Source organism: Rhodococcus sp. 06-1474-1B (assembly GCF_002258885.1).
Classification (GTDB): domain Bacteria; phylum Actinomycetota; class Actinomycetes; order Mycobacteriales; family Mycobacteriaceae; genus Rhodococcoides; species Rhodococcoides fascians.
On the sequence record NZ_NOYR01000023.1, the window covers coordinates 115,343 to 173,013 of the forward strand.

At 64.9% G+C, this 57,671-nt stretch carries 56 protein-coding genes, 1 tRNA gene and 1 pseudogene (2 of these 58 running past the window's edge); 42 read left to right on the forward strand and 16 right to left on the reverse strand.

What is annotated here, in order from left to right; all coding sequences use genetic code 11:
- The 9 genes from CH266_RS10760 to CH266_RS10800 all read left to right on the forward strand — a co-directional run.
- On the forward strand, positions 1–450 hold the 3' end of the coding sequence (locus tag CH266_RS10760) for an NAD(P)/FAD-dependent oxidoreductase (protein WP_201010647.1). 837 nt of this gene lie to the left of the window's left edge; only the last 450 of its 1,287 coding nucleotides appear in the window; its start codon lies off the left edge, out of view; the stop codon is at positions 448–450.
- On the forward strand, positions 441–1,220 hold the full coding sequence (locus CH266_RS10765; RefSeq protein ID WP_094715278.1) for a DUF1365 domain-containing protein: 780 nt from the start codon (positions 441–443) through the stop codon (positions 1,218–1,220). The genes CH266_RS10760 and CH266_RS10765 overlap by 10 nt, the downstream gene beginning before the upstream one ends.
- Entirely contained in the window at positions 1,217–2,518 is a 1,302-nt protein-coding gene (locus CH266_RS10770) for an SAM-dependent methyltransferase (RefSeq protein WP_094715279.1), read from the forward strand. The genes CH266_RS10765 and CH266_RS10770 overlap by 4 nt, the downstream gene beginning before the upstream one ends.
- A complete protein-coding gene (locus CH266_RS10775) occupies positions 2,515–3,840 on the forward strand; it encodes a class I SAM-dependent methyltransferase (protein ID WP_094715280.1) in 1,326 nt (441 codons plus the stop codon). Before CH266_RS10770 ends, CH266_RS10775 begins: the two co-directional genes overlap by 4 nt.
- Positions 3,841–3,896: 56 nt before the next feature.
- Positions 3,897–4,628 (forward strand): DUF1295 domain-containing protein, encoded by a 732-nt coding sequence (locus CH266_RS10780; RefSeq protein WP_094715497.1) that lies wholly within the window; start codon positions 3,897–3,899, stop codon positions 4,626–4,628.
- A gap of 89 nt (positions 4,629–4,717) precedes the next feature.
- Positions 4,718–6,358 carry a phosphoglucomutase (alpha-D-glucose-1,6-bisphosphate-dependent) gene (gene pgm / locus CH266_RS10785; RefSeq protein WP_027496584.1) on the forward strand — a complete coding sequence of 547 codons (1,641 nt, stop codon included), beginning with the start codon at positions 4,718–4,720 and terminating at the stop codon, positions 6,356–6,358.
- A 77-nt stretch (positions 6,359–6,435) separates the two neighbouring features.
- Positions 6,436–7,593, forward strand: coding sequence for an MFS transporter (locus tag CH266_RS10790; protein ID WP_045841964.1), 1,158 nt, complete (start codon positions 6,436–6,438; stop codon positions 7,591–7,593).
- Positions 7,594–7,618: 25 nt separating this feature from the next.
- The gene (locus tag CH266_RS10795; protein WP_032390069.1) at positions 7,619–8,365 is read left to right on the forward strand and encodes a DsbA family protein; all 747 of its coding nucleotides are present in this window, start codon (positions 7,619–7,621) and stop codon (positions 8,363–8,365) included.
- A gap of 126 nt (positions 8,366–8,491) precedes the next feature.
- A tRNA-Ala gene (locus CH266_RS10800) sits at positions 8,492–8,564 on the forward strand.
- Positions 8,565–8,678: 114 nt separating this feature from the next.
- Here the strand turns inward: CH266_RS10800 and CH266_RS10805 are convergent.
- A complete protein-coding gene (locus CH266_RS10805) occupies positions 8,679–9,023 on the reverse strand; it encodes a histone-like nucleoid-structuring protein Lsr2 (protein WP_032370939.1) in 345 nt (114 codons plus the stop codon).
- A gap of 549 nt (positions 9,024–9,572) precedes the next feature.
- On the opposite strand from CH266_RS10805, the gene CH266_RS10810 reads away from it, so the two are divergent.
- Both CH266_RS10810 and CH266_RS10815 read left to right on the forward strand, forming a co-directional pair.
- Positions 9,573–10,658 (forward strand): N-acetylmuramoyl-L-alanine amidase, encoded by a 1,086-nt coding sequence (locus CH266_RS10810; protein WP_255175888.1) that lies wholly within the window; start codon positions 9,573–9,575, stop codon positions 10,656–10,658.
- Between the two features lie 11 nt (positions 10,659–10,669).
- Complete coding sequence (locus CH266_RS10815) at positions 10,670–11,728, forward strand: CobW family GTP-binding protein (protein WP_094622397.1); 1,059 nt, start codon at positions 10,670–10,672, stop codon at positions 11,726–11,728.
- Positions 11,729–11,733: 5 nt separating this feature from the next.
- On the opposite strand, the gene CH266_RS10820 is transcribed toward CH266_RS10815, so the two are convergent.
- From CH266_RS10820 to CH266_RS10830, 3 genes are read right to left on the reverse strand one after another with little or no spacing between them, the layout of a single operon-like run.
- Complete coding sequence (locus CH266_RS10820; protein ID WP_027496591.1) at positions 11,734–12,147, reverse strand: molybdenum cofactor biosynthesis protein MoaE; 414 nt, start codon at positions 12,145–12,147, stop codon at positions 11,734–11,736.
- Entirely contained in the window at positions 12,140–13,147 is a 1,008-nt protein-coding gene (gene moaCB / locus CH266_RS10825; RefSeq protein WP_255175889.1) for a bifunctional molybdenum cofactor biosynthesis protein MoaC/MoaB, read from the reverse strand. The genes CH266_RS10820 and moaCB overlap by 8 nt, the downstream gene beginning before the upstream one ends.
- Entirely contained in the window at positions 13,144–14,334 is a 1,191-nt protein-coding gene (locus CH266_RS10830) for a molybdopterin molybdotransferase MoeA (protein ID WP_032372666.1), read from the reverse strand. Before CH266_RS10830 ends, moaCB begins: the two co-directional genes overlap by 4 nt.
- Before the next feature lie 119 nt (positions 14,335–14,453).
- Between CH266_RS10830 and moaA the strand changes: the two genes are divergently transcribed.
- A complete protein-coding gene (gene moaA, locus CH266_RS10835) occupies positions 14,454–15,566 on the forward strand; it encodes a GTP 3',8-cyclase MoaA (RefSeq protein WP_094715281.1) in 1,113 nt (370 codons plus the stop codon).
- Positions 15,567–15,597: 31 nt separating this feature from the next.
- Positions 15,598–15,843 (forward strand): MoaD/ThiS family protein, encoded by a 246-nt coding sequence (locus CH266_RS10840; RefSeq protein ID WP_027496595.1) that lies wholly within the window; start codon positions 15,598–15,600, stop codon positions 15,841–15,843.
- 30 nt (positions 15,844–15,873) lie between these two features.
- On the opposite strand, the gene nadE is transcribed toward CH266_RS10840, so the two are convergent.
- A complete protein-coding gene (gene nadE, locus CH266_RS10845; RefSeq protein WP_094715282.1) occupies positions 15,874–16,719 on the reverse strand; it encodes an ammonia-dependent NAD(+) synthetase in 846 nt (281 codons plus the stop codon).
- Positions 16,720–16,785: 66 nt separating this feature from the next.
- On the opposite strand from nadE, the gene CH266_RS10850 reads away from it, so the two are divergent.
- Complete coding sequence (locus CH266_RS10850) at positions 16,786–17,568, forward strand: fructosamine kinase family protein (protein WP_255175890.1); 783 nt, start codon at positions 16,786–16,788, stop codon at positions 17,566–17,568.
- Positions 17,569–17,578: 10 nt separating this feature from the next.
- Here the strand turns inward: CH266_RS10850 and CH266_RS10855 are convergent, their stop codons facing one another.
- Complete coding sequence (locus CH266_RS10855; RefSeq protein ID WP_027496598.1) at positions 17,579–18,178, reverse strand: TetR/AcrR family transcriptional regulator; 600 nt, start codon at positions 18,176–18,178, stop codon at positions 17,579–17,581.
- A 104-nt stretch (positions 18,179–18,282) separates the two neighbouring features.
- Here CH266_RS10855 and CH266_RS10860 point away from each other — a divergent pair, with 104 nt between their 5' ends.
- From CH266_RS10860 to nrdF, 6 genes are all read left to right on the forward strand, one after another.
- Complete coding sequence (locus CH266_RS10860; protein WP_032383451.1) at positions 18,283–18,849, forward strand: NAD(P)H-dependent oxidoreductase; 567 nt, start codon at positions 18,283–18,285, stop codon at positions 18,847–18,849.
- Between the two features lie 43 nt (positions 18,850–18,892).
- On the forward strand, positions 18,893–19,015 hold the full coding sequence (gene ykgO, locus CH266_RS10865; RefSeq protein WP_032387197.1) for a type B 50S ribosomal protein L36: 123 nt from the start codon (positions 18,893–18,895) through the stop codon (positions 19,013–19,015).
- Positions 19,016–19,417: 402 nt separating this feature from the next.
- Complete coding sequence (locus CH266_RS10870; protein ID WP_027496601.1) at positions 19,418–19,651, forward strand: redoxin NrdH; 234 nt, start codon at positions 19,418–19,420, stop codon at positions 19,649–19,651.
- Positions 19,652–19,675: 24 nt separating this feature from the next.
- Positions 19,676–20,137: a class Ib ribonucleoside-diphosphate reductase assembly flavoprotein NrdI gene (gene nrdI / locus CH266_RS10875; protein ID WP_027496602.1), complete on the forward strand. Its 462-nt coding sequence runs from the start codon at positions 19,676–19,678 to the stop codon at positions 20,135–20,137.
- A 34-nt stretch (positions 20,138–20,171) separates the two neighbouring features.
- Positions 20,172–22,337, forward strand: coding sequence for a class 1b ribonucleoside-diphosphate reductase subunit alpha (gene nrdE / locus CH266_RS10880; protein WP_032370748.1), 2,166 nt, complete (start codon positions 20,172–20,174; stop codon positions 22,335–22,337).
- A gap of 887 nt (positions 22,338–23,224) precedes the next feature.
- Positions 23,225–24,190, forward strand: coding sequence for a class 1b ribonucleoside-diphosphate reductase subunit beta (nrdF, locus tag CH266_RS10890; RefSeq protein WP_032383448.1), 966 nt, complete (start codon positions 23,225–23,227; stop codon positions 24,188–24,190).
- A gap of 24 nt (positions 24,191–24,214) precedes the next feature.
- Here the strand turns inward: nrdF and CH266_RS10895 are convergent, their stop codons facing one another.
- The 4 genes from CH266_RS10895 to CH266_RS10910 all read right to left on the reverse strand — a co-directional run bounded on the left by CH266_RS10895 (position 24,215) and on the right by CH266_RS10910 (position 26,923).
- Complete coding sequence (locus tag CH266_RS10895) at positions 24,215–24,412, reverse strand: hypothetical protein (protein WP_027496605.1); 198 nt, start codon at positions 24,410–24,412, stop codon at positions 24,215–24,217.
- A gap of 3 nt (positions 24,413–24,415) precedes the next feature.
- On the reverse strand, positions 24,416–25,333 hold the full coding sequence (locus CH266_RS10900) for an SPFH domain-containing protein (RefSeq protein WP_176457066.1): 918 nt from the start codon (positions 25,331–25,333) through the stop codon (positions 24,416–24,418).
- Between the two features lie 98 nt (positions 25,334–25,431).
- Positions 25,432–25,905 (reverse strand): NUDIX hydrolase, encoded by a 474-nt coding sequence (locus CH266_RS10905; RefSeq protein ID WP_048320188.1) that lies wholly within the window; start codon positions 25,903–25,905, stop codon positions 25,432–25,434.
- A 4-nt stretch (positions 25,906–25,909) separates the two neighbouring features.
- Positions 25,910–26,923 carry an iron-siderophore ABC transporter substrate-binding protein gene (locus CH266_RS10910; protein ID WP_094715284.1) on the reverse strand — a complete coding sequence of 338 codons (1,014 nt, stop codon included), beginning with the start codon at positions 26,921–26,923 and terminating at the stop codon, positions 25,910–25,912.
- 373 nt (positions 26,924–27,296) lie between these two features.
- On the opposite strand from CH266_RS10910, the gene ctaD reads away from it, so the two are divergent.
- From ctaD to yczE, 4 genes and pseudogenes are all read left to right on the forward strand, one after another.
- The gene (gene ctaD / locus CH266_RS10915) at positions 27,297–29,087 is read left to right on the forward strand and encodes an aa3-type cytochrome oxidase subunit I (protein ID WP_027496609.1); all 1,791 of its coding nucleotides are present in this window, start codon (positions 27,297–27,299) and stop codon (positions 29,085–29,087) included.
- A gap of 149 nt (positions 29,088–29,236) precedes the next feature.
- Entirely contained in the window at positions 29,237–30,463 is a 1,227-nt protein-coding gene (gene serB, locus CH266_RS10920; RefSeq protein ID WP_027496610.1) for a phosphoserine phosphatase SerB, read from the forward strand.
- A complete protein-coding gene (locus tag CH266_RS10925) occupies positions 30,460–31,269 on the forward strand; it encodes an aminoacyl-tRNA hydrolase (protein WP_094715285.1) in 810 nt (269 codons plus the stop codon). Before serB ends, CH266_RS10925 begins: the two co-directional genes overlap by 4 nt.
- A gap of 74 nt (positions 31,270–31,343) precedes the next feature.
- A pseudogene (gene yczE / locus CH266_RS25860) lies at positions 31,344–31,922 on the forward strand (membrane protein YczE); the annotation flags it as partial.
- Between the two features lie 11 nt (positions 31,923–31,933).
- Here yczE and glgX read toward each other — a convergent pair.
- A complete protein-coding gene (glgX, locus tag CH266_RS10935; RefSeq protein WP_094715501.1) occupies positions 31,934–34,090 on the reverse strand; it encodes a glycogen debranching protein GlgX in 2,157 nt (718 codons plus the stop codon).
- Between the two features lie 61 nt (positions 34,091–34,151).
- Between glgX and CH266_RS10940 the strand changes: the two genes are divergently transcribed.
- From CH266_RS10940 to CH266_RS10960, 5 genes are read left to right on the forward strand one after another with little or no spacing between them, the layout of a single operon-like run.
- Complete coding sequence (locus CH266_RS10940; protein ID WP_027496614.1) at positions 34,152–34,973, forward strand: ABC transporter ATP-binding protein; 822 nt, start codon at positions 34,152–34,154, stop codon at positions 34,971–34,973.
- 47 nt (positions 34,974–35,020) lie between these two features.
- Positions 35,021–35,836 carry an NUDIX hydrolase gene (locus CH266_RS10945; protein WP_027496615.1) on the forward strand — a complete coding sequence of 272 codons (816 nt, stop codon included), beginning with the start codon at positions 35,021–35,023 and terminating at the stop codon, positions 35,834–35,836.
- Positions 35,837–35,860: 24 nt separating this feature from the next.
- Entirely contained in the window at positions 35,861–36,640 is a 780-nt protein-coding gene (locus tag CH266_RS10950) for an enoyl-CoA hydratase/isomerase family protein (protein ID WP_032366354.1), read from the forward strand.
- Positions 36,641–36,696: 56 nt separating this feature from the next.
- Positions 36,697–37,755 (forward strand): class I SAM-dependent methyltransferase, encoded by a 1,059-nt coding sequence (locus CH266_RS10955; RefSeq protein ID WP_094715286.1) that lies wholly within the window; start codon positions 36,697–36,699, stop codon positions 37,753–37,755.
- Positions 37,756–37,809: 54 nt separating this feature from the next.
- Entirely contained in the window at positions 37,810–38,982 is a 1,173-nt protein-coding gene (locus tag CH266_RS10960) for a THUMP-like domain-containing protein (protein WP_094715287.1), read from the forward strand.
- On the opposite strand, the gene CH266_RS10965 is transcribed toward CH266_RS10960, so the two are convergent.
- Positions 38,970–40,298 carry an outer membrane protein assembly factor BamB family protein gene (locus tag CH266_RS10965; protein ID WP_094695457.1) on the reverse strand — a complete coding sequence of 443 codons (1,329 nt, stop codon included), beginning with the start codon at positions 40,296–40,298 and terminating at the stop codon, positions 38,970–38,972. The two genes, CH266_RS10960 and CH266_RS10965, sit on opposite strands and share 13 nt — an antisense overlap.
- A 151-nt stretch (positions 40,299–40,449) precedes the next feature.
- Between CH266_RS10965 and CH266_RS10970 the strand changes: the two genes are divergently transcribed.
- Positions 40,450–41,211, forward strand: a complete 762-nt coding sequence (locus tag CH266_RS10970; RefSeq protein ID WP_027496620.1) for an acyltransferase — start codon at positions 40,450–40,452, stop codon at positions 41,209–41,211.
- A 53-nt stretch (positions 41,212–41,264) separates the two neighbouring features.
- On the opposite strand, the gene CH266_RS10975 is transcribed toward CH266_RS10970, so the two are convergent.
- Genes CH266_RS10975 through CH266_RS10985 form a run of 3 tightly spaced genes read right to left on the reverse strand, consistent with a single transcriptional unit; the run spans position 41,265 to position 44,887 of the window.
- The gene (locus CH266_RS10975) at positions 41,265–42,512 is read right to left on the reverse strand and encodes a glycosyltransferase family 4 protein (protein WP_032372654.1); all 1,248 of its coding nucleotides are present in this window, start codon (positions 42,510–42,512) and stop codon (positions 41,265–41,267) included.
- Complete coding sequence (locus CH266_RS10980; protein ID WP_094715502.1) at positions 42,513–44,024, reverse strand: 1,4-alpha-glucan branching protein domain-containing protein; 1,512 nt, start codon at positions 44,022–44,024, stop codon at positions 42,513–42,515. It abuts the gene before it with no gap.
- A gap of 23 nt (positions 44,025–44,047) precedes the next feature.
- Complete coding sequence (locus tag CH266_RS10985) at positions 44,048–44,887, reverse strand: class I SAM-dependent methyltransferase (RefSeq protein WP_094715288.1); 840 nt, start codon at positions 44,885–44,887, stop codon at positions 44,048–44,050.
- 173 nt (positions 44,888–45,060) lie between these two features.
- Between CH266_RS10985 and CH266_RS10990 the strand changes: the two genes are divergently transcribed.
- The 10 genes from CH266_RS10990 to ligA all read left to right on the forward strand — a co-directional run bounded on the left by CH266_RS10990 (position 45,061) and on the right by ligA (position 55,940).
- Positions 45,061–45,861 carry an electron transfer flavoprotein subunit beta/FixA family protein gene (locus tag CH266_RS10990; RefSeq protein ID WP_027496624.1) on the forward strand — a complete coding sequence of 267 codons (801 nt, stop codon included), beginning with the start codon at positions 45,061–45,063 and terminating at the stop codon, positions 45,859–45,861.
- Between the two features lie 43 nt (positions 45,862–45,904).
- Positions 45,905–46,861 (forward strand): electron transfer flavoprotein subunit alpha/FixB family protein, encoded by a 957-nt coding sequence (locus CH266_RS10995; RefSeq protein WP_094715289.1) that lies wholly within the window; start codon positions 45,905–45,907, stop codon positions 46,859–46,861.
- A 153-nt stretch (positions 46,862–47,014) separates the two neighbouring features.
- Complete coding sequence (locus tag CH266_RS11000; protein ID WP_094715290.1) at positions 47,015–47,833, forward strand: GNAT family N-acetyltransferase; 819 nt, start codon at positions 47,015–47,017, stop codon at positions 47,831–47,833.
- Positions 47,830–48,759 (forward strand): lysophospholipid acyltransferase family protein, encoded by a 930-nt coding sequence (locus CH266_RS11005; protein ID WP_094715291.1) that lies wholly within the window; start codon positions 47,830–47,832, stop codon positions 48,757–48,759. The genes CH266_RS11000 and CH266_RS11005 overlap by 4 nt, the downstream gene beginning before the upstream one ends.
- An 82-nt stretch (positions 48,760–48,841) precedes the next feature.
- Positions 48,842–50,080 (forward strand): cysteine desulfurase family protein, encoded by a 1,239-nt coding sequence (locus CH266_RS11010; protein ID WP_094715292.1) that lies wholly within the window; start codon positions 48,842–48,844, stop codon positions 50,078–50,080.
- Positions 50,080–51,168: a tRNA 2-thiouridine(34) synthase MnmA gene (gene mnmA, locus CH266_RS11015; protein WP_094663085.1), complete on the forward strand. Its 1,089-nt coding sequence runs from the start codon at positions 50,080–50,082 to the stop codon at positions 51,166–51,168. Before CH266_RS11010 ends, mnmA begins: the two co-directional genes overlap by 1 nt.
- Positions 51,165–52,184, forward strand: coding sequence for a methionine synthase (locus tag CH266_RS11020; protein ID WP_094715293.1), 1,020 nt, complete (start codon positions 51,165–51,167; stop codon positions 52,182–52,184). The genes mnmA and CH266_RS11020 overlap by 4 nt, the downstream gene beginning before the upstream one ends.
- 155 nt (positions 52,185–52,339) lie before the next feature.
- Positions 52,340–53,527, forward strand: coding sequence for a GGDEF domain-containing protein (locus CH266_RS11025; protein WP_094715294.1), 1,188 nt, complete (start codon positions 52,340–52,342; stop codon positions 53,525–53,527).
- 25 nt (positions 53,528–53,552) lie between these two features.
- Positions 53,553–53,735 carry a hypothetical protein gene (locus tag CH266_RS11030; protein ID WP_027496631.1) on the forward strand — a complete coding sequence of 61 codons (183 nt, stop codon included), beginning with the start codon at positions 53,553–53,555 and terminating at the stop codon, positions 53,733–53,735.
- Between the two features lie 54 nt (positions 53,736–53,789).
- Entirely contained in the window at positions 53,790–55,940 is a 2,151-nt protein-coding gene (gene ligA / locus CH266_RS11035) for an NAD-dependent DNA ligase LigA (protein WP_441347047.1), read from the forward strand.
- A 24-nt stretch (positions 55,941–55,964) separates the two neighbouring features.
- On the opposite strand, the gene CH266_RS11040 is transcribed toward ligA, so the two are convergent.
- Positions 55,965–56,615 (reverse strand): amino acid-binding protein, encoded by a 651-nt coding sequence (locus CH266_RS11040; protein WP_027496633.1) that lies wholly within the window; start codon positions 56,613–56,615, stop codon positions 55,965–55,967.
- A 292-nt stretch (positions 56,616–56,907) separates the two neighbouring features.
- Between CH266_RS11040 and gatC the strand changes: the two genes are divergently transcribed.
- Complete coding sequence (gatC, locus tag CH266_RS11045) at positions 56,908–57,207, forward strand: Asp-tRNA(Asn)/Glu-tRNA(Gln) amidotransferase subunit GatC (protein WP_027496634.1); 300 nt, start codon at positions 56,908–56,910, stop codon at positions 57,205–57,207.
- Positions 57,204–57,671 carry the start of an Asp-tRNA(Asn)/Glu-tRNA(Gln) amidotransferase subunit GatA gene (gene gatA, locus CH266_RS11050; RefSeq protein WP_094622411.1) on the forward strand. The gene runs 1,005 nt beyond the window's last position, so 468 of the gene's 1,473 nt are visible here — the first part of the coding sequence; its start codon is at positions 57,204–57,206; its stop codon lies beyond the right edge, outside the window. Before gatC ends, gatA begins: the two co-directional genes overlap by 4 nt.

The window sequence follows — 57,671 nt, forward strand, 5'->3', positions numbered from 1 at the left end:
GCGGAGCCGACTGCGCTCGAACACAGCGTTCTCGGAGCTATGCCGTATTCGGTCAATCACACTGCACTGCACACCGACTCGTCGGTGCTGCCACGAAACATCAGAGCGAGAGCGTCGTGGAACTACCACCTGCCGTCCTGTAGCGCCAAACCCGATCGAGTTCTGGTCAGCTACGACCTGACGAGGTTGCAGCGATTGGGTGACAGCGATCGAAGGATGCTGGTCACCCTCGGGGGAGCAGATCGCATCGACCCGAACACGGTGCTCGACGAGATGACCTACGAGCACCCGCAGTACACCCCCGAATCCGTCGCAGCGCAGCGTCGGCTGCCCGAATTGGACACCGATACGGTGTCGTTCGCCGGGGCGTACCACGGGTGGGGATTCCACGAGGACGGTGCGTTGTCCGGAGCGCGCGCCGCGCAACGGGTGGGGGCCTCGTGGCTCTGACGTCGGTTCTGCCGAACACCCGGGCGCACGGGGCGGCGCTGTATCTCACTCGGATCGATCACGTCCGACGAGCACCGATACGAAATACGTTCTCGTACAAGAGCTACAGCTGGTTCGTCGACCTCGACGCACTTCCCGAACTGCCGCGGATCCTGCGGCCACTCGCTTCATTCGATTCCCGCGACCACATGGGTGACCCTGGTGCCACCATTCGCCAGAACGTCGATGCCTTCGTGGCAGAGAGCGGAATCGATCTCGGCGGCGGTCGCATCACGATGTTGGCCAGCGCGCGGGTGTTCGGGCACACGTTCAACCCATTGACTGTGTACTGGTGTCACGACCGCGACGGAGACCTCGGCTGCGTGGTGGCCGAGGTGCACAACACCTACGGCGAGCGATACCGGTATCTGTTGGACACCGGTCGTCACGGCGAGGCACGGACTGCCAAAGAGTTCTACGTCTCACCGTTCAACGACGTCGACGGCGAGTACTCCATGCAGCTGCCCGAGCCGGACGCCACACTCCGGCTGTCGATCGTCCTCGAACGTCTCGGCCACCCTCCGTTCGTGGCGACCGTCGTCGGCCGTCGCCGCCAGGTGACGACGCGATCGATTCTTCGTACCGCACTCGAGATCCCGATGGCACCGCTGCGAGTGGTGATACAGATTCGCTGGCAGGGCATTCGGCTCTGGGCGCGGGGTCTGAAGATCGTGCAGAAACCTGCCCCTCCGGGGGCGCGGAGAGTTCAGAAGGAAGGAGCTCACAGATGACAACGGTGTCTCGAACCGATTCCGTGTCGCACCCGTCCGGTGCCGGGCCGCGCCCGCTCGTCGATCCTCGGGTCTGGCCCCAGATCGCCCACGTTCCCGGTGGCGTGAAAGTTGCGGTCGCCGCGCCCGTTGCCGACTTTCTCTTCCGTCGTGCGGTCGCGGGATTGCAGGTCCGAGTCGCGATGCCGGACGGCACAGTGATCGGGGCCGGATCGTCCGACGCACCGTTGATGACGGTCTATCGGCCACACGACTTCGCCGCGCGCGTCGGCGACAGCGGCCTCATCGGATTCGGTGAGGCATACATGGCCGGAGACTGGGATGCCGAGGATCTCACCGCTGTGCTCGAGGTCTTCGCTCGTCGAATGGCGTCGCTGATTCCCGAGTCCTTGCAGCGGCTCCGTGGGCTCTACGTCCCGAAACCTCCACGGAGTGAGCGCAATACGACGAAGAACACACGATCGAACATCTCGCGTCACTACGATCTGTCGAACGACCTGTTCGAGCTCTTCCTCGACGAGACCATGACCTACTCGAGTGCGTTGTTCGCCGGATCGGGACCCGACGACAGCATGGAGCTTGCCGACGCCCAGCGCCGAAAGATCGACCGGCTACTCGATCGCGCAGGCGTCGGCGAAGGAACCAGGGTCCTCGAGATCGGCACCGGATGGGGCGAGCTGGCTATTCGGGCGGCCGCTCGCGGTGCGACGGTCCGGTCGGTGACACTGTCGGTGGAGCAGCAGGAGCTCGCGCGGAAGCGTTGCGCGGCAGCGGGATACAGCGAGCGAGTACAGATCGATCTCCTCGACTACCGGTTGGTGGACGGCCAATACGACGCCATCGTGTCGGTCGAGATGATCGAGGCCGTCGGTCATCAGTACTGGGCAACCTATTTCAAGACGATCGATGCACATCTGGCACCGGGCGGACGCGTGGCGATCCAGGCCATCACCATGCCGCACGACCGGATGCTGGCCACCCGCAATACGTACACGTGGGTGCACAAGTACATCTTTCCCGGCGGGTTCCTGCCGTCGGTGCGGGCCATCGAGGAGGTGACCGAGCAGCACACCTCGCTTCGGGTTCGCGAGCGCCTGTCCATGGGTGATCACTACGCGCGAACCCTGGCCCTGTGGGACAGTCGCTTCCGTGAATACCGCAGCGAGGCACATGGTCTCGGGTTCGACGAAGTATTCGCGCGAATGTGGCACTTCTACCTCTGCTATTCGGAGGCCGGATTTCGATCCGGGTACCTCGATGTTCAGCAGATCGTGCTCGATCGAAGGGACGACCGATGACCACCTCGACAAGTACCGTGGACCGGACCGATCGCAGCGTCGGTGTTGCACACCGAATTGCCGAGTTGATGGAACCCCTGGTGGGTGGCCCGCTTCCCGTCCGGCTGCAGGCGTGGGACGGATCCGTTGCCGGCGACGCCCTGGCACCGAAAGTGATGTTGCGGAGCCCCAGCGCTCTTCGTCGATTGCTGTGGAGCCCCGGTGAACTCGGTGCTGCGCAGGCGTACGTCACCGGGGAGTTGGACGTCGACGGCGATCTTGCCGCGGCTCTCGATCATGTCTGGGGTGTGGTCCGTGAGCGCCGGCTCTCGGCAGTACGACCGGGGCCGGCATCGTTACTGCGGCTGGCGCGGCTGGCCAAGGATCTCGGCGTGTTCGGCCGCCCACTACCGCCACCCGCGTCGCAGGCCTCGGTGAAGGGGCGGCTGCACTCGTTGCTTCGCGACCGCGCTGCGATCAGCCACCATTACGACCTGTCGAACGACTTCTACGAACTGGTCCTCGATTCGCACATGGCGTACTCGTCGGCGTACTGGACCTCGAATTCGCCGGATTACACCCTCGATAATGCCCAGCGCGACAAGCTCGACCTCGTGTGCCGAAAGATCGGGCTCGACAAACGATCCGGGCAACGGTTCCTCGACGTCGGCTGCGGCTGGGGGTCTCTCAGCCTGCATGCGGCACAGGAATACGGAGCGCAGGTCGTCGGAGTGACCATCTCACGCGAACAGAAAGCCTTCATCGACAAGCGAATCGCCGACCGAGGACTGCAGGACAACGTCGAGATCCGAATCCAGGATTATCGGGAGATTCCGGACGGGCCCTTCGACGCGGTGGCGTCGATCGAGATGGGTGAGCATGTGGGGGAGGCCAATTACCCGACCTACACCGCCGCACTGCACACCAACGTCAAGCCGGGTGGGCGAGTACTGATCCAGCAGATGTCGCGAAGAGAAGGCGACAACCCCGGCGGCGGGGCATTCATCGAATCGTTCATCGCGCCCGACATGTTCATGCGCCCGGTCGGGCGGACCGTGGCCATGATCGAGGAGGCCGGACTCGAGGTTCGCGACGTCCATGCTCTGCGGGAGCATTACGTGCGGACCGTCGATGTCTGGACGGAGCGCTTCGAGGCGCGGTACGGCGAGGTGGTGGCCATGGTCGGGGAGGAGGTCGCTCGCGTCTGGCGGCTGTACCTGATCGGCGGGGGAATGGCATTCCGGGACAACAGGATGGGCGTCGACCAGATCTTGTCCGTTCGCCCGGTCGACGGGTCGTCCAGGATGGAACCGGTCCGCCCGGTGTGGGTGGCCGCGCGGTGAATTGGTCCGACTTCTTCACCGTGTCACTGGCGAGTCTCGGCGGTACCGCTGTCCTGATGATGGTCACCGCCCTCGTCGGTGCCCGTATCGGACGACACAATGTCGTGGATGTGACGTGGGGTGGCGGCTTCGTTCTGATCGCGCTGATCTCCGCTGCGACCGGAACCGGTGATCTGTGGCGACGACTCCTGCTGGTCGTGCTCGTCGGAGTGTGGGGGCTTCGTCTTGCGCTGCACATGGTGCAGCGCTCACGCGGACACGGTGAGGATCCGCGGTACACCGAGCTGCTGTCCAAGGCCACCGGCAACAGAACCTGGTATGCCCTGCGGAAGATCTATCTGACGCAGGCGGTTGCGCTGTGGTTCGTGTCCCTTCCACTGCAGGTATCCGCCGTTTCACACGGATCGGTTCTACCCGTCGTCGTACTCGGCGTAGTGGTCTGGCTACTCGGATGGACGTTCGAGGCAGTGGGCGACGCGCAATTGAAGGCGTTCAAGGCCGACGCGTCGAACAAGGGCAAGATCATGGACCGAGGTCTGTGGTCCTGGACGCGGCATCCCAATTACTTCGGCGACTCGGCAGTGTGGTGGGGACTGTTCCTCGTCTCGGCCTCGGCGTGGCCTGGGGTGTTCACGATTCTGTCGCCTGTCGCGATGACGTACTTCTTGGTGTTCGCCACCGGGGCTCGGCTGTTGGAACGGAGCATGGAGAAGCGTCCGGGGTATCGCGAATATCAGCAGCGAACCAGCTATTTTCTGCCGCGGCCACCGAAACGGCAGAGCAAGTAGCTCGCGGGTGGGGCAGCGGCGTTAGGGTTGAACGAGAAATTCGGTTCGTCGACCGGATTCGGTTCGTTCGAGGATTGAGGAGGCGCATCGTGGCGCACGAGAGAGCTGGAACCACTGCACTGCCGGAGGATCTGGTCGATCTCTCGCAACTCGTCACGGCGTACTACTCGCGCATTCCGGACGTGTCGGAGCCGAGTCAGCAGGTCGTGTTCGGGACCTCGGGTCATCGAGGTTCGAGCCTGGATTCGGCGTTCAACGAGGCGCACATCGTCGCCACCACGCAGGCCATCGTGGAATATCGTTCCGCGCAAGGCATCACCGGGCCACTGTTCATCGGTCGAGACACCCATGCATTGTCCGAGCCCGCGTGGACGACGGCTCTGGAGGTGTTGGCAGCCAACGACGTCGACGTTCTGGTGGACTCGGGGGATCGCTACACCCCGACGCCCGCCGTCAGTCATGCCATTCTCCGGTACAACGAGTCGGGGCCGACCGCGAAAGCCGACGGCATCGTGGTCACACCGTCCCACAATCCGCCGCGTGACGGCGGGTTCAAGTACAACCCTCCGCACGGTGGACCGGCCGACAGCGATGCGACGTCGGTGATCGCTGCCCGCGCCAACGAGCTTCTCCGCGAGGGCATTACCGGAATCAAGCGCGTGACTCTCGCGCAGGCGTTCGCGGGAAGCGTCTCGCGGTACGACTTCCTCGGCACCTACGTGGACGACCTCCCGAATGTGCTCGATCTCGATGCGATCCGCGCCGCCGGAGTTCGCATCGGTGCGGATCCGCTCGGCGGTGCCAGTGTCGACTACTGGGATGCGATCGCCGAACGACACAACCTCGATCTGACCGTCGTCAATCCGTTGGTCGACGGCACGTTCCGCTTCATGACGTTGGACACGGACGGCAAGATCAGAATGGACTGCTCGTCGCCGAACGCGATGGCATCACTCATCGCTGCCCGGGATCGATTCGACATCGCCACGGGCAACGACGCCGACTCCGATCGACACGGCATCGTCACTCCCGACAGTGGTCTGATGAACCCCAATCACTACCTCGCGGTCGCGATCGACTATCTGTTCACCCACCGACCCGGGTGGTCACCGACCGCGGCAGTCGGCAAGACGCTGGTGAGTTCCTCCATGATCGATCGCGTCGTCGCCGGTCTCGGACGAAAGCTGCTCGAGGTCCCGGTCGGGTTCAAGTGGTTCGTGCCGGGGCTGCTCGACGGCGAGCTCGGCTTCGGCGGCGAGGAGAGCGCCGGTGCCTCGTTCCTGCGGCACGACGGCCGAGTGTGGACCACGGACAAGGACGGAATCATTCTGGCGCTGTTGGCCTCGGAGATCACCGCGGTCACCGGATCGACACCGTCGCAACGCTACGCAGAATTCACAGCCGAGTACGGCGACCCGTCGTACGCCCGCGTCGACGCTCCGGCAACCAGGGAGCAGAAGGCTGTGCTCGCCAAGTTGTCGCCCGACCAGATCACCGCCACCGAATTGGCGGGGGAGCCGATCACCGCGACGCTGACCGAGGCTCCCGGAAACGGGGCCGCACTGGGTGGGCTGAAGGTGACAACGGAGAGCGCCTGGTTCGCAGCTCGTCCATCGGGAACCGAGGACGTCTACAAGATCTACGCGGAGTCGTTCCAGGGCAAGGAACACCTCGCCGAGGTCCAGGCTGCAGCACGTGAATTGGTCTCGTCCGCTCTCGAGAGCTCGTGACCGACTCACCGACACCCGACCACGACAGCCCGGCCCCCGAGCCGGCATTCCAACCCGGAGGCAAACTCCCACCGGAGATCTGGGTACTGGTCTCGGCAGCGTTCGTCATCGCCCTCGGATTCGGCATCGTCGCGCCTGCCCTGCCGCAGTTCGCTCGAGAATTCGGCGTCGGATACACGGCCGCGTCGGCAGTGATCAGTGCCTTCGCTCTCATGCGGTTGCTGTTCGCGCCGGCGAGCGGCGCTCTGGTTCAGCGGCTCGGCGAACGACCCGTCTACCTGATCGGACTGTTGATCGTGGCGGTCTCCACCGGTGCGTGCGCTCTGGCTCAGACGTACTGGCAGCTGCTGGTGTTTCGCGGACTGGGCGGAATCGGGTCGACGATGTTCTCGGTGTCTGCTCTCGGACTGCTGATCAGAATCAGTCCACCTACCAGTAGAGGCCGCATCTCCGGGCTGTACGCGACCGCTTTCTTGCTGGGAACCATCGGTGGTCCGCTCGTCGGCGGCGCGCTCGTCGGTTTCGGTCTGCGGGTGCCGTTCGTCATCTATGCCGTGGCTCTGGTGATCGCCGCTGCCGTCGTGTACTTCACCCTCGGCAATTCCGATCTGGTCAAGCCGGAGAAGGGAACTGCGCCGCCGACGATGTCGTTGCTCGCTGCTCTGCGAATCCCGTCCTATCGGGCCGCGCTGGCGTCGAACTTCGCGAACGGATGGGCCGTGTTCGGTGTCCGGGTGGCGCTGGTGCCGTTGTTCGTCGTCGAGGCAATGCAGCGGTCCGAGGTGTTCGTCGGGATTGCTCTCACGGTGTTCGCAGTGGGTAATGCCCTGGTTCTCACCACTGCCGGTCGCCTGTCCGACGTACGCGGACGCAAACCGTTCATGCTGGGCGGTTTGGCGGTCTGCGGCCTGGGAACGGTCGTGATGGGCTATGTCCACGATCCGGTGTTGTTCCTCGCGGTGTCGTTGATCGCCGGAATCGGATCGGGCCTGATGAGTCCTGCCCAGCAGGCCTCGGTCGCGGACGTGATCGGCTCCAAGGCCCGTGGAGGACCCGTGCTGGCTGCCTTCCAGATGGCGTCCGACGTGGGCGCGGTGATCGGCCCGATCGTGGCCGGAATGATCGTGGAACGGGTCTCGTTCGGTCCGGCTTTCGCCGTGACGGGCGCACTGCTTCTACTGGCGGGGTTGTGGTGGTCGCGCGTTCCGGACACCCTCGAGCGCGAGCGCAGCTGACGGATACGTCCGTAGTATTCGCTCTGTGAGCGAGAAGAAGACATCCAGCACGAAACACACTCCGCAGGCCTCGTCGAATACCGTGACGTACATTCTGGGCGGTATTGCATTCCTCGTGGTGGTCGCGGTCGTCGTGGTAGCGATCCTGTGGCAGCGAGGCAGCGACGCGCCCCGGAACGACGGGTACGGATCGGTCAAGAATCCCGAGGTCGAATTGTCGTTGCCGGGAGACGGTGTCGTCGTATTGGCTCGTCCGGGCGCGCAGCGCGTCATCGATATCTACGAGGACCCGATGTGCCCATTCTGCAGTGATCTCGAGGTGAAGCACGGCCAGGAATTGGCTCAGAAAATCGACGACGGCGTTGTCTCGGTCAACTACCACCTGATCAATTTCCTCGATGCGAGCTCGGCCTCGGGTGACTATTCGACGCGGGCCGTTGCGGCGTCGCACTGCGTGGCCGCAACCGAGAATGCGCGGGTCTACTCGGGTTTCCACGCCGCACTGTTCGACCCGGAATTCCAGCCGGAGGAAGGAAGCGACTCCGACCGAACCGATGCCGAACTGGCGGAGCTGGCAACGTCGAACGGAGCGAGCGATCTTGCGGTGGAGTGCATCACCACGGGCGCGCAGCGTGACGCAGCGGTGGCGGACGCGACGACCGGTCGGGACGCCTTGGCCGCATCGGGCGCACGCGGAACTCCGGGTGTTCTGGTGGATGGACAGGTGGTCGACGCGCTGGGCGACTCGGAATGGCTGGCTACGGTCGGCTGATCGGGGTCGAGCGCGGGGGCCCGTACCGGAGCATCGAGTAGGGGCCGCACCAGCTGATTTGTTGCTGCCGCGAGCGATGGTGTAACTTCGTTCGAGCAACCGCATGAGCGGGAGCACGCAGTACTCGGGGCTATGGCGCAGCTGGTAGCGCACCACACTGGCAGTGTGGGGGTCAGGGGTTCGAGTCCCCTTAGCTCCACCGAGAAAGCAAAAGCGCCGCCCATCGGGCGGCGCTTTTGTTGTGTCTATGGCTTCGGCCACCGAATCGGCGTCTGCAGCGTGAGTCCTGAGACGCCGATTCGGAAGGCGGGGGTCAGTGAGCTGCGTCGAACGCCTGCTCCACTTCGGCGGGTATTCTTCCGCGCGCAGAAATGTTGTGGCCGTTCGCCTTCGCCCATTCTCTGATGGCTTTGGTCTGATTGGCGTCGCGCTTCGCCCCGGTGGCCGGGGAACTCGACTTCTTCTGTCGCTTTCCGCCCACCTTCGTCGAGTGCTCGATGTAATAGTCGAGCTTGCGGTGGAATTCTTTGGCGTTCTTGTCGCTCAGATCGATTTCGTAGCTGACTCCGTTGACCGAATAGGTTATGTGTTCGCCACCGGATTCGATCGGTTTTTCGTCGATGTCATCGACTAGTTGCACATAGACTTTTCTGGCCATGCTGAAGCTCTCCAATGGTGCAGGGAATGATGCGGGGGGATGTCCAGATCGAACTGTGTCGACTATACGGCCGAACAATGTGTATATCCATGCTGGCCGATCGATTGTTACCGGTTTCGCAGCATTGCCACAGAATCTGCAGATGTATTCGTCGAAACCGACGTGGCGCAGGCATTAAGTGTGTGCGCAGTGCGAGGGATCGCTGTTGCGGTGAACAAAGACAAACTGTCCGGTATTCATAGGAAATTCGTTCTCGGGGTCGGTTCGAGCCGGCGGCCGGTTTCGGAGTTTCGCGGCACTTGTGTCGCCGTCGTGGGAAACATGAGAAGGCTGGGCAGATCGCAACGGATCGATCACGAAATGCAATCCTTTGGCTAACGAAATTCGATCAGGGACTCGAATGGATCGATCTCTGGTTCACTCGAGCAGCAAGTGTCTGTTGTGACGCACGGTAGCTCCTGATGCCAATGGGAACCGCGTGGCTCGACGGCGTCCGAGGTGCCGAGAGGGGAGTGGCGCGACCGGCTCCACCGGAGCGCCCACGAGTCGATGAAATCTTCACGAACAGCCGGGTCGGCTGCGGTGACGCTGATGTGCGCAGGTCTACTGGGTGCTGGAGCGCTCGTCGGCGCACCGGTATCGGCCGACCCGTCCACGCCCGCCACTGCGCCGTCGGCGACACCCGGCACGGAATCGGCCGGACAAGAGTTGACGGGAAAGACGGTCTTCCTCGATCCGGGTCACCAGGGCACAGCTCACTCGGAGAATCTGCAACGGCAGGTCGACGACGGGCGCGGCGGTACCAAGGATTGCCAGACCACGGGCATGACCACGGTGGACGGGGTGCCGGAGCACACCATCAACTGGAAGGTCTCGGAGCTGGTTCGGTCCAGTCTGGAGAGTCTCGGTGCGACGGTGAAGACCAGCCGCGTCGACGACACCGGGTGGGGCGGGTGCGTCGACGATCGGGCTCGCGCTGCCAGCGCGTCCGGAGCCGATGTGGCCGTCAGCATTCATGCGGACTCGACGAGCACGACGACCGACACCGACAAGCACGGATTCCATCTGATCGTGCCGACACTGCCGATTCCGAATGCGGCGGCCGATGCGGCTCAGTCGGAGGGCGGGCGCTCGGCCTCGAAGCTGATGAGAGATTCCTACGTTCGCGCCGGGTTCGATCCCGCCAATTACTCGGGCGTCGTCGACGGGATCCAGGAACGATCCGACGTCGCGGGGCCCGCACTGACGACTGTTCCGTTGGTGTTCGTCGAGATGGGCAATGGTTCCAACCCGGACGACGCGGCGGTGCTGGAGAGCTCGGACGGTCAGGTGAAGCATGCGATCGCCATCTCCACCGGCATCATCGACTATCTCCTCGGAGCCGAGGCTGCCTCGTCGCCGGACGTCGCAGTTCCCACCGCCTCTGCGCCGACACCGACGAGCGCGACTGTCCCCGCAGCTACGTCGACGTCCGTAGCGGGTCGTAGTGCCTTGTCTCGACTGCTCGAAAGCGTCTCGCCGTATGTCGAATCGTTCGGTGTCGACGGATTGAAGGGATTGGTGACCGACGAGAACGTCAGCAGCGTCTCCACCTTCGCTCGAGGCCTCCTGAATCGAATTGTCGCCGCCCGGTAGTCTCGACCGGCGTGGCGCGTCGACGAATTCCGGTGGTGATCGTTGCCGGCTTTCTGGGTGCCGGCAAGACCACTCTGCTCAACCATCTGTTGCGCAACGATGCGGGAATTCGGATCGGCGTCGTGGTCAACGATTTCGGTGCGATCAACATCGATTCCATGCTCGTTGCAGGACAGGTCGATTCGATGGTGTCACTGGGCAACGGATGCATCTGCTGTGCGGTGGACATCACTGACATGGACGCGATGTTCGATGCGCTGGCTCACCGCCGTTCGGCCATAGACGTGATCGTGGTGGAGGCCAGCGGATTGGCGGAGCCACGGAATCTCATTCGAATGGTGCGCGGCAGCGAGAACGAGTTCATCGTGTACGGCGGATTGGTGGGAGTCGTCGACGCAGTCGAATTCGCGGATACCCGCACCCTGCATCCCGAAATCGATCAGCATCTGCAATTGGCGGATCTGGTGGTACTGAACAAGTCCGACGCCGTCGAGGATTCGGAGCGCTCTGCGGTGGTATCGACGGTTCGGTCCATTGTCGGCGACGTCCCTGTCGCAGCTGTGTCGTTCGGACGCGTCGATCCTCTGTTGTTGTTCGACCGGCCCCAGAACGGGCCGGTCGAATCCGCACTACCCGTGCAATTGTCCTTCGACGAACTTCTCCGCGAGCACCTCGACGACGACAGCTGCCACGAGCACGGACACCACCGACACCTGCATGCGCAGTACTCGCATACCGAGTTCGTCAGCACTGCAGCGATGGAGCCGCGTCGGCTGATCGCATTTCTCGAGAACCCGACCGGAAACCTCTACCGCATCAAGGGTGTCGTGCATTTCGACCTGCCGGGACACCAGCAGAAGTTCATCGTGCAGACGGTGGGGCGACACATTCGGTTCGAGAGTGCAGCGTGGTCACGGGATGAAGCCCAGCAAACATCACTGGTGCTGATCGGCACCGAACTCGATGCGGACGCGGTCGAACATCGACTGCGGGCCTGCGTGCGCGGCCCTGACGACGCAGTCGACGCCTCGGCCATGTTGCCGGTCCATCGATACCTCGAGCCGGCGTAGGTCTTCTACAGTCCGACCCATTCGGTGCGCCCGCCTTCGAAGCCCTGCCGTTTCCAGATGGGTACCTCGGCCTTGATGCGTTCGACCAGTCGGGCGCACGCCTCGAACGCCTCGGCGCGATGAGCCGATCCGACTGCGGCCACAAGTGCGAGATCGCCGACCCGCAAGTCCCCGACGCGATGCACGGCAGCGACCGCAAGACCGGTTTCGGACGAGACCTCCGAGCAGCATCGGCTCAAGAAGCGTTCCGCATCGGGGTGGGCGCGGTATTCGAGAGTTTCCACGGCGTGGCCACCGTCGTGGTCACGAACGATTCCGCTGAACAGCACCACGGCGCCGTGGTGCGAATCCTGTACCGCGGCTTCTACTTCGGCGGTCGTCAGCGGCTCGTTCGAGATGCGGGCGACGAGTTCAGTCATCGTGGGGTCCTCCTCCTGAGATCTGGGCGAGTACATGATCGAGGAGCGGATCGAGAACGGCCAAGCCGTCTTTCACGCCTCCCGGTGATCCGGGCAAGTTGACGACGAGGGTACGTCCGATCAACCCGGACACTCCGCGACTCAGCACCGCGTGAGGCGTCGCGGAGGTTCCCTTGGTGCGGATCTGGTCTGCTATTCCTGGCATCTCGATGTCGAGCAGTGCCGCCGTGGCCTCCGGAGTTGCATCGGTAGGGGAGACGCCGGTTCCGCCGGTCGAGATGATCAGCGACGGCTCGCCGCGTAGCGAGTCGCGCAGCCCGGCCTCGATGTCGGCATCGGCGTACACCAGCGGGCCACGCACCGCGAAGCCCCGATCGGTCAGCCAGGACGCGATGGACGGGCCGGTGGTGTCCGGGCGGGTCCCGCGAGCACCGCCGGTGGAGGCCACGAGCACGACCGCCGACTTCGTCCCCTCCGACGGCCGAGCGTCGTCGTCGGGGCCGGTCGCCTTCGCATCACGCTGCCAATGCCCGTGCTTACCACCGTCTTTGGTGATCAGCCGGACGCCGTTCATCGTCGCACCCGGGTCGACCGCCTTGACCATGTCGTGCAGAGTCAACCCGGCAACCGCGACGGCGGTGAGGGCTTCCATCTCGACGCCGGTCCTACCGGTCGTGCGCGCGGTGGCCTCGACCGTGATGGAGGTGTCGGTGAATCCGAAGGAGATCTTGACCGACGAGAGCGCGAGCTGATGGCACAGCGGAATCAGATCGGAGGTGCGCTTGGCAGCCGAGATACCGGCGATCCGAGCGGTCGCCAGGACATCGGCCTTCGGCATGCCGTCCGCCTGCACCAACCCGATGACCTCGGGCGTGGTGACGAACTCGCCTGCCGCCACAGCCGTTCGGGAGGTCTCTTTCTTGTGCGCCACATCGACCATGCGGGCGCGGCCCTCGTCGTCGAGGTGCGACAGGGGGTTCTGCGGAACTTCGGTGGTCACAGCGGCCATACCTCCACGGGTGATCCTGCGGCGAGTTCGGTTGTCTCGGCGGCGATGTCGATGAGCACGTCGGCCCACGCCAGTGCGGCCACCAGGTGGGACCCCGGTCCGGCGACCAGTTCGACCCGGCCGTCGTCACGCAATTTCCCGCGGAGCAGTTGACGCCTGCCCGGCGGCGAGGTGATCGACTGGAACAGAGTCGCAGGGCCCGACAAGACCGGTGGCAGGCCGGCCGATCGCCGAACGATGTTGCGCGCGAACATGATGTACGACACCACGGTGCTGACGGGGTTGCCGGGGAAACTCAGGACCGGGGTGCCGTCGAACATCGTGATGCCCTGCGGTCCACCCGGTTGCATCCGAACCGATCCGAACTGTCCACCCAGCGGCGCGAGAACGTCCTTGACCACCTCGAAGTCGCCCATCGACACTCCACCGGAGGTGATGATGAGCTCCGCCGATGCGGCTGCGGAGGTGAGGATGCTTCGGAAGCGTTCCGGATCGTCGGTGCTGCGTGCGACGGTGACCACGTCGGCACCGCTCGCGCGCAGGTGCGCGGCAAGAGTGATGCCGTTCGAGTCGAAGATCTGACCGGGCGAGAGCGTCTCGCCTGCGTCGGCCAACTCTGCTCCGGTGGTCACCACGGCCACCCGAGGACGCGACCGTACGTCGACGGTGGCCAGTCCGACGGCCGCGAGAACCGAGATGTGCCGGGGCTCGAGCACTCTGCCCGCGTCGATCAGGACCGTTCCCGCGCGTACGTCGCTACCCTGTTCGCGCACGAATTCGCCTGCGACGCGGGCTCGTTCGACGGTCACCGCACCTGCGGTGGTCACTGTGGTGTCCTCCACGGGGACGATGGCGTCCGCTCCGTCGGGTATCGGTGCGCCGGTCATGATCTTGGCTGCGCTACCGGGCGTGAGCGTCGACGGTCGGGTGGGTCCGGCAGCGATGATCGTCGATACCGGAAGCGTCACGGGCGCAGACTGCACCGAGCGAGAATCGACCGCATAACCGTCCATCTGCGAATTTCGGAACAGAGGTAGATCGACGGGGGAGGTCACATCGTGGAATGCCACCCGCCCCAGTGCGTCGGCCAGCGGTACTCGTTGGGCTGCTCGGGTGCCCAAGTCTGCGAGCAGCGACTCGATCGCTGCTGCGTGCTCCTCGACGGATACGGCGCTCACAGTGCGGGTCCGGTGATCGCTCGAGTGTGCTCAGCCGTCATGGCTGCCAATCCTAGGCACGCCGACACGACGGGCGCGTGTGGGCTGCGGCATACTGGGTAGACAAGCCGATGTGAGACATGCAGGAACAGACGGATTCGAGGTGTGAGGTGACGGTGGACAGTGTCACGTCCCTCGGGATCCCGCGTATCGGTGCAGCTTCCTCGGGGTCGTCGTTCGGCCCGGTGGACGATCGTCCCGACGTGCCGCATCTGATCGATCGATTCGGGCGGGTGGCACGCGATCTGCGCATCTCGATCACCGAGAAGTGCTCGCTGCGGTGCACGTACTGCATGCCGGAGGAGGGGCTGCCGGCAATTCCCACAGCCGACCTGCTGACCGCTGGCGAGATCGCTCGGGTCGTCTCGGTTGCCGTGCGCCTGTTGGGAATACGCGACGTGCGTTTCACCGGCGGCGAGCCTCTGATGCGTCGAGATCTGGACGAGATCCTTCGTTCGTGCTCCGCTGTGTCGGACGGCGTGCCGTTGTCCATGACCACCAATGCCGTCGGTCTCGAACATCGTGCGCAGGCCCTCGCCGAGGCCGGTCTGACGCGCGTCAACGTGTCGTTGGACTCGGTCGATCGCGAACAGTTCGCGCGCTTGACTCGACGCGATCGTCTGCCGTCGGTGCTGGCCGGCATCCGGGCGGCCAAGAAGGCGGGCATCGGTCCGGTGAAGGTCAATGCCGTACTGATGCGAGATACCCTCTCCGGGTCCGTGGATCTGCTCCGGTGGTGTCTGGACGAGGGGGTCGCGCTTCGATTCATCGAGCAGATGCCACTCGACGCCGATCACGAATGGGCCCGCAACAACATGATCGACGCCCAGACGTTGCTCGACGAGCTGTCCACTGCTTTCGATCTACGTGGAGTGGGTCGCGCCGATCCGTCCGCTCCCGCCGAAGAATGGAGCGTGGACGGCACGGAGGCGACCGTGGGAATCATCGCGTCCGTCACGCGCTCGTTCTGCGGCGACTGTGATCGAACGAGGCTCACTGCCGAGGGGACCATCAGGTCCTGCCTGTTCAGCGACGACGAGACGGATCTTCGCGCGGCGCTGCGGGGCGGTGCCACCGATGACGAGTTGGCAGCAGTATGGCGCGGAGCCATGTGGAACAAATGGGCCGGGCACGGCATCGACGCCGAGGGCTTCGTGCCACCGACCCGCAGTATGGGAGCAATCGGTGGTTGAGACACAGCCCAGCACGACCGGTAGTCGAACGATGCAGGTGGAGGTGCGGTACTTCGCAGCCGCCGTCGACGCGTCCGGCTGCGAGTCCGAACACCTCACTCTGCCGGCCGGTGCGACGCTGGGAGAATTGCGCGAGGCCATCCGTTCTCGGTACGGAGCCCCGATGGAACCGATTCTGCGGGTGTCGGCGTATCTGGTCGGAGACGAGTTGACCCGCGATCTGGGTCGGTCCGTAGGCAGCAGAGTCGACGTACTGCCGCCGTTCGCCGGCGGCTGATCGTCACCGATCGCCGCCGACGAAGGTCGGTCAGTGACCGTTCTTCCACCAATCGTCGAACGGTGTCACTGGAACGGTTCGCTTGTGCCGCGTCGCGGCGAACATCTTCTCGAGTTTGTCGGCCACTTCCTCGGTGACGTCTTTGCCTTCGAGGTAGTCGTCGATCTGCTCGTATGTGACGCCGAGTGCTTCCTCGTCGGGCAGAGCCGGTCGATCGTCTTCGAGATCCGCGGTGGGGACTTTGCGCCAGGTACTTTCGGGCGCACCGAGCTCGCGCAGCAGCGCAGCGCCTTGTCGTTTGGTCAGGCCGGTCAGTGGCGTCAGATCCACCCCGCCGTCCCCGAACTTGGTGAAGAAGCCGGTCACCGCCTCGGCTGCGTGGTCGGTGCCGACGACGACATAGCCGAGTTCGCCGGCGATCGCGTACTGGGCGACCATGCGTTGACGAGCTTTGATGTTGCCGCGCACGAAATCTCGGACCTCGCCGGTTCCCAGAGCCTCGGCGGTCGCAGCGGCTGCGGCATCGGAGGCCGCCTTGATGTTCACCGTCACCGTGCGGTCGGGATGGATGAACTTCAGTGCGATCGCCGCGTCGTCCTCGTCGGCCTGCACACCGTAGGGGAGCCGTACGGCGACGAATTCGGCCTCGTGCCCGTCGGCTCGTAGTTCGGTCACCGCCCGCTGTGCGAGCTTGCCGGTGAGCGTGCTGTCCTGTCCGCCGCTGATCCCGAGTACGAAACCGGAGGCCGGGGTCGACGCGAGGTAGTCCTTGAGGAAGTCCACGCGCCTGCGGACCTCCGTCACCGGATCGATGGTCGACTGTACCGCCAGCTCACGCATGATTCCGGAGCGCAATTCCGAGTTGATGTGTCCCATCCGATCATCCTAATGACGAGTGCGGGTACGCGTTCGGGTCGAGAAGGATGCGTAGTGTCGTTCGACGTGAGCGGATCCACGGATACCTTCGTCAAGCGAGATACCCGCGCGCACCCGGACTTCTTCGAGGCCGAGGCGACGGGACTCGCGTGGCTCGGTGAGACAGGGGTGCCTGTCGTCGGTGTTCTCGATCGCGGACCGACGTTCATCGAACTCGAGCGGTTGACGGCCGCGCGTCCCACCGAGATCGCGGCCCGTCGATTCGGGCGCGCACTGGCCCGGATGCACGACGGCGGCGCGGCCGGATTCGGGGCTCCGCCGAATCGCCCGGACGGCACACCGTTTCCCGGGCAGTTGTTCATCGGCTCGCGGCCCATGACCAACACTGTCCACGCCAGCTGGGGTTCGTTCTACGCCGCCGAGCGAGTGCTGCCGTTTCTGCGGATCGCGGTCGACGCCGGAAACGTGACGCAGTCCGAGGCGGCGACCGTCGAGGCGGCGTGCGAGCGGGTGGCGGACGGCGAGTTCGACGACGGTGAACCGCCCAGTCGAATCCACGGAGACCTGTGGAACGGCAACGTCTTCTGGACCGATGCGGGTGTCGTGCTGATCGATCCCGCGGCACACGGCGGCCATCGCGAAACGGATCTGGCGATGGCGGCACTGTTCGGCTGTCCTCATCTGGACGCCATGGTCGACGGCTACGAGTCCGTGCACCCGCTGCGGACGGGGTGGCGCGACCGGACCGCCCTGCACCAGTTGCATCCTCTGGCCGTACATGCGGCCGGACACGGCCGTTCGTACGGAACTGCCTTGCATTCGGCGGCACTGTCGATCCTCGCGACGTGACCGACAACCGCTATGGGACGCGAGTTGCTCTGCGCACCAGATCTTCCCACCCGTCGGCCAGACGATCCATCGTCATTCCGAGGTCTCGGTACTGGTGCAGCACCAACGTGGCTTCCAGGGGTGTGAGCAGCCAGTAGGTGAGAAGTTCCAGGTCTCCCTCCACGCCGGCTGCACGGAGCAAAGACAGAACGTGTGTGAAATTGACCATGTGCGCCGGAGCCGAATACCGAGCGTCGGCCGAGCTTTCCGCGGCCCGCAGCACCTCACCCTGAACCCTGACGAATTCCAGCCGTGCCCGACCGAACGCGACGAGGCGGTCGATGGGATCGGCACCGGGCCCGAGCGGCGGTTCGCCGAACATGAACGAGCTCTGCAACATCTTCTCGGTGTGATCCAACAGGGCTCGCATCAACCCGGCGCGGTTGCCGAAGCGCCGGAACACAGTGCCTTTGCCGACGCCGGCCCTCGTTGCCACGGCCTCCATGGTGACGGCGTCGGCACCGAGGGTCGCCACCAGCTCCGTCGCGGCGTCGAGGAGCAGCCGGCGGTTGCGGGCAGCGTCACAGCGTTCGGAGTCTTCGCCTACTACGGGCAGCATCGGACCGGTCACCTGTTCAGGGTACCTCGCTGAGGAATACAAGTGGACCGCGGTCCGTTTGGATGGTATGAATTGACACGACGATCACGTCATCCGAACTTTCGAAGGAAGATTTCATGTCAGACGCACACGTACTCGTTCTCGTCGGAAGCCTGCGCGCCGAATCGGTGAACAAGCAGATTGCCGAGACTGCAGTCACCGTCGCACCGGCCGATGCCGAGATCGTGGTCTACGACGGGCTGGGCGACGTTCCCTTCTACAATGAGGACATCGACGTCGACGGCTCCGTGCCTGCGGCCGCCCTCGCTCTGCGCGCCGCTGCCGAGAAGGCTTCTGCGCTGCTGTTGGTCACGCCCGAATACAACGGCACCATTCCGGCCGTGTTGAAGAACGCCATCGACTGGCTCTCACGTCCCTACGGTGCCGGTGCCATGGTGGGCAAGCCGGTCGTGGTCATCAGCGCATCGCCGAGCGGCAACGGTGCCAAGTGGGCCCACGAGGATACGAGCAAGGCCGTCCGCATCGCCGGCGGATCCGTACTCGAGGACGTCCAGCTCTCCATCGGCGGCACCATCGACAAGTTCGGGGCCGCCCACCCGCGTGAGAACGCCGAGGTGTCCGGTGAGATCGGCCATGTCGTGGCCGAGTTGGTCAAGGCGTCGAAGGAACTCGTCAACGCGTGACCGCTTGATGGTATCGGGAATCGTTTTCATGTAGCCTGGTCTCATGAAGGTGAGAAATTCTCTGAAATCGCTCAAGAGCAAGCCCGGCGCCCAGGTGGTTCGCCGCCATGGGGTCGTGTTCGTGATCAACAAGAAGGAGCCGCGGTTCAAGGCGCGTCAACGCTGACACTCGCGTGATCCACGTGACGGCCCCTCGGAGCGATTCCGGGGGGCCGTCGTCGTGCGCGGGTGTCTTCGGTGATCGTCACTGTCGGGGCGACGGTCGGTAGTGACGAAAGACACCTCGTTTTGTGACGTCCGACACGCCGATGTGGGGTGGACGAGCGTCGGTCGCACGGCCGTGACCAGCGAATACCACGCATGTTGTTCGCAACATCTCGTGTTCTAGGCAGATGGGGGACACTAGGTGTAGTGTTTGACCCGCCGAGAGACCACAACTCGAAGAGCCCGAACGACGTGGGTTCGAGCAGGTCGCAGTCGCCCTGAGCGGGAGATGTTCTCGGTGCCACACGCAGAGCACATCGTCGCCATCGGTGCACCCGACGGCGACAACGGAAAGAGGGACACCATGAGCATCACCGTTTACACCAAGCCCGCCTGCGTCCAGTGCAATGCCACCTACCGCGCCCTCGACAAAGCGGGTATCGAGTACTCCGTCATCGACATCTCGCAGGACCCCGAGGCACGTGACTACGTCATGGCGCTCGGTTACCTGCAGGCACCCGTCGTCGTCGCCGGTGACGACCACTGGTCCGGTTTCCGCCCGGATCGCATCAAGACCCTCGCGACGAACGCTGCTTGAACAGATCGAGAAAGTGAGTGAGCGGTGAGTTCACAACAGCAGTCCTCGAACTCACTCGTCTACTTCTCCAGCGCGTCGGAGAACACGCACCGTTTCGTATCGAAGTTGGATATCCCCGCGACGCGCATTCCCTTACGAGATCCGGACGGCACGTTTCGCGTCGACTCTCCCTACGTCCTGATCGTGCCGACGTACGGCGGAGGAACGACGTACGCCGGCCGCGACACCAACTACGTCCCCAAGCGTGTGATCAAGTTTCTCAACGACAAGCACAATCGATCGTTGATCAGAGCTGTCATCGCTGCCGGAAACACCAATTTCGGTGACTCCTTCTGCTTTGCCGGAGACGTCATCTCGCAGAAATGCGCGGTTCCGTATCTCTACCGCTTCGAATTGATGGGCACCCCCGAGGACGTAGTGCGAGTCCGCGAGGGACTCGAAGACTTCTGGGAACGGGAAGTCCGTCGCGCTGCCCACACGCACTGAGCATCAACCACCACAGACCAGTAGGAGCACCGCCGTGGCACCGACCATCACCGACGCAGCACCCGCACCCGCGACCGTTCGCAGCGACGGTGACATGGACTATCACGCGCTCAACGCGATGCTCAATCTCTACGGGCCCAACGGTGAGATCCAGTTCGAGAAGGACCGCGAAGCTGCCAATCAGTACTTCCTGCAGCACGTCAACCAGAACACCGTGTTCTTCCACGACCTGGATGAGAAGCTGGACTACCTCGTCGAGGAGAACTACTACGAGCCCGAGGTTCTGGACCAGTACTCACGTGAGTTCGTGAAGTTCCTGATCAACCACGCGTACTCGAAGAAGTTTCGATTTCCGACCTTCCTCGGTGCGTTCAAGTACTACACCTCCTACACGCTCAAGACGTTCGACGGTAAGCGCTACCTCGAACGCTTCGAGGACCGTGTGTGCATGGTGGCATTGACGTTGGCGGCCGGTGACGAAGCCCTGGCCACCGATCTCGTGGACGAGATCATCGCCGGCCGATTCCAGCCCGCGACGCCCACCTTCCTCAACTCGGGCAAGAAGCAGCGCGGCGAGCCCGTCTCGTGCTTCCTGCTTCGCATCGAAGACAACATGGAGTCCATCGGACGATCCATCAACTCCGCGTTGCAGCTGTCCAAGCGCGGCGGCGGAGTTGCATTGCTGCTGAGCAACATTCGCGAAGCAGGTGCGCCGATCAAGCGGATCGAGAACCAGTCGTCCGGTGTCATCCCGATCATGAAGCTGCTCGAGGATTCGTTCTCGTACGCCAACCAGCTCGGGGCACGCCAGGGCGCGGGCGCGGTGTACCTGCACGCGCACCACCCCGATGTGTACAAGTTCCTCGACACCAAGCGTGAGAACGCCGACGAAAAGATCCGCATCAAGACGCTGTCCCTCGGAATCGTCATCCCGGACATCACGTTCGAGCTGGCGAAGAAGAACGAGGACATGTACCTGTTCTCGCCGTACGACGTCGAGCGCATCTACGGAGTGCCGTTCGCCGACATCAATGTCTCGGAGAAGTACTACGAGATGGTCGACGACAAGAGGATTCGCAAGACCAAGATCAAGTCGCGTGAATTCTTCCAGACTCTCGCCGAGCTGCAGTTCGAGTCCGGCTACCCGTACATCATGTACGAGGACACCGTCAATCGTGCGAACCCGGTGAAGGGCAAGATCACTCACTCCAACCTGTGCTCGGAGATTCTCCAGGTCTCGACGCCGTCGACGTTCAACGACGACCTCTCGTACAGCCATGTGGGCAAGGACATCTCGTGCAACCTGGGCTCGCTGAACATTGCCAAGACGATGGATTCGCCCGATTTCGGTAAGACCATCGCGGTGGCGATCCGTGGTCTGACTGCGGTGTCGGATCAGACCCACATCTTCTCGGTACCGTCGATCGAGCAGGGCAACAACGACTCTCACGCGATCGGCCTGGGTCAGATGAACCTGCACGGCTACCTCGCCCGCGAGCGCATTCACTACGGCTCGACCGAGGGAATCGACTTCACCAACATCTACTTCTACACGGTGCTGTTCCACGCCATCCAGGCCTCGAACCAGCTGGCCAAGGCTCGCGGCCAGTACTTCAAGGGTTTCCCGGATTCCAAGTACGCGTCGGGTGAGTTCTTCGACAAGTACACCGATCAGGTGTGGGAGCCTGCGACACCGAAGGTCGCGAAGCTGTTCGCCGACTCTGACGTCGCCATCCCGACGCAGGCCGACTGGGCCGCGCTGAAGGCATCGGTGCAGGAGTACGGAATCTACAACCAGAACCTGCAGGCAGTGCCGCCGACCGGCTCCATCTCGTACATCAACAACTCGACCTCGTCGATTCACCCGGTGGCGTCGAAGATCGAAATCCGCAAGGAAGGCAAGATCGGCCGCGTCTACTACCCGGCACCGTATCTCGACAACGACAACCTGGATTACTACCAGGATGCGTACGAGATCGGCTACGAGAAGATCATCGACACCTACGCTGCCGCAACGCAACACGTCGATCAGGGCCTGTCCTTGACGCTGTTCTTCAAGGACACGGCCACCACCCGCGACATCAACCGCGCGCAGATCTACGCATGGCGCAAGGGCATCAAGACGCTGTACTACATCCGTCTGCGTCAGATGGCCCTCGAGGGCACCGAGGTCGAGGGCTGCGTTTCCTGCATGCTGTAGGGCTTCGCCGTCGTGCGCGTTTTGCGTACCTGGAGGGGCGCAAAACGCGCACGACGGAAGTTGTCGTACCCACTGGGCAGGATGGCCGGCCATGGAACATGGTCGGGGGGACCGGAACGAGGCTGGTGGCGGGCATCGGACTATCGCTGCATCCCGGAGTGGTGGTGCACCGATCTCGTGCGCACCGGCACATCGGCGTACCAGGGGATATGCCGCGAACGACGCTGGTGGACACTGCACTCGATCTCGCGGTGTCGGAACCTACGCCGAGGCAGGCTTTCCACAGCTTGGTGTCGTCGGTGACTCAGCGGCGAATTCGATTGACGGACGTTCGGAAGCAGATCGCTGTCCGCAGGCCGTACCGATATCTCACAGCGCTGACCGAAGCCGTCGACTTGCTCGCGAACGGCGTTCAGTCTGTTCTCGAACTCGAATATGCGACCAACGTCGAAGAGGCTCACGGGCTCCCTGCTGCCGAACGGCAGAGCGAGATAAAGGTCGACGGGCGGACACTCTACGAGGACGTCGTGTACCGAGTTGGATCTCGTACGCTGACCGTGCGCCTGGACGGTCGTCGGTTCCATTCGATGCAAGAGGTCGCATTCCGCGATCGGCGACGTGACAATGCTTCGGAACTCGCCGGGCGTGCGCGACTCGTTTTCGGGTACGAGGAGGTCAGCAGCGATCCGTGCGGCGTCGCAGGAGACGTGGCGCAGGTTCTTCGACGTGAGGGCTGGGAGGGCGAACTCACGTCGTGCGCGTTGTGCGCCCCTCCAGGTACGCAAAACGCGCACGACACAGATCTTGTGTTAGCTATTGATGTCGGACACAACGGGTAGTGTTCAAGCAAGCCAATATTCGGCAGATTCTCTCGGTAGATAGGACACATGGTGAAGCTGATCGATCGCGTTTCCGCAATCAACTGGAATCGGGTCCAGGACGACAAGGACTCCGAAGTCTGGGAGCGTCTCACCAGTAATTTCTGGCTGCCCGAGAAGGTGCCGGTGTCCAACGACATCCCGTCGTGGGCAACTCTCACCGCCGTCGAGAAGCAGCTGACGATGCGCGTGTTCACCGGACTGACCCTGCTGGACACGATTCAGGGGACGGTCGGTGCCGTCAGCCTCATTCCCGACGCCATCACTCCGCACGAGGAGGCGGTGTACACCAACATCGCGTTCATGGAGTCGGTGCACGCGAAGAGCTACAGCTCCATCTTCTCCACCCTCAGCTCCACCCGCGACATCGACGATGCGTTCCGCTGGTCCGAGGAGAACGTCAACCTTCAGCGCAAGGCCGAGATCGTGCTGAACTTCTATCACGGTGAAGACCCGCTCAAGCGCAAGGTGGCGTCGACTCTGCTCGAGTCGTTCCTCTTCTACTCCGGCTTCTACCTGCCGATGTACTGGTCCTCGCGGGCCAAGCTCACCAACACGGCAGACCTCATCCGGCTGATCATTCGTGACGAGGCCGTGCACGGGTACTACATCGGATACAAGTACCAGAAGGGCCTCGAGAAGGTCAGCGAGGAGCGGCGTGAGGAACTGAAGAACTACACCTTCGAGTTGCTGTTCGAGCTGTACGACAACGAGGTCGAGTACACCCAGGATCTGTACGACGAGATCGGTCTGACCGAGGACGTCAAGAAGTTCCTGCGCTACAACGCCAACAAGGCACTGAACAACCTCGGCTACGAGGGTCTGTTCCCCAAGGACGAGACGGATGTGAACCCGGCAATTCTGTCGGCTCTGTCACCCAACGCCGACGAGAATCACGACTTCTTCTCCGGGTCGGGCTCCTCGTACGTCATCGGAAAGGCCGTCAACACCGAAGACGAGGACTGGGACTTCTAGAAACCCATCCTCGCGCCGTGCCGCTCACTCCTTCGGTGGGCGGCCCGGCGCGCGAATGTCTTTGGCCTCCTTCGGCATTCGGCCCTGCTCGCTCAGAGCTCGACGCAGTAGGAACTCGATCTGAGCGTTGGTGCTTCGAAGCTCGTCGGAGGCCCAGCGGGCAAGAGCGTCGTGCACCGCTGGGTCCAGCCGAAGCAGAATTTTCTTACGCTCGACGGCCATGGCTCACTGGTACAGCGATCCGGTGTTGACGACGGGCTGGGTATCGCGATCGCTGCACAACACGACGAGCAGGTTCGACACCATCGCCGCTTTCCGCTCCTCGTCGAGTTCGACGACGTGCTTCTCCTCGAGCTTCGAGAGTGCCATCTCCACCATTCCCACCGCACCTTCGACGATCTGCTGACGCGCTGCGATGACAGCTCCGGCCTGCTGGCGTCGCAGCATGGCCTGCGCGATCTCCGGAGCATAGGCAAGACGGTTGATGCGGGTCTCGATCACCTCGACGCCGGCCGATCTCACCCGCGCGTGTACTTCCTCCGACATGGCGGCGGTGATCTCGTCGGCGTTCTCGCGCAACGACATTCGTCCCTCGGCGTCGTGCGGGTAGCTACCGGCGATATGCCGAACCGCAGATTCGGTCTGAACGGCCACGAACTCCTCGTAGTCGTCGACCTGGAACGACGCCAGGGCGGTATCGGCAACCTGCCAGACGACGATGGCGGAGATCTCGATCGGATTGCCGTCGGCGTCGTTGACCTTCGACTGGCCGGTCTCGTGGTTGCGGATGCGCGTCGAGATGGCCCTGCGGTACGTCAACGGATTGGTCCAGCGTAGCCCCGGTGTGCGCAGCGTTCCGCTGTACGAACTGCCGAGTAGCTGCAGAACACGAGCTTGATTCGGTTGCACCAGAGTCAATCCCATGAGTGCCGGCAACGACAGCACGAACAGCGCGACTCCGACGGCCATGAGCGCCACAACGGAGAAGACGAGTCCGAGAACGAACGTGGCGATTCCGCCGAGGAACAACACGAGACCGACGCCGAGCATCGACCAGCCGGGTAGATCCCAGCCGGTGCGCTCGGCAATGGTGGTGGTCGGAGTACCCGTCGGCTTCTCGGCGACGGTAGTGGGTACGGACATCGGAACCTCCCTCTCGTGAGTGATACTAAAGTGATATCACATTATCGACCGAGTGGGGGACGGTTCGACGGAGCTGCGGTCTCGGGGCGGTGGGGGAGTCAGCGTCGGAACCACGCCGACGGGTCGTCGGAGATGGCCTTCCCGATCCGCAATCGTGAGGTGGCCGTGAGGTTTTCGGGTAGGCCATCGAGCTCGAACCAGGCCACGTCGAGGTTCTCGTCGTCGGCGACATGAGGAGTGCCGCCGGTGTAGCGAGCGAGGAACGTGATGTCCAGATACTGCGCGACGTCGCCGTTGGGGTACGTGATGGGCTCCGTCACGTCGACGCTCGTCAGGCGCACGATCGTGGCGTCCACACCGGTCTCCTCACCGATCTCACGCAGCGCGGCGGGTGCAGGTTCCTCGCCGGGCTCGAGGATTCCGGACACCACCGCCCAGGTGTTGTTGTCTGCCCGCAGAGTCAGCAGCACGCGCCGATGGTCGTCGAGAACGACTGCGCTGACGCCGGACAGCCACAGCGGGGACGTGCCGACGACGCTGCGCAGCGCCTGAACGAAGTCCGGGATGGGCATCGTGTCAGGACACGTATGCGTTCAGAGAAGCGGACAGGTCGGCCAGAACGGCCCGCGCCGCGACGACCCCGTTGCCCGACCAGACCGTGTCGTTCACCACGAACACCCGCCCGTCGGTGACCGAGCCGAGAGCGTGCCACGCGTCGCCGTCCATCACCTCACGGCCGAAGGTCTCGCCGTCCGGACCCGCGAATCGCACGTAGACGATGTCGCCCTCGACGGGCTCCAGGTTGCCGGGCTCGACCGAGAAACCGGTGTCACGCTGATTCTGTGGCCGTGCAACGCCGACCTCGGCGAGCACCTGGCCCGCGAAGGAATCCTGGCCGTCGACCTCGACGGAGTCGGCATCGAATCGGACGACCGACGCCTGCGTCTGGGTTGCATCGATCTCACGCCCGACGCGTTCGGCATCCGCGGAGAACGACGCGAGCTGTTCGAATCCTGCCTGGCCTCGACCCAAGGCGGCTGCGGACTGCAGAAAAGTGTCTTTCCATCCCTGTCCGGTCGCGGTGAACACGGTCGGCGCGATGGCAGTCAGCGAATCGTAGGTATCGGATCCGAGAGAATCGGCCCCCAGGATCAGGTCCGGGTCGAGGGCGGCGATCGCATCGAGGTCGGGGGCACCGACCGGGCCGACCGACGGAACCGACGCCAGGCCGGTGCCCAGGTACAGCGGTTGGTCTCCGTCTCCCCGGAAGTCGGGGTCGAGCGTGGCCGCGCCTACGACGCGTTCCCAGATCCCGACCGCGCAGCTGGCGTCGAGGCCTGCAGCGTCGAGGACGACGATGCGCTGTGGATCGGCCGGGATGGCACTGATTCCCTCGGCGTGCCCGACGGGGCGCGCATCGCCCTCGACTCCCGTCGGGTCGAGTGGGGCAAGTGCGGGACACAATCCGACGGTGTCCCGGTTGTTACCGACCACCCCCGCTCCGGCAATGTTCGTCGTACTGCGAACGATGGTGGATGCGTCGTCCTCGGTCGCGGAGTCGGAGCATCCGGTCAACGCCACGGCTGCCATCAGACAGACAGCGGCCGCCGTGCCCGTGGTGTGTGGCGAAAACCGGCGGGGGAGTCGTGGTCGAAGTGGCAACGCGGAACTTCTTTCTGCGGGTCGGGTGGTCTCACACAGTAACGGAAATCGCCTCGCGCAGAGCACTGCCGCGGACCCTTCCCGGCCATCTGTTCGGAAGGTGTCCCAGGGTGTGTCGGAGGGCTCGTAAAGGCCGACGGCGCAGGCAGATCGCACCTCGAACCATGGTTCGATCGAATCCAATACGACACACGGTAGGACCGGTTCGGCAAGCGTCGGTCCGACGGTCTACGATTCGAGTAGCGCACGACTAGTGACGTCGCCTCGTTATTCGGGGTCGGACGCGCAATCAGGAGGATCTGTGACTGCCCTAGCGCCTAGGCCCGCTCCCGCGGTGGATGCTGCTCGGCCTTTCCCGCCGCGGATGGGACCGAAGGGTTCGTTCATCCACAAGGCGGTGACCACAACCGATCCCAAGGTTCTCGGGATCATGTACATCGCGACGTCGTTCGCCTTCTTCCTCGTCGGTGGACTGATGGCGCTGTTGATGCGCGCCGAGTTGGCCGTGCCGGGGATGCAGTTCCTGTCCAACGAGCAGTACAACCAGCTGTTCACGATGCACGGCACCATCATGTTGCTGCTGTACGCAACGCCGATCGTGTTCGGCTTCGCCAACTACATTCTTCCGCTGCAGATCGGTGCGCCGGACGTGGCGTTCCCGCGTCTCAACGCGTTCTCCTACTGGCTGTACCTGTTCGGTGCGCTGATCACCACGGCCGGCTTCATCACCCCGGGTGGCGCAGCCGACTTCGGATGGACGGCGTACACGCCGCTCACCTCTGCTCTGCACTCGCCCGGTGTCGGTGCCGACCTGTGGATCATGGGCCTCGCCGTCGCCGGTTTGGGAACCATCCTCGGTGGCGTCAACATGATCACCACGGTGATCTGCCTCCGTGCCCCCGGTATGACGATGTTCCGGATGCCCATCTTCACCTGGAACATCCTGGTCACGTCGATTCTTATCCTGCTGGCGTTCCCGCTGCTGACCGCCGCACTGCTCGGCCTTGCCGCCGACCGCCACCTGGGCGCGCATCTCTTCGACCCGGCAACGGGCGGAGTGCTGCTGTGGCAGCACCTGTTCTGGTTCTTCGGGCACCCCGAGGTCTACATCATCGCGTTGCCGTTCTTCGGAATCGTGTCCGAGGTGTTCCCGGTGTTCTCCCGCAAGCCAATCTTCGGTTACTCGGGTCTGATCTACGCGACGATCGCCATCGCTGCACTGTCGATCGCCGTGTGGGCCCACCACATGTACGCCACCGGCGCGGTACTGCTGCCGTTCTTCTCGTTCATGACATTCCTCATCGCTGTTCCGACCGGTGTGAAGATCTTCAACTGGGTCGGCACGATGTGGCGCGGACAGGTCACGCTCGAAACGCCCATGCTGTTCTCGATCGGCTTCCTGATCACGTTCGTGTTCGGCGGACTGACCGGTGTGCTGTTGGCTTCGCCTCCCATCGACTTCCAGGTCACCGACACGTACTTCGTGGTCGCCCACTTCCACTACGTGGTGTTCGGCACCGTGGTGTTCGCGACCTATGCAGGCATCTACTTCTGGTTCCCGAAGATGACGGGCCGGATGATGGACGAGGCTCTGGGCAAGTGGCACTTCTGGCTGACGTTCTTCGGATTCCACGCCACGTTCCTGGTGCAGCACTGGCTCGGTAACGAAGGCATGCCACGTCGCTACGCCGACTACCTGCCGTCCGACGGTTTCACCGAACTGAACATCATCTCGACCATCGGTGCGTTCATCCTCGGTGCCTCGACGCTGCCGTTCGTCTGGAACGTGTTCAAGTCGTACCGATACGGTGAGGTCGTCACCGTCGACGATCCGTGGGGTTACGGAAACTCGTTGGAGTGGGCCACCTCGTGCCCGCCCCCGAGGCACAACTTCACCGAGCTGCCCCGGATTCGTTCCGAGCGTCCGGCGTTCGAGCTGCACTACCCGCACATGGTCGAGCGGATGCGGTCCGAGGCGCACGTCGGTCCTGGTGCTCACGGTGGCAAGACCACCGCGGTACTCGAACAGGCCCGCCGGGCTCCGATCGCCACCAGCGATCACGAAGGTTCGGGCGACCCGGATCCCCGGTAGTCCACAGCACAGCGAGAGCCCCTCCCGGCTACCGGGCGGGGCTCTTCGCTTGCGACAATCTTTCCTGCGTGTCCGGCCCGTTCGGCGGTAGTCGCGGGACACGAGCAGGGCACACCAGTAATGGGGGGACAGTGCGAAAGGGAGATTCGGTGAGATCGAGCGACACTGCGGTGTTGGTAACGGTGACGGGACCCGACAAACCAGGTGTCACATCGGTGCTGTTCGCGGCCCTGTCGCGGCACGACGTCAGCCTGCTCGACGTGGAGCAGGTGGTCATCCGCAACAGGCTGACCCTCGGTGTGTTGCTGACCTGTCCACGCGATCCCGAGGCGCTCCAGGAAGAACTCGAAGACGCGATGGCCACCGTGGGCGTCCATGTCGATGTCGAGATCGACGCGGCACAGAACGGTGGACGCACGTTGGCCACGCATGTCGTCGTCGTGCTCGGCCGTCCGGTCACTGCTCGAGCATTCAGCACCATCTCGAGGGAATTGGCCCGGCAGGGGACCAACATCGATTCCATCCGTGGGATCGCGGACTACCCGGTGACGGGCCTCGAACTTCAAGTCACCGCCACCGACACCTCGCCCGAGGCAGACCTCCAGCTACGCACCGGCCTCGCCGCGATCGCAGCGGGAATCGGCGTCGACATCGCAGTGGAGCGAGCCGGCATCGCACGGAGGTCGAAACGACTCATCGTGTTCGACGTGGACTCGACGTTGGTCCAGGGCGAGGTCATCGAGATGCTTGCCGCCCGGGCCGGGCGCGAAGACGAGGTACGTGCCGTCACCGAGGCGGCGATGCGCGGGGAGATCGACTTCGCCGAGTCGTTGGAACAGCGTGTCGCCGCGCTGGCAGGCCTCGACGCATCCGTCATCGACGACGTCGCCGACAGCTTGGAGCTGACGGCGGGGGCTCGAACGACCATCCGGACGCTTCGCCGACTCGGCTTCGCCTGCGGTGTCGTATCGGGTGGATTCCGCCAGGTGATCGAGGGCCTGGCTCACGAACTCGAACTCGACTACGTCAAGGCGAACACTCTCGAGATCGTCGACGGGAAGTTGACCGGTCGCGTCATAGGCGACGTCGTCGACCGTGCTGCGAAGGCGACCGCGCTTCGGGAGTTCGCCGCGCAGGCCGGAGTGCCGATGGAGCAGACGGTCGCGGTCGGCGACGGTGCAAACGACATCGACATGCTCACCGCGGCCGGGCTCGGCGTTGCGTTCAACGCCAAGCCCGCGCTTCGCGAGATCGCCGATACTGCGATCTCGCACCCGTACTTGGACGCCGTCCTGTTCATTCTCGGGGTCACCCGAAACGAGATCGAAGCTGCGGATGCCGTGGACGGGGGAGTCCGCCGCGTCCCGATCCCATGACCGACGCCCCCGCCGTCGGCGACTCCGTCGATCGGGATCGTGCCGAGTCGACGCCCGATACGGCTGCACCCGAGCAATTCTCGGACGCCAACACGTTCGCCTCGCGTCACGCCGAGTTGGCCCGCGGCTACGGCGGTGCCGAGGATCCCGAGGACCCGTCGGAGGTTCTGGCGATGCCCATGGTGCTGCACATACCCAAGGCCGATCCGCCGGTGCGCAACGACCTACTCGAAGCCGCCGCCCGCGCCGTCGTGGCGCTGTGCCTCGACCCACGGGTCGGTGTCGACGCCTCGTGGCACGAGCCTTTCGTCGCGTGGACCTCGGCGCGGATCAGGAAGGTGGCCCGCCGTGCCCGCGGCGCGCAATGGACTGCGGCGCAGGAAGTTCCGGGTGTCACGGTCGAGGTCGGGAACGCTTCGGCCCGTGCTTTCGTGCCGGGCCGCGTCGGCGATCTGGATCCGCGCATCAAGCGTCTTCAGATCGGCGGCACCGACGTACCGGCCGAGGAAGAGTCACCGCCGAGCGCCGGTCCGGTGCTGTGGATCGACGCGTCCCTGTCGATGACGGTGGGCAAGGCCGCGGCGCAGGTGGGTCATGCGTCGATGTTGCTGGCCAGTGCGATGAGCCTCGACGACTGTCGAGCCTGGGCCGATTCCGGTTTCGCCTGTTCGGTTCGATCGGCGGATCCGGAGCAGTGGGCGCACGCGCTGGACGAGGTCCGCGCGGGTCGCGCCGTCGCAGTTCGAGATGCTGGTTTCACCGAAGTGGCTCCCGGTTCGACGACCGTGATCGCTGTCCGGACGTAACGCAGCATCGGTCGGGGTCCACTGTCGCATAACTGGCTATCGAACGAGGTATCCAGTGGCCGGACACTGACACCATGCCTTTCTCACCGCTACGCGTCGCCGGCCGTCGTCTCCCGTCTCGCCTGACGGCGCTCTACGTCGGCCTGTGGCTGTACGGCGCGTCCATGTCGCTGATGATCGCCGGTGGGCTCGGCGTCAACCCATGGGATGTGTTCCACCAAGGTCTGTCGCGGCACCTGTCGCTCAGCTTCGGAACCATCACTGCCATCACCGGCGTGGCGGTGCTCCTGATGTGGATACCGCTGCGGCAGCGTCCGGGTTTGGGGACCGTGAGCAACGTGATCGTCATCGCTGTCGCCGTGGATACGACGTCGGCGATCCTGCCCCATCTGGACGGGCCGATCGTTCGGACACTGGCAATGGTGTCGGGCATCGTCGTCAATGCCTTCGCCACGGCGCTCTACATCGGTGCGGGAATGGGCCCGGGCCCCCGAGACGGTTTGATGACCGGGTTGGTGGCGCGCACCGGATGGTCGATTCGCCTCACTCGCACGGGAATCGAACTGACAGTGGTACTCACCGGCTGGCTGCTCGGCGGAACTCTCGGTGTGGGTACGGTGCTCTACGCGCTCGGGGTAGGACCGCTCGTGCAGCTGTTCATGACTCACCTACCGGCGCTGCGGAACACGAGAACGGTCGAGCCGGTCACCGAAATCTTCGAACCTGCCTCGAGTGCAGTGGTATCGGGTGGGACGCCGTCCACGCGAGAGGAATCGAGGACGGGCACGAATCGAGACGACGACCAACTGGGGCAGGCCAGCGTGATCTCCGCGGGACCGCCGGAATGCAAGATCAGCAACGAACTCGCGTCGTCCACCTGCCCGCCGTCGGAGGCGTAGGAACGCACGTCGGACCCGTCGACCCAGGCGGAGATCGTGCGCACCGAATCGTCGTTCCATCTGTCGTGATCGAATTCGATTCCGGCGGAATCGAACCAGACGAGGTCCGGTCGACCGGTCGGCGTCGCCCGGCCGGTGAAGAACTCCTGCTGACGCAGTGTCGGGGCGCTCGCACGTACGCGCAGCAGGCGCGCGACGAAGCGAATCATGTTCTGGTCCGCGCTGTCCCAGTCGACGGCCCAGGCGTCGGATGCCGGTGCATCGTGAGATACGCAGTAGGCGTTGTTGTTTCCGCCCTGGCTGTGGCCGAGTTCGTCACCTGCGAGCAGCATCGGTGTTCCGGTCGACAGCGTCAGGGTGGCAAGCAGAGCACGGACGTGTCGTCCACGGTCTCCGAGGACGGAGGGATCGTCGGTCGGACCCTCGACGCCGTAGTTGACCGAGGAGTTGTTGTCGGTGCCGTCTCTGTTCTCTTCGCCGTTGGCTTCGTTGTGCTTTCGTTCGTACGAGACCAGATCGTGTGCGGTGAATCCGTCGTGTGCGGTGACGAAATTGATCGACACCCACGGCAGTCGACCGCTGCCGGCATAGAGGTCCTCGGAACCGGCCAGGCGGGAAGCCAATTCGCGCACTCCGTGATGGCCGGCCCAGAATCCTCGCACGGTATCTCGGTAGCGGTCGTTCCACTCGGACCACATGACCCCGAAGTTGCCCACCTGATATCCGGCACCGGTCGCATCCCAGGGTTCGGCGATCAACTTGACGCCCGACAGCACCGGATCGGTACCGATCGCCGTCAACAGCGGTGCACGAGAATCGAATCGCCAACCGCCCGGTCGGCCGAGTGTACTGGCCAGGTCGAATCGGAATCCGTCCACGCCCATGTCCTGCACCCAGTACCGCAGGCTGTCGCACACCATGCGGACCACGGCGGGAGACGCCGAATCGAGTGTGTTGCCGCAACCGGTCAGGTCGACGTCGGATCCGCGACCGTCGAGCAGGTAGTACCCCGGCGCGTCGAGACCCCGCCAACTGATCGACGGCCCGTCGACCGCGGATTCGCACGTGTGGTTGTAAACCACGTCGAGAATCACTTCGATCCCTGCGCTGTGCAAGGCGTCGACCATCGTCCGGAACTCGTCCACTTCGTTGCCTCGTACGGCGGCGAAACGCGGATCGGGAGCGAAATACGCGCCCGTGGAGTAGCCCCAATGGTTTCGCATCCCTCGAGCGCGTACCCCGGGTTCGGTGAACGTGGTGTGGACCGGCAGCAATTCGACCGACGTGATGCCCGTTCGAGCCAGGTGTTCGAGTACGGCCGGTTGCGCGAGCCCGAGGTAGGTGCCACGAAGGTGTTCGGGTACGCCGTTGTGGCGCGCGGTGAACGACCCGACGTGCAATTCGTAGAGCACGGTTCTGTCCCAGGGAACGGCAGGCCTCACCGGTCGGTCGCCGTTGTCCGACGGTCCGCGGACGACGCCGAGCGGGAGGTGGCCGAGGGAATCGCGACTGCTGGGGGCTCCGAACGGGTCGTCCTCGTAGGCCAACAGGGCCGCGGGATCCCCGAAGTCACCGGACACCTGGCGGGCGGACGGGTCGAGCAGGATCTTGGCCCCGTTGAATCGTCGGCCCGAGTGGGGATCCCAGGTGCCGTGCGCGCGAAAGCCGTACCGCACGCCTGGCCCGACGTCAGGGACGAAGGCATGTCTGATGCCGAAAGTCCGGTTGGTCAACTCCACGCGCCGCTCGCCGCCGTCCGGGTCGATCAGACATACCTCGACGCCATCCGCACCGGGAGCGTGGACTGCGAATTGCGTACCAGTGGGATGCGCAGTGGCACCCAGGGGGAACGGCTGCCCGGGCGGGTTCACGCGAGTGACCCCGTCGACGGGACGGCGGGAGGTGCGAGGTACATCGTCAATGGGCGACACGCGTGCACATCCTGCCGTGTCTGCGCGGGGAGTGTGCGGGAGGATAGGAGCCGTGTCTGAACCGGATCCCGACCTGCTCGTAGATTTCACCGATGTCGTAGTTCGCCGAGGTGGCGTGACGTTGGTGGGTCCCGTCACCTGGAAGGTGGAACTGGACGAACGGTGGGTCGTACTCGGGCCCAACGGTGCAGGTAAGACGTCGCTGCTCCGTATCGCTGCCGCCGAGATCCATCCCACGTCCGGTGTCGCTCACGTCCTCGGTGAGGTGATGGGCAGAACCGATGTCTCGGAACTGCGTCCTCGAATCGGCTTGTCGTCGTCCTCGTTGGCGCACCGAATCCCTGCCGACGAATTGGTCTCCGATCTGGTCGTGTCCGCCGGCTACTCCGTGTTGGGGCGCTGGCGGGAGAAGTACGACGCGATCGACACCGAACGGGCCGTCGAGATGCTCGAGAGCCTCGGGGCCGAACATCTGGCGACACGGACCTACGGCACCCTGTCGGAGGGTGAGCGCAAGCGTGTACTGATCGCCCGTGCCCTGATGACCGACCCCGAACTGCTGTTGCTGGACGAGCCCGCTGCCGGCCTCGATCTCGGTGGCCGCGAGGAACTGGTAGCGCGGTTGGCCGATCTGGCCGCCGACCCCGACGCTCCCGCGACCGTGCTGATCACCCACCACGTGGAGGAAATCCCGCCCGGCTTCAGCCACGCACTACTCCTCAAGGAGGGCGGCGTGGTTGCGCAAGGCCTGGTCGACGACGTCATCACGGCGGAGAACCTGACCGAGGCATTCAGCCAGTCGATCACCCTCGATCGCGTCGACGGTCGCTACTTCGCGCGGCGCACGCGCGCTGCCGGGGCGCACCGCCGCTAGAGCGGACCCCGTGCCCGGGCGCACCGGCTCAGCGGTACGTTGCGGAGATGAGCTCGAGCACCGCCGCCGATCCCGTTCCAGCACGTGATGCGTCGACCGTCATCCTGATCCGTGACGGCCGATCACAACCCGGCATCGAGGTGTTCCTTCTCGAACGCGTCGGCGGGATGGCGTTCGCGGGCGGCATGACGGTATTTCCCGGTGGCGGTGTGGATCCGTCGGATGCGGCTGCGGACATCGAGTGGGCAGGTCCGCCGCCGTCGTGGTGGGCCGACCGGTTCGGTACCGACGAGGGGAAGGCGCAGGCGCTGGTGTGCGCAGCGGCGCGCGAGACGTTCGAGGAGTGCGGCGTGTTGTTGGCCGGTCCGACGGCGGATTCGGTGGTCGCCGACACCGCCCCGTTCTCTGCGGAACGCGGTCGACTGGAACGCCGGGAGCTCTCGTTCGCCCAGTTTCTCACCGACCACGATCTGGTTCTGCGAGCAGATCTACTGCGGCCGTGGTCGCACTGGATCACCCCGATCGGTGAAGCCCGACGGTACGACACGAGGTTCTTCGTTGCCGTGCTCCCCGAGGGGCAGAACGCCGACGGTGAGACCAGCGAGGCGGCGTCGGTGAGCTGGCGCTCGGCCGAGGACGCGTTGACGGACTGGCGTTCGGGGACCACCGTCCTGCTGCCACCGACGTGGAGCCAGCTCGATGCGCTCGGCCGTTTCGACACGGTGGCCGACGTTCTCGATCACGAGCAGACGATCGCGGCGGTCCTGCCCGTCCTGACCCGGGAGAACGGCACCGTCCGAGTGGAGTTCGACGGCGAGGACGCGTACTACGCGGGCACGGTCCATCCCTGGTCGGATCGCTGAACTCGGGCGCGGTAGCCTTCGGCCATGGCTGAGTTCGTGACTCTCGAAGTATCCGACGGTATCGGCACCATTCGCTTGGATCGCCCACCGATGAACGCGCTCAATCGTCAGGTGCAGGAGGAGATCCGGGCTGCGGCACGCGAAGCCACCGTGAACTCCGACGTCAGAGCGGTCATCGTCTACGGCGGCGAAAAGGTGTTCGCGGCCGGTGCCGACATCAAGGAAATGGCGGCAATGTCCGTCGTCGAGATGACCGATATCGCGGCGGAACTGCAGTCCGCCCTCGGCTCGCTCAGCACGATTCCCAAACCGGTCGTGGCCGCAGTGACCGGATACGCACTGGGCGGTGGACTCGAGGTCGCGCTCGGCGCGGACCGACGCATCGCCGGAGACAATGCCAAGCTCGGCGTTCCCGAGGTGCTGCTCGGAGTCATTCCCGGGGGCGGCGGCACGCAGCGCCTGGCCCGTCTGATCGGGCCCAGTCGCGCCAAGGACATGGTCTTCACCGGCCGTTTCGTCGGAGCCGAGGAGGCCCTACGCATCGGTTTGGTGGACGAGGTGGTAGCGCCGGACGAGGTGTACAACGCGGCGCGCGCATGGGCGGGGCAGTTCACGACCGGAGCGTCACGCGCTTTGGCTGCGGCCAAGGCGTCCATAGATCAGGGGTTGGACGTCGACCTGACCAACGGACTGCGCGTCGAGGCACAGCAGTTCGCGGCTCTGTTCGCCACCGAGGACCGCACCGTCGGGATGGAATCCTTCATCGCGAACGGACCGGGTAAGGCCGCTTTCACCGGGCGTTGAGCATCGAGGTCGGTGGACGAACTTGTTCCATGGCTACCGGATAGTAGGCTCGCCTCATGACTGCAAGCCCCCACGACGGTGCGAATCGACCGACTGCTTCTGTGACGCCTCTCGTCTCGGCCGAGGCGCGAGACCGCGAGGTCGATCCGGCACCGAATCCGCACGCCACGGCCGAGCAGGTCGAGGCAGCGCGGTCGGACACCAAACTGGCGCAGGTGCTCTACCACGACTGGGAAGCCGAGACCTACGACGACAAGTGGTCGATCTCCTACGACGAGCGCTGCATCGATTACGCCCGAGGCAGGTTCGACCAGGCGGTGTCCGGTGACGCATCGGCTCGAGCGGCTCTGCCGTACGGTCGTGCGCTCGAATTGGGTTGTGGCACAGGTTTCTTCTTGCTCAACCTGATGCAGGCCGGGATTGCCGACAAGGGCTCGGTCACCGACCTCTCACCCGGAATGGTCAAGGTCGCGCTGCGCAACGCCGAGCACCTCGGACTCGATGTGGACGGCCGGGTGGCCGACGCAGAAACGATTCCGTACGACGACGACACCTTCGACCTGGTGGTCGGTCACGCCGTGCTCCACCACATCCCGGACGTGGAGCAGTCTCTTCGAGAAGTTCTGCGCGTTCTCAAGCCCGGTGGACGCTTCGTCTTCGCAGGCGAGCCGACCACGGTGGGCAACTTCTACGCTCGCTGGCTCGGCCGTATCACCTGGGAAGCGACCACTCGTGCCACCAAGCTGCCGTTCCTGGCGGACTGGCGTAAACCGCAGGAAGAACTCGACGAGTCCTCGCGAGCTGCAGCACTCGAGGCCGTCGTGGACCTGCACACGTTCGATCCGACCGACCTCGAGAACATCGCGGTGTCGGCAGGTGCCGAGGCCGTTCAGGCGAACACCGAAGAATTCGCTGCCGCTCTGCTCGGGTGGCCGGTGCGCACGTTCGAGGCTGCCGTTCCGGCAGGCAAGCTCGGCTGGAACTGGGCCAAGTTCGCGTTCAACGGGTGGAAGACGCTGAGCTGGGTCGACGAGAAGGTCTTGCAGCACGTGGTACCGCGAGGCATGTTCTACAACGTGATGATCACCGGAACCAAGCCCGCGCCCCGCGCTTGATTCGTTCCACCACCGTCGGCCGTACGGCCGACGCTGCATCGATCGGTCCCAACCGTGGGCTATGACTTCACCGGCACCGACCTCGACTTCCTGCGAAGCGAGGCCGGTGCCGAGGCACTCGGTGCAGTCGACCGACTCGAGCTCGACGCGCGGACCTCGCTGCGCGATATCGCCTCGGTACGTGCCCGCTACCCCGAGCACGTTGCGGCCCTCGTCGAGACGGTGACGGTGCGGCGGAAAGCGCGGACGAAGCTGCTGGGGTCCGACGGCTGGCTCGTCACCGACGACGCGGTGCAGCAGGCGACGCCGACGACCGTCGCTCGCAGACGCGCGGACCGCCTGGCCGGACGGCGGGTGCACGATGTCACCTGTTCCATCGGCAGCGAGCTGGCGGCGTTGGTCGACACGACCGAACTTGCGGTGGGAAGCGACCTGGACCCGATTCGGGTGCGCATGGCTGCCCACAACGTGCCCTCCGCGACGGTGCTGCGCGCCGACGCACTGACCCCGACGACACGGGGGACCGTGATCGTGGCCGATCCCGGACGACGCGTCGGTGGTCGCCGACGGCACGATCCCGCGGCGCTCGAACCTCCGTTGCCGGATCTCCTCGACGCGTATCGGGGGCGAGATCTGGTCGTCAAATGCGCTCCCGGGCTGGATTTCGATGCCCTCGATTGGCCCGGTGAGATCGAGGTGGTCTCCCTCGACGGGGGAGTACGCGAGGCGTGCCTATGGTCGGAAGGTCTCGGCGACAGCGGAATTCGGCGTCGTGCCGCGGTCCTGCGATCCGACGGAAGTGCGCTCGAGATCACCGACGCCGAGTCGGACGAGATTCCCGTTCGGCCGCCCGGTGAATACATCGTGGATCCGGACGGTGCGGTCGTGCGGGCCGGACTGGTGCGGCATTACGGTGCCAAATTCGGCCTCTGGCAATTGGATCCGAGGATCGCGTACCTGACGGGCGACGCCGTACCCGTCGGAGTGCGTGGTTTCCGAATCCTCGAACAGTCGAAGTTCTCGGAGAAAGTGCTTCGGCAGCAACTGAATCGACTGGGGTGTGGCGCGGTGGAGATCCTGGTGCGCGGAGTCGACGTGGATCCCGCGTTGCTCAGGCCCAAACTCAAGCTGCGGGGCCGGGTCTCGCTGTCGGTCGTCATCACTCGCATCGAGCGCTCGGCCGTGGCGTTCGTCTGCGAGCCTGGCGCGGTCCGTCAGCCGGTGTAGGTGAAGATCTCGCCCAGGTAGCTCGCCGTGACGACCTGCCCGTCGGGACCGACGGACGTGCCCACGGTGGTGCCGACGACATCGGGTAAGGGCTGCGAATCGATGCTGTCGCCCGTCGCCGCGTCGAACGTGAGCAGAGCCAGCCCGTCGCCGTCGCGAACGACGGTGTGGCCGCGCCCGTCCGCGGATTGTGCTGCTGCCCCGGCCTGTTCGACGTCGTCGCGAACCCACACGCGCTCGGCCGAGTCGCCGTTGTCTCGAAGTCCCATCAGGGTGCCGTCGCCGCCGGCCGGGACGATGGTGCCGTCCGAGGCGATCGATGGACTGCCTCCGATTCCGAGTCCCGTGCCCTCGGTCCACTTCTGTTTCCCGTCCGAGGTGTCGAATGCGGTCAGTCGCCCGTCGACGTCGGCGATGTAGACCGTCGATCCGTCCTCGGAGAGCACCGGGCTCGATGCGACGCCGGCAGGGAGGAGGTCCGAGGACCACCGTTCGACGAGTCCAGGTGCGCCGTCGCGGGAGTACTGCAGCGAGACGAGTTGCGGCGCAATCGAACCCGGTCGCCACAGGGTCAGGTAGATGGCGTCGCTGTCGCGGTCCACCGCGGGCGCGGCAGGCACAGCGCATTCGGATTCACCCGAACTGCACTGGGCGAGTCCGGTGTCCATCGGCTCGAAGTCCGCATCGGGGTCGGTCAAGAAGTCCGGGGCCGGAACGAGATCGAGAATGGGTACTCGCAGTTGGCCGTTCTGGGAATCGAGGACACTGACCTGACCCATCTGGGTGATCGACAGCACGCTGCCGTCGCCCAAGAACTGGGCGGATTTCGGAACACCGTATACCGGTGTACGCCAACGTAATTGCCCGTGATCGTTGTACGAGTTCAGCCCGCCTTCGTCGCCGATGTAGACGTTGATCGCAGAATCGACGGTGGGGGTGGCGGTCACCACGGAAGGGCCGATCCGGTTGCACCAGCGTTTGCGGGCGGACTCGATCTCGAACGAGAACAGATTGCAACCCGATTCGGTTGCGGCAGTGACGAACATCTGACCGTTCGAGCCGATCGATACCGGTGATGTCACGGTGCCGCCGGTGGGTCGAGTCCAGTCCAGCGTCAGTGGAGCACCGACCGATACGTCCGTCGAGCCACTGTTGCGAAGGTTCGCGTGCGCCGCGGGCCAGGAGTCGGGCGAGAGCGGTTCGATGGCAGCAGGTTCCGTGCTGCACCCGGCAAGGGTCAACAGGACCGTCGCAGCCACTGCAGTCAGACCCTTGCCTGCTCCGGACGTCGAACCTGCACCGAACCCGACACGCATTCGAGCACTCCCCATGATGTCCGTTGTGCCCTTTCGATCGGCGGTCGCTCGGCCTGCTGCGCCGATGCCCGGGCATCGGTCGAGAGACAACACTAGCCCGCTGACGGGTGCCGGCAGAGAGGGGGCGAGCGAGAAACTAGGGTGAACGTCCATGACGAGTATGTGGAACGCGCCGCTGCGAACACGCTGGCGCGGGTCGAGACGACGCGACAGCGAGCAGGCGCGGTTTCTCACGCGGGCGTCCCTCGACTGGGTGCTCGCCAACAAGGCCTACACCCCCTGGTACCTGGTTCGGTATTACCGTCTGGCCAAGTTCAAGCTCGCGAACCCGCACGTGATCCTGCGGGGCATGGTCTTCCTCGGCAAGAACGTCGAGATTCACTCCACCCCTGAACTGTCTCGCCTCGAGATCGGTCGGTGGGTCCACATCGGCGACGGCAATGCCATCCGGTGCCACGAGGGTTCGCTCCGCATCGGAGACAAAGTGGTGTTCGGCAAGGACAACGTCGTCAACACCTACCTCGACATCGAGATCGGCGCGTCGACGCTCGTGGCCGACTGGTGCTACATCTGCGACTTCGACCACCGGATGGACGACGTGAACATGCCCATCAAGGACCAGGGAATCGTCAAGGGCCCGGTCCGAATCGGACCCGACACCTGGATCGCCGCCAAGGTGACGATCCTGCGGGAAACTAGAATCGGGCGAGGCTGCGTCCTCGGTGCTCATGCCGTCGTCAAGGGTGAGATTCCGGACTACAGCATCGCCGTCGGTGCCCCGGCCAAAGTCGTCCGCAATCGCAAGACGGCCTGGGAGGCCGGCGCAGCCGAGCGAGCGAAGTACATCGCGGCACTCGAGGACATTGCGCGCAAGAAGGCTCTCGGTCAGGCCGAGGCGGCGCGGGAGAGCTGAGACCCATGTGAGTGGAACCTCGTAGTGGACTACGAGGTTCCACTCACATGGGGTCAGCTGCGATCGGGCAGGGCGCGTTCGACGATGTGCGGGCGACCCAGCGGATGGCGAACCTTGCGCTTGGCTTCGAGGTACACCCGAGCCGTCGACTCCGCGACGTGCTTCCAGTCGAAGTCGACGGTGAGACGTTCCCGAGCGGCGACGGCTCTCTCCTGCGCCGCATCGGCGTTGTCCAACACCCGCCGCACCGCCGCCGTCAGCGCGGCCACATCACCCGGCGGAAAGGACAGCCCGGTGACGCCGTCGACGATCGCCTCGCCGAGTCCGCCGGCCGTCGATGCCACCAACGGAATGCCTGCTGCCGCGGCCTCGAGGGCGATGATGCCGAAGGGTTCGTACCGGCTGGGAAGGACGATGGCGTCGGCGCCGTGCAGCCATCCGAGCAGATCGGAGTGGTTCAGGTTGCCGAGGAACGACACCGACCTGGCGACGCGGTGGGTGCGTGCCAGACCTGCCAGCCACCCGAACTGAGTGCCTTCGCCGGCGATGTGCAGCGTGGTGCCGGGGTGACTTCGTCTGACGCGTGGCAGAGCGGCTATGGCGTCCTGGATGCCCTTCTCGTATTCCAGACGACCGACGAACAGCAATTTCGCGGGCTCGGAGCGGGGCTGTCGGCGTCGGAAACTCCACGCGGATCCGTCGATGCCGTTGTGAATGACCGAGACCGTCGACTCGGCGACGTCGAACAGGGCTGTGACCTCGTCCTTCATCGACGCCGAGCACGCGATGATCGCATCGGAATCGTTCGCGAGCCACCATTCGATCGAATGGACCTGGCGGTTGACGGTGCCCGAGATCCAGCCGCTGTGTCGTCCGGCCTCGGTGGCATGGATGGTCGAGACCAGCGGGACGTCGTAGAACTCGGCCAGAGCGATGGCCGGGTGCGCGACCAGCCAGTCGTGGGCGTGGACGACATCGGGCTGCCAGCCGTCGCCGAGGCCGGGTTTACCGAGGGCGACCCCTGCCCGCACCATGGCGTGCCCCATCGCCAGAGTCCACGCGAGCATGTCCTCTCCGAACACGAAGTGCGCCGGATCCTCGGCGACGGCGACCACCAATACGCCGTCCTCGATGTGGTGGGAGGTGGGATGGGTGGACGCGTCGGTGCCGGTGGGTCGGCGAGAGAGAACGACGACCTCGTGCCCGCAGCGCACCAGCTCGGTCGCCAGGTGATGAACGTGGCGACCCAGCCCGCCGACCACCACGGGTGGGTACTCCCACGACACCATCAGAACTCTCATCTACGCCCCCCCTGGGCCTTCTCGGCGTGCATCGGGCAGTCTGCGTGCGTCCAGCGCCGCGAACAGTCCGTCTGCGTGATTCCACTGCCGCGCCAATTCTTCTGCTCGGGCCGGGTGCTGCTGCGCGGCAGCGATTTCACGCAGCGCATGTGCGTGGACGTGAGCTCGCTCTCGGGCGTATCCGGCTGCGGAGTCCTTGCTGACCATGAACGCCCAGTCGCTGGCCACGGCCATGAGTGTCTCACGCAGAATCTGATCGTCGACTCGATTGCGCAGTTCGGGGCCACCCGCCCGGCTTCGGACGGCACGGGAGGCGTCGACGGCATCGAGCGCGGTCCGGGACACCTCGGCGTTGAGCTTCACCAGGTCGGCGACGTCGTCGCCCGCCCACACGCGCCAGTCCTTGCCCGATCCCCAGGAAGAATCCTGCAGTTCGAGTGGGGCTCCGACGTATCCCCGTTCCCGGGCATCGTTCAGCGTTCCGACGGTGACTCCCGCGGCGGGCAGGGCGCGCATCAACTTCTCGAGCCACTGTGGCCCCTCGTGCCACCAGTGTCCGAACAGTTCGGTGTCGAACGCGGCCACCACCACGGCATCGCGGCCGATCCGCTCGGATTCGGAGATCAAGCGCCGACGCACCACGTCGACGAAGTCGGCGACGTGACGGTCCACTGCTGCCGCGGCACGCTCGGGTTCGTAGGGAGCCTTGTCGTTCGAGTCGACGGTGCGGCCGGTGACCCGGGCCGGTTTGAGTCCGGTCGCGTGGTCGTAGGTGTGGAAATCTCGGTAGGCACCGTGGCCCGGGTAGCCGGACTTCGGTGACCAGACGCGGTAGCTGACCGGGAGGTCGCGCCCGAACGCGACGACGTCCGAATCCCACACGGGCCGGCCGAGGGAGGTGTCGCCCCGCATGGCGGGGCCGTCGACCATGAAGTGCGAGACGCCGGCGGCCGCGTATTCGGTTTCCATTCCGGGGGTGAATCCGCATTCCGGTGCCCAGATACCGCGGGGCGTGGTGCCCCATCGGGCGGCGGCGTCGCGTAGGCCCTCGCTGAGGGAGAACCGCCGCAGTCTTTCGTCGAGCAACGGTTGGAACGGGTGCGCGAGCGGCCCACCCAGCAGTTCGACGATGCCCGTGTCGATCAGCGGACGAAGTACTGCCGAGCTGCCGTGTCGCCATCGCGTCTCGAAGCGGTCCAGAGCTGCGGCGGATGCCCGGTGTTCGCGTATCGAGAGCGCGGGGTCGGTTGCCTCGTGCGCGCGTAGCTGCCAGTTTCCGAGCCAATGGTGCATGCCGGCCAGGCAATGTGGATCGTCGAGCTGGGCCGCGAGTACCGGGGTGACGCCGAGCGAGAGGACGTCGGCGTAACCGTCGTCGGCCAGCCGTTCCAGTGCCGCGGTCAGTGGGAGGTAGCAGTCGGCCCAGGACTGGTACAGCCATTCCTCGCCGACGGGCCACCTGCCGTGATTGGCCAACCAGGGCAGGTGGGAGTGCAGCACGAGGGAGAACATGCCCGGCACGGTGGCACCGGATGTCACCCGATCACCGCAGCCGAGCTCTTTCGGGCGACGGCGACCAGGTCGAGGCTGTCGTCGATTCGATCGGCCGCGATGTCGAAGTCGGCGATGGTGATCGCGGCGACGTCCTCGGCGAGTTCGGCAGGCCAGGGTTCACCGGCGAGTGCTCGTTCGATCTGCGCGTCGATGAAGGATCCGCCGTGTTTGGCGTCGAGGGCGGCCAGCGTGCTGCCGTGCCGGACTCCGGTGAGTTCGGTGACCTCGAGGCGGGCGGCGACGAGCAACTCGGTCAGTTCTGCCGCGTCGAGTTCGCGGGTGTGGAAGGGGTTGAGGGGAGTGTCGCGTCCGGGCGAGAAGGTGATGCGGTTCGGTGTGCTGATCAGCAGCGTGCCGCCGGGCTCGAGGACGCGGTGCACTTCGGCCAGGAACGCTCCTTGATCCCAGAGGTGTTCGATGACCTGGAAGTTGACGACGACGCCGACCGAGGAATCCGCGAACGGAAGGCGGTCGAGATTGCCGCGCACCATCGTCACCGCGGGGTAGCGCGCGTGGACGTGCGTCGCGGCCGAGACGTCGTAGTCGAGGCCGACGACGTAGGCCGCAACCTCGGCAATCATGTTGGCTCCGTAGCCTTCTCCCGATCCGGCTTCGAGCACCGTGCGGTCGCGGCACCGCTCTGCGAGGGCGCGGTAGACCACCTCGTGACGGCGGAACCAGTAGTTCTCCTCGGCGATGCCGGGCACAGTTCGCTCGCCGGTGAGGGGGAGTGGTTCCGGTGCCGGTGTCCGAGCCGATGAATCGTTCACCGACGGAAGGTTAGTGCCTCCGGCGATGAGGTAAGCCAACGTGGTCTCCATAACGGTCGGGGTGCGGATGTATGGTCGATCGGGCAGGGAGGTAAGTTACCCACCAGTAACTACGGTGGGGTAACCTGGTAGCAGAACGTAGAACTGCACCAACCGTTCGACTTGCAGCAACCGTTAGAACACTCACGATCAGCAGAACATGACCAGGAGGTCGACGCAGACCCATGACGAACATCGTTGTTTTGATCAAGCAGGTTCCAGACACATGGTCCGAGCGCAAGCTCAGCGACGGTGACTACACCCTCGATCGCGAGGCTGCAGACGCCGTCCTCGACGAGATCAACGAGCGGGCCGTCGAAGAAGCCCTGCTCATCAAGGAAGCTCAGGGCGGTGAGGTCAAGGTTCTGTCCGCAGGCCCCGATCGCGCCACCGACGCGATCCGCAAGGCTCTGTCGATGGGCGCGGACAGCGCGGTACACCTCAACGACCCGAGCCTGCACGGCTCCGACGCTATCCAGACCGGGTACGCCCTGGCTGCGGCACTGGGCAACGTCGCGTTCGAGAACGACGAGCCTGCCGATCTCATCATCGCGGGTAACGAGGCCACCGACGGCCGCACCGGCGCAGTTCCGGCGATCATCGCCGAATACCTGCAGATCCCGGCCCTGACGCAGCTGCGCAAGCTGTCCGTCGCAGACGGCAAGGTCACCGGCGAGCGCGAGACCGACGAGGGCATCTTCGGACTCGAAGCCACGCTGCCCGCCATCGTGAGCGTCACCGAGAAGATCAACGAGCCTCGGTTCCCGTCGTTCAAGGGAATCATGGCCGCCAAGAAGAAGACGGTGCAGACCATCACTCTGGCCGACATCGGTGTCGAGGACGGCATTGTCGGCGTCGACAACGCCGGAACGACGGTCACCTCGTCCACTCCCAAGCCTCCCAAGACTGCCGGCGAGCGGCTCACCGACGAGGGCGACGGCGGCGACAAGATCGCCACCTACCTCGTAGGCCAGAAGATCATCTGATCCCGCCCCACCGAGCAATCGAAGACCAACGAGGAGCAAAGTCATGGCAGAAGTACTCGTGCTCGTGGAGCACGTCGAAGGAACACTGAAGAAGGTCAGCTCCGAGCTGATCACCGCGGCCCGCGCACTGGGTGAGCCGTCCGCGGTCGTCACCGGCCCGGTCGGTACCGCCGACAAGGTCGCCAACGCATTGACCGAGGCCGGTGCCGAGAAAATCTACGTCGCCGAGTCCGACGACGTCGACGGTTTTCTCGTCACGCCGAAGGTCGACGTCCTGTCGTCCCTCGCCGAGTCGGTCTCGCCTGCGGCGATCATCACCGCAGCGACGATCGAGGGCAAGGAAGTTGCCGGCCGCCTCGCCGCCCGTCTGGGCTCGGGCTACCACAACGACGTCGTCGCGATCAACGGCGACGGCAGTGCCGTCTACTCCATCTTCGGTGGTGCGTTCACCGTCGAGGCCAAGGCCAACGGCGACGTCCCCGTCCTCTCGCTGCGCCCCGGCGCAGTCGAGGCAGAGCCGAAGGCCGGAGCGGGAACCCGCGAGACCGTCGAGGTCCCGGCGCAGGAAGAGGGCACCGTCAAGGTCACCTCGCGTGACCCGATCGTCGGCGGCGACCGTCCGGAACTGACCGAAGCGACGGTCGTCGTCTCCGGTGGACGTGGCGTCGGCAGCGCCGACAAGTTCACCGTCGTCGAGGATCTGGCAGATTCGCTGGGTGCCGCAGTGGGTGCCTCGCGTGCCGCCGTGGACTCCGGTTACTACCCGGGCCAGTTCCAGGTGGGCCAGACGGGCAAGACCGTCTCCCCGCAGCTGTACGTCGCACTGGGCATTTCCGGAGCCATCCAGCACCGTGCCGGCATGCAGACCTCGAAGACCATCGTCGCGGTGAACAAGGACGAGGAAGCACCCATCTTCGAGATCGCCGACTACGGCATCGTCGGTGACCTGTTCAACGTCGCGCCTCAGCTGACCGAGGCCGTCAAGAAGCACAAGGGATAGCCTCTCGGCGAAAATCTCTGCTCGACGGGCCCTCATCGCGATTGCGGTGGGGGCCCGTCGCGTTTCGACTGGCGCAATCGTGTTCATGCAAACTCTTCCGACACTTCTCCTCGGCGATGCCCGGTAGTCTTCCCCGCTCGTTAGACACACCTCATGACCACTTCCGTCATGAGCTCGACTGCATCGATCGTCCCGGCCACCGACCGCTATTCGCTCGTGTTGTCCACCGACCCCGAACACCGACTCGCGGCGCAGCGCCTGCGCTACGACGTGTTCGCCTCCGAGCCCGGCTTTGCCATACCCACCGACACGGACGGTCTGGACGCCGACCGGTTCGACGATTTCTGCGACCACCTTCTCGTTCGCGACCAGTGGACCGACACGTTCGTCGGTTGCTATCGCATGTTGCCGCCGCAGGCCGCGGTGTCGGCAGGCGGCTATTACACCGCAACCGAATTCGACATCTCCGCGCTCGATCCCGTCGGGATGAACATCGTCGAAATGGGTAGGGCGGCTGTGCATCCCGACCACCGATCGGGGTCGGTCCTCGGCCTGATGTGGGCGGGAATCCTGCACTACCTCGACGTGACGGGGTACGAGTGGGTGATGGGTTGCGTGTCGGTTCCGATGCAATCGGCTCCCGAGGAAGCGGTCGGGGCCAACGTGCGTGGTGTTCGCGACCGGCTGTTGGATCGACACGCGACAGCGGTCGACAGGCGGGTCGTGCCCTACCACCCCGTGGTCGTCGACGGCGTCGATCTCCTCGACATTCCGGCGGCGAAGCGAACGTCCATGCCGCCGTTGATGAACGGTTACCTCCGGCTCGGTGCCTCCATCTGCGGTGAGCCCGCCCACGACCCGGAATTCGCAGTGGCGGATTTCGTCGCGCTCCTCGGCCTGCACGAGGCCAACACCAGGTATCTGGACCGTCTTCGTTCTGCAGCAACGACATTCGAGTCGGGTGCCCGATGACGCAACCCCTGGTTCGCGCACACGCCTGGATGCCGTCCTCGCCGTGCAGTGACGGGTGTCTGCCGAAGAATCCGCCCACGGTGCGTCGAATCGTCCTCGTTCTGCGCATCGTTGCGGCGATCGCGGCCTTCGCGCTGTTGCCGCTGTTGGTCGTCCTGGGGGTGCCCCTTCCCCGGGTTCGGCATGCATTGACGCGGCTGGGCGCTCGGATGCTGTTATCGGCCATCGGCATCGATCTCACCGTGCTCGATACACGCTCGGAGCGGGAGCGGTCGCGTACGGCAGGTGGTGCCCTGCACGTTTCCGGACACATTTCGTGGACCGACGTCGTCGTCCTCACGGCAGTGCGCCCGTCGACGTTCGTTGCGCGAGCCGATCTGGTGGACTGGCCGCTACTCGGGCGACTGGCCCGGGCCATGAAGGTGCTTCCCATCGATCGCGCACGACTGCGTGAGCTCCCGGCCGTTGTCGACCAGGTTGCCGACCGAATCCGCGCAGGCGCTTCGGTCGTCGTGTTCCCCGAGGCCACCACGTGGTGTGGGTTGGCCTACGGATCGCTTCGCCCGGCCCTGTTGCAAGCTGCCATCGATTCCGAGACGTGGGTGCAGCCCATCCGGCTGCGCTATCTCGATCGACACGGCGAACCGACCACCGCGACGTGCTTCGTCGGAGACGAGACGATCGGAGCGTCGATCGGCCGCATCTTCCGGCTCGCCGGACTGCGTGCCGAGGTCGAGTTCACCGCCCCGGAAGCGCCCGGCGGCGATCGACACGACCTCGCGCGGCGCTGCGAGGTGGCGATTCGACGCGACGACGGAGTGGAGCCTGCGGAACGACCCCGGAAGGACGTCTACGACCCGACGGTGCACGAGGTGATGGCCGAAGCCGAGCGAAGCCCCAGCGCGCCGACGGTTGCAGCCGCCTGATCCACAGCTGAACCGGGCGACCGTGGACCCACCTCGCGCAGGTAGGTCCGCGGTCGCTCGACCGGGTATCGTCGAGCGCGTTATGCCTTCTGTGCGCAGTACGCCTGCCCCCACCCCGCCGCAGCCATCGGTGTACCTCGATCACGCCGCGACCACCCCCATGTTGCCGTGTGCGATCGAGGCGATGAACTCCGTGTTCGGCACCGTCGGGAACGCATCGTCGCTGCACACCTCGGGCCGGTCCGCCCGTCGCCGGGTCGAGGAATCTCGCGAGTCGATCGCCGCGGACCTCGGTGCGCGCCCGTCCGAGGTGATCTTCACCTCCGGTGGTACCGAAAGCGACAATCTCGCCGTCAAGGGCATCTTTTCGGCCCGTCGAGACTCGAACGCCGCACTGACCAGGATCATCGCCAGCTCGGTGGAGCATCACGCCGTGCTCGACGCGGTGGAGTGGCTCGTCGCGCACGAAGGGGCGAGTGTCACCTGGCTCCCGGTCGACGACGAGGGCCGGGTCACCCCCGATGTGCTGCGCGCCGAGCTGGCTCTGCACGCAGACGAGACCGCGCTGGTGACGGTCATGTGGGCCAACAACGAGATCGGCACCGTCATGCCGATCGCCGAACTCGCAGCGGTGGCCGCGGAGTACGGCGTTCCGATGCACAGCGACGCCGTGCAGGCCGTACCGCACCTACCAGTGGGATTCGCCGACAGCGGTCTGTCCGCCCTGAGTATCGCCGCGCACAAGTTCGGGGGCCCACAGGGCGTCGGAGCCCTGTTGTTGGGCCGCCAGGTCCCGTGCGTGCCGCTGTTCCACGGTGGTGGACACGAACGTGACGTCCGGTCCGGCACGCCCGACACGGCCGGCGTCGTCGCGATGGCGGCCGCACTGCGCTCGACGGTGCAGAATCTGTCGCTGCACGGGGAACGAACTCGCGCGTTGCGTGATCGACTCATCACCGGGGTTCGCGAGGTGGTGCCCGACGCAATCCTCAACGGCCCGGAGGGCGACGGGCGGCTCGCCGGAAACGTGCACTTCACCTTCCCCGGGTGCGAGGGGGATTCGCTGTTGATGCTTCTCGACGCCGCGGGCATAGAATGTTCGACGGGATCCGCCTGCACGGCGGGTGTGGCGAGCGCGAGCCATGTTCTGATCGCGCTCGGGTGCGATCCGGGCGTGGCCCGCGGATCCCTGCGGTTCTCGTTGGGAACCGGCTCGTCCGATTCGGACATCACCACTGTGCTTGCGGCCCTGCCGCAGGTCGTCGAACGTGCTCGTGCCGCCGGACTTGCCGGCGTCGGAGCTCGAGGAGGAAATCGCTGATGCGTGTTCTTGCTGCCATGAGCGGGGGAGTCGACTCCGCAGTCGCCGCGGCTCGAGCCGTCGACGAGGGGCACGACGTCGTGGGCGTTCACCTGGCGCTGTCCACCGCTCCCGGGGCGCTGCGGACCGGCTCTCGCGGGTGCTGCTCGAAAGAAGACGCCGGGGATGCACGCCGAGCTGCCGACGTCCTCGGAATACCGTTCTACGTCTGGGACTTCGCGGATCGGTTCAAAGAAGACGTCATCGACGACTTCGTCGCCTCGTACGCCGCGGGGGAGACTCCGAACCCGTGCCTGCGTTGCAACGAGAAGATCAAGTTCTCCGCGCTCGCGGACCGCGCGTTGGCACTGGGCTTCGACGCCGTCGCGACCGGGCACTACGCGCAACTGCACGACGGAGTTCTGCGGCGTGCGGTGGACGCCGACAAGGATCAGTCCTACGTGCTGGCCGTCCTGAACCGAGGACAGCTTTCGCGTGCGATGTTCCCCATCGGCGACACCCCCAAGTCCGAGATTCGCGAGGAAGCAGCCGAGCGGGGTCTCGCCGTCGCCGACAAGCCGGACAGTCACGACATCTGCTTCATTCCCTCGGGCGACACCCGGGCCTTCCTCGGCGCACACATCGGTGTTCGTCCCGGCAAGGTCGTCGACTCCGAGACCGGAGCCGAGTTGGCGGACCACGACGGTGTGCACGGCTTCACCATCGGCCAGCGTAAGGGTCTCGGGGTGGAAGGACCGGCCGTGGACGGCCGTCCGCGCTACGTCACCTCGATCGAACCGGACACCGGCACCGTCATGGTCGGTTCGGCGCAGAAGCTCGACGTCTGGTCCATCACCGGAGACCGCGCTGTGTGGACCGAGGGCACCGCGCCCACCGGGCCCATCGAATGCGTCGTACAGGTTCGGGCGCACGGCGGGCTGACCGACGCGGTTGCCGAGTCCGTCGGCGACGGGATGGAGATCCAGCTCCGGGCACCCTTGACCGGTGTCGCCAAAGGGCAGGCAGCGGTGTTGTACCGCAAGGACATTCACGGTGACATCGTGATCGGCAGCTCGACCATCTCGGGCACCCGATCCGAGCGCGAGTGACCCCGAGCACGTTCGGAGGGCTGGCGACCGGCATAGGTTCGTGGCCCGGCACCGACGTTCGTGAGGCCGTCGCCATCGTCCTCGGCGAGCTGGGTGAACTGCCGCACGTGGTCGAACTGCCCGGGCGCGGGCTCGGTGCCGACATGATCGGCCGCACCGGAGCCATCATGGTCGACGTCGAACTCGACGTCCGGACGTCGGGCTACCGCGTCGTACCGCGTCCGATGCTGGCCGGTCGCCGTGCGACCGATTTTCTCACCGAGGATCTCGACGTGCTCGAGGAACTGTGGGAGGTCGCGGGACTACGCGGTACCGGCCGGACCATCAAGGTGCAGGCTGCAGGACCGTTCACCATGGCCGCGCAGGTCGAATTGCGGCACGGACACCGTGCGCTGACCGACCGCGGCGCTCTACGGCACTTCGCGGAATCCCTCGGCGAGGGGCTGCGTCTGCACTGCGCAGAAGTGGCACGCAGACTTTCGGCGAACGTGGTGGTCCAACTCGACGAACCCAGTCTCGCCGCCGTTCTCGCGGGCAGTCTGACCGGGATCACCGGTATCGACTCGGTGCGCGCGATCCCGGAACCGGAGGTTCTGGACCTGCTCGACTCACTGATCGACACCATCGCGTTACCGGTCGCTGTGCACTGCTGTGACGGGGGAGCTCCCGTCGATCTGCTGCGCCGAACCCGAGCCGTCGCGGTGGCCGTGGATGCACACGAGCTGCGCCGAACCGACCTCGATGCGCTGGGAGAGCTGCTCCAGGCCGGCAAGACCCTCGTACTGGGATCGGTGCCGTCGGCAACCCCGGACCGACCACCCTTGTGGCGCGAGTGCGCCGAGCCCGGTGTGAAGTTGGTCGACAGCCTCGGCTTCGATCGTTCGATACTCGCTTCGCAGGTGTCGGTGACGCCGTCCTGCGGCTTGGCCGGAAGCACGCCCGAGTGGGCTCGTCGAGCAACGGCTCTCACCCACGAGGTTGTCGCGGCCTATCGGGACGCACCCGAATCGTTGTGACCACGGACCGGGACATTGTGACGAAGCACAGTGTGCCGAGTCGGAATGCCTGGAGCGTCCTGCGGCTCCGTCCCGGGTCGTTCGGGACGTACAACAGGTGTGACATCATTCACACGGCCGTCGGGGGTCTGCTTTGAATCGGTGGGAGTTCGTACATGGCATCAGGTGGTCGCGGCTTCGATGAAGTCGCCTCCCTCCGACGTTCCGGCCGGCATCGACGCGGAGTTCTGGCCAAACTCGCCGCCGCCACGTCGGATTGGTACCGGGCTCCGCACGACTTCGAATGGATCATCAACCACCGGTCCACTCGTCCACTGACGGGAATCATCCGGGTCGTCTTCGGCACCGCCGTCCTGATGTATGCCCTCACGTCGATTCTCATGTTGTTCAGCGATCTCGGCCCCACCGGCTCGCCGGCAATCGGGTGGGTCTTCTTCGTCCTGTTCACGCAGGTACTCGTTGCCGCACGGTGCGTGTTCGGCCCGATCCCCGGGAAGAAGTTCTTCGTCGGGTTCCTGGCGTTCGGTGACATTCTGACCACCTCGGTGCTGGTGTTGTACGCGCCGGTCGCGTCCCTGATCGGAACTGTGCTGTTCGCCGTCACCGGAGCGTTCTGTACGTATTTCCTCAGCCCTCGATTGCTCGTCGCCCACCTGGTGTGGACGGCGACGTTCATCATCGGCTTCGGTATTCGCACGTTCCTCGCTGTGATGGACGGCGAGGTGATTGCCGTCGACGGACCGGCGGTCGCGACGGCGACGGTGGTGCTGTTGCTGGCAACGGTGGCGGTACCGGTGTTCGCGCAGGTGGCGTGGACGACGTTGTCCAACGACGCCAAGCGGTCGGTACTCGATCCTCTGACCGGGGTGTACAACCGCCGCGGTATCGACAGTGAACTGCTCGACCTGTGGCAGCTCGCGAACAAACGCGGACTGTCGATGGCGTTCCTGGTGGTCGACATCGACAAGTTCAAGGCCGTCAACGACCGCTACGGCCACAGCCGGGGCGACGAGGTCATCGTCCGGGTCGCGGATCGGTTGCGCAGACTCGCCCGCCACCACGGCGGAGTGCTCGCGCGAACCGGTGGCGAAGAATTTCTGCTGGCCGTCGTCGGACATGCGCAGAGTACCGTCGACCTCGGCGTCGATGTGGTGCGCGTGCTGTGCGACCATCGGGACGATATTCCGGTCACGGCGAGCGTCGGTATGGCACTGCTGCGTGAGGACTCCGCGCTGTGGGACGTGGGCACCTCCGTCGTGGGACGAGCAGCTCGCACGGCGGACGCGGCGATGTACCGGTCCAAGCAGTCCGGCGGGAACAGTGTGGTCGTCGACGAGATCTGACACGGGGATCTGCGATGATCGAGACATGTATCGACTCTCGGACGCCCAGCGGCGCGGTCTGCCCGCCGGTGTCCTGCTCTCGGTGATGGCCTCCGTCCTCGGCGGTATCTACTCCGATGACTTTTTGACCGGATTCGCGCTGACTGCCGGAATCTGCGCGGTGGCGTTGATCGCCGCCACCCTGCTGCTGGGCCTGATGGGCAGATAGCCTTCCGGACGCAGGATCGTTTCGATGTCGGTGCCGTCGGATAATCTTCGTCACGTGCCTGAGCCGACCGAACTGCCTGCAGGAACCGACGATGCCGCCGAGGCTGCCGGAGTCGAACTCGATCCTGCTACCCCTGCCGACCGCGAGCGGTGGCAGACACTGGCCGAGGAAGTACGTGGACATCAATTCCGCTACTACGTACGTGATTCGCCCATCGTCTCGGACGGTGAATTCGATGCTCTGCTGCGCGAACTGAACGATCTCGAGCAAGCCCACCCGGACCTGCGTACGGCCGACTCACCGACCCAACTCGTGGGCGGTGGTTTCGCGACGGAGTTCACCGCCGTCGACCATCTGGAACGAATGCTTAGCTTGGACAACGTGTTCGATCACGACGAGCTCCGTGCGTGGGCCAAGCGGGTCGAGACCGAGTCCGGTCCGGATCTGCACTACCTGTGCGAAGTCAAGATCGACGGTGTGGCGTTGAACCTGGTGTACGAGAACGGAACTCTCGTGCGCGGTGCGACCCGAGGTGACGGGCGGACCGGCGAGGACGTCACGCTCAATGCTCGGACGATCGACGACATCCCCGATACCTTGACCGGCAGCGCCGAATATCCGATTCCGGAGCTGCTCGAGGTGCGCGGTGAGGTGTTCTTCCGGCTCGAGGACTTCCAAGCGCTCAACGCGGCGCTCGTCGAAGAGGGCAAACCCCCGTTCGCCAATCCACGGAACTCGGCGGCGGGCTCGCTGCGCCAAAAGAACCCGGCCGTGACCTCGAAGCGGCGTCTCGGCATGATCTGTCACGGATTCGGACGGATGGTCGGGTTCACCCCCGATTCGCAGTGGCACGCCTACGAGGCTCTGCAGGCGTGGGGTCTGCCGATCTCGACCCACACGACGCGCGTGCAGGGCATCGATGCCGTCGTCGAGAAGGTCGAGTACTGGGACAAGCACCGCCACGACGTCGAGCACGAGATCGACGGCCTAGTGGTCAAGATCGACGAGATGTCGTTGCACCGTCGGCTCGGAACGACGTCGCGAGCACCGCGGTGGGCCATCGCGTACAAATACCCACCTGAGGAAGTCACCACCACCCTGCTGGACATTCGCGTCAGTGTCGGCCGAACCGGTCGAGTGACTCCGTTCGCGTACATGACGCCGGTGCTCGTCGCGGGGTCCACGGTGTCTCTCGCGACCCTGCACAACGCGTCGGAGGTCAAGCGCAAGGGTGTTCTGATCGGTGACACCGTCACGATTCGCAAAGCGGGAGAGGTCATTCCGGAGGTGCTCGGCCCGGTCGTCGACGCCAGGACCGGCGACGAGACCGAATTCGTCATGCCCACCGAATGCCCGGAATGCTCGACGCCGTTGGCACCGGCGAAGGACGGCGACGCGGACCTGCGCTGCCCCAATTCGCAGTTCTGCCCGGCGCAACGCCGTGAGCGTGTGTTCTTCGTGGCCGAACGGCAGCGTTTCGACATCGAGGGTCTCGGATACGAAGCGGCGACGGATCTTCTGGCCACCGGTGCGATCGAGGACGAGGGCGATTTGTTCTCGCTCACCGAAGAAGACCTGATGAAGACGGCGATCTTCCGCACGAAATCGGGCGCATTGTCGGCCACCGGTCGCAAACTGCTCGACAATCTGTCCTCCGCCAAGAATCAGCCTCTGTGGCGAGTGCTGGTCAGCCTGTCCATTCGCCACGTCGGCCCCTCCGCTGCACGAGCCCTCGCCGGAGAATTCGGCAGCCTCGAGCGCATCGAAGCAGCGTCCGTCGAGGAGTTGTCGGCGGTGGACGGGGTAGGCGGCACCATCGCGGCTGCTGTGTCCGAATGGTTCGAGGTCGACTGGCACCGAGCCATCGTGGAGAAGTGGCGGAATGCCGGTGTCTCGATGGAGGACGAGCGAGACGCCTCCATCGAGCGCAATCTGGAAGGCCTGTCGATCGTCGTCACCGGTTCGCTCGAGTCCTACTCGCGCGACGAGGCCAAAGAAGCGATCTTGCTGCGGGGCGGAAAGGCCGCCGGTTCGGTGTCGAAGAAGACGGCATTCGTCGTCGTCGGTGAATCGCCCGGTTCGAAGCACGACAAGGCCGTCGAACTCGGCGTACCGGTCCTGGACGAGGCAGGGTTCACGCGTCTGTTGACCGAAGGCCCGGACGCAGTGTCGGAGCCGCCGACGGATACCGACGCGTCGCAGTAGGGGAGACCGGGCGAAATCCGGTGATCAGGTCAGGACGGTTGCGACGATCCCGGCGAGATAACCGAGCCGGGCTACCTCCGACGGCCTGAACTCGGGCCCTCCCGGCCGACCGAGCATCAGCACGGTGCCGGTGGTGCCGAGGGGAGCGGCAGCGATCTTGGTGTCCATGTCCCGCCACACCTGAGGTACCCAGTCTGCGTCGGAGTCGAGTGCAGCGGGAGAGGTCAACGGGAACCAGGGCAGTTCGGCGGCGTGTGTTTCGGGTGCGCCCGGGCTACCGACCAGGCGGAACGGACCGTGCGCGTTGGTGGCCACCACGGTGCTCCAGCCCACGCGCAGAACGCGGGGAGCGCCGTCGACCAGAACTTGCAGACGGTCGTCGGATGCCGCTGCGACCCGGTCGATCAGTTCCAGTTCGCGATGGGTGTCGAGAACGCCGGTGTACGGGCGGATCGAGTCGACGCGGACGTCGGTGAGGTTCTCGGCTGCAGTGATCAGTGTGTCGGGAAGCGAACCGGGCGCAACGTCGACCACCAGGTCGTCGACCGCGTAGCCGTCGCCGCGTTCGATGACGTCGAGCGAGAGGATGTCCGCTCCGACCGAGCCGAGGGCCACGGCCAGCGATCCGAGGCTGCCCGGCCGGTCGGGCAGCTGCACGCGGAGCAGGTAGGACATGGCACGCTCCCTTTCGACGTCTGGCGTAGTTCAGGGAACACTGTGCACCCCCGGCGCGAGCAATCTTTGCATCTTCGACCTGGCCGGCTCGACACGCAACGCGGGACGTGACAATTCTGACACTCGTGTGGGCGAGATCGGCGGCCGATCGAGACCGCTGACCGGGAGTGAGGTCGGCGAAACGGTGCGCACTAGGCTGGACCGCGTTCGCGGACCTGTGCGGTTCGCTCTGCGCAAATACGGGGCCGGTTCCTGCAGGCCCCACTCCTACTGTGTGAAAGGGGTCTACGCGGTGCCCGATATCTCCCGCGACGAGGTCGCTCACCTCGCCCGGCTGTCGCGCTTGGCTCTCAGCGACGCCGAACTCGACGAGTTCGCCGGCCAGTTGGATTCGATCCTCCATCACGTCAAGACCGTGGCCGAGGTGGCGACGGACGACGTTGCGCCGACAGCCAACCCCAGCGACATCGTCAATGTGACGCGTCCCGACGTGATCGTTCCCGGTCTGACGCCGGAGCAGTCGCTGTCCGGTGCACCGAATGCCGAGGAGGGCCGTTTCGCGGTGCCGCAGATTCTGGGAGAGAGCGAATGACCGACCTGACCAAGCTCGACGCGTCCGAGCTCGCCGACCGTATCCACTCGCGTGACGTCAGTGCGGTGGAGGTGACCCGGGCACATCTGGATCGGATTGCCGAGGTCGACGGCGACCTTCACGCTTTTCTGCATGTGGCGAGCGCGCAGGCGCTGGCCGCGGCGAACGACGTCGATGCCGGGCTGGCCGCGGGCGCGGCACCGGCCTCACCGCTCGCCGGGGTGCCGTTGGCGCTCAAGGACGTGTTCACCACCACCGACATGCCGACCACCGCCGGCTCGAAGATTCTCGACGGGTGGGTGTCGCCGTACGACGCGACGCTGACCTCGAAGCTGCGAGCCGCGGGCATTCCGGTTCTCGGCAAGACCAACATGGACGAGTTCGCGATGGGCTCCTCGACCGAGAACTCCGCGTACGGACCGACCAAGAACCCCTGGGACACCACCCGGATCCCGGGCGGCTCG

Coding starts and splice junctions, on each gene's coding strand:
- mnmA (WP_094663085.1), top strand. CDS start 50,080: ATGCGTGTTCTTGCTGCCATGAGCGGGGGAGTCGACTCCGCAGTCGCC.
- CH266_RS11010 (WP_094715292.1), top strand. CDS start 48,842: ATGCCTTCTGTGCGCAGTACGCCTGCCCCCACCCCGCCGCAGCCATCG.
- CH266_RS11025 (WP_094715294.1), top strand. CDS start 52,340: ATGGCATCAGGTGGTCGCGGCTTCGATGAAGTCGCCTCCCTCCGACGT.
- CH266_RS10895 (WP_027496605.1), bottom strand. CDS start 24,412: ATGGCCGTCGAGCGTAAGAAAATTCTGCTTCGGCTGGACCCAGCGGTG.
- CH266_RS10945 (WP_027496615.1), top strand. CDS start 35,021: ATGAGCTCGAGCACCGCCGCCGATCCCGTTCCAGCACGTGATGCGTCG.
- CH266_RS10840 (WP_027496595.1), top strand. CDS start 15,598: ATGCAGGTGGAGGTGCGGTACTTCGCAGCCGCCGTCGACGCGTCCGGC.
- CH266_RS10805 (WP_032370939.1), bottom strand. CDS start 9,023: ATGGCCAGAAAAGTCTATGTGCAACTAGTCGATGACATCGACGAAAAA.
- CH266_RS10900 (WP_176457066.1), bottom strand. CDS start 25,333: ATGTCCGTACCCACTACCGTCGCCGAGAAGCCGACGGGTACTCCGACC.
- CH266_RS10860 (WP_032383451.1), top strand. CDS start 18,283: ATGTCAGACGCACACGTACTCGTTCTCGTCGGAAGCCTGCGCGCCGAA.
- CH266_RS10995 (WP_094715289.1), top strand. CDS start 45,905: ATGGCAGAAGTACTCGTGCTCGTGGAGCACGTCGAAGGAACACTGAAG.
- ykgO (WP_032387197.1), top strand. CDS start 18,893: ATGAAGGTGAGAAATTCTCTGAAATCGCTCAAGAGCAAGCCCGGCGCC.
- CH266_RS10970 (WP_027496620.1), top strand. CDS start 40,450: ATGACGAGTATGTGGAACGCGCCGCTGCGAACACGCTGGCGCGGGTCG.
- CH266_RS11000 (WP_094715290.1), top strand. CDS start 47,015: ATGACCACTTCCGTCATGAGCTCGACTGCATCGATCGTCCCGGCCACC.
- CH266_RS11040 (WP_027496633.1), bottom strand. CDS start 56,615: ATGTCCTACCTGCTCCGCGTGCAGCTGCCCGACCGGCCGGGCAGCCTC.
- CH266_RS10810 (WP_255175888.1), top strand. CDS start 9,573: ATGAAATCTTCACGAACAGCCGGGTCGGCTGCGGTGACGCTGATGTGC.
- CH266_RS10770 (WP_094715279.1), top strand. CDS start 1,217: ATGACAACGGTGTCTCGAACCGATTCCGTGTCGCACCCGTCCGGTGCC.
- CH266_RS10950 (WP_032366354.1), top strand. CDS start 35,861: ATGGCTGAGTTCGTGACTCTCGAAGTATCCGACGGTATCGGCACCATT.
- CH266_RS10990 (WP_027496624.1), top strand. CDS start 45,061: ATGACGAACATCGTTGTTTTGATCAAGCAGGTTCCAGACACATGGTCC.
- CH266_RS10975 (WP_032372654.1), bottom strand. CDS start 42,512: ATGAGAGTTCTGATGGTGTCGTGGGAGTACCCACCCGTGGTGGTCGGC.
- CH266_RS10820 (WP_027496591.1), bottom strand. CDS start 12,147: ATGACTGAACTCGTCGCCCGCATCTCGAACGAGCCGCTGACGACCGCC.
- CH266_RS10870 (WP_027496601.1), top strand. CDS start 19,418: ATGAGCATCACCGTTTACACCAAGCCCGCCTGCGTCCAGTGCAATGCC.
- CH266_RS10925 (WP_094715285.1), top strand. CDS start 30,460: ATGACCGACGCCCCCGCCGTCGGCGACTCCGTCGATCGGGATCGTGCC.
- CH266_RS10985 (WP_094715288.1), bottom strand. CDS start 44,887: ATGGAGACCACGTTGGCTTACCTCATCGCCGGAGGCACTAACCTTCCG.
- moaA (WP_094715281.1), top strand. CDS start 14,454: ATGCAGGAACAGACGGATTCGAGGTGTGAGGTGACGGTGGACAGTGTC.
- nadE (WP_094715282.1), bottom strand. CDS start 16,719: ATGGGACACATCAACTCGGAATTGCGCTCCGGAATCATGCGTGAGCTG.
- CH266_RS10905 (WP_048320188.1), bottom strand. CDS start 25,905: ATGCCCATCCCGGACTTCGTTCAGGCGCTGCGCAGCGTCGTCGGCACG.
- CH266_RS10980 (WP_094715502.1), bottom strand. CDS start 44,024: ATGTTCTCCCTCGTGCTGCACTCCCACCTGCCCTGGTTGGCCAATCAC.
- CH266_RS10955 (WP_094715286.1), top strand. CDS start 36,697: ATGACTGCAAGCCCCCACGACGGTGCGAATCGACCGACTGCTTCTGTG.
- CH266_RS11030 (WP_027496631.1), top strand. CDS start 53,553: ATGTATCGACTCTCGGACGCCCAGCGGCGCGGTCTGCCCGCCGGTGTC.
- CH266_RS10965 (WP_094695457.1), bottom strand. CDS start 40,298: ATGCGTGTCGGGTTCGGTGCAGGTTCGACGTCCGGAGCAGGCAAGGGT.
- CH266_RS10910 (WP_094715284.1), bottom strand. CDS start 26,923: ATGGCAGCCGTGGCGTTGACCGGATGCTCCGACTCCGCGACCGAGGAC.
- CH266_RS11005 (WP_094715291.1), top strand. CDS start 47,830: ATGACGCAACCCCTGGTTCGCGCACACGCCTGGATGCCGTCCTCGCCG.
- CH266_RS10775 (WP_094715280.1), top strand. CDS start 2,515: ATGACCACCTCGACAAGTACCGTGGACCGGACCGATCGCAGCGTCGGT.
- CH266_RS10780 (WP_094715497.1), top strand. CDS start 3,897: ATGATGGTCACCGCCCTCGTCGGTGCCCGTATCGGACGACACAATGTC.
- nrdF (WP_032383448.1), top strand. CDS start 23,225: ATGGTGAAGCTGATCGATCGCGTTTCCGCAATCAACTGGAATCGGGTC.